General features: G+C 74.0%; 49 protein-coding genes (1 of these 49 running past the window's edge). 33 read left to right on the top strand and 16 right to left on the bottom strand.

What is annotated here, in order from left to right; translation table 11 throughout:
- The 3 genes from ACLQ2W_RS07930 to purE all read left to right on the top strand — a co-directional run.
- Positions 1 to 721 carry the end of a thioredoxin domain-containing protein gene (locus ACLQ2W_RS07930; protein WP_425785823.1) on the top strand. Its footprint begins 1,316 nt before the window's first position, so the window shows 721 of its 2,037 coding nt (coding positions 1,317-2,037); its start codon lies beyond the left edge, outside the window; the stop codon is at positions 719 to 721.
- A gap of 64 nt (positions 722 to 785) precedes the next feature.
- Complete coding sequence (locus ACLQ2W_RS07935; RefSeq protein WP_425785824.1) at positions 786 to 1,955, top strand: 5-(carboxyamino)imidazole ribonucleotide synthase; 1,170 nt, start codon at positions 786 to 788, stop codon at positions 1,953 to 1,955.
- Complete coding sequence (gene purE, locus ACLQ2W_RS07940; RefSeq protein ID WP_405092479.1) at positions 1,952 to 2,443, top strand: 5-(carboxyamino)imidazole ribonucleotide mutase; 492 nt, start codon at positions 1,952 to 1,954, stop codon at positions 2,441 to 2,443. The genes ACLQ2W_RS07935 and purE overlap by 4 nt, the downstream gene beginning before the upstream one ends.
- Positions 2,444 to 2,756: 313 nt before the next feature.
- On the opposite strand, the gene ACLQ2W_RS07945 is transcribed toward purE, so the two are convergent.
- A complete protein-coding gene (locus ACLQ2W_RS07945; protein ID WP_425785825.1) occupies positions 2,757 to 7,670 on the bottom strand; it encodes an SCO7613 C-terminal domain-containing membrane protein in 4,914 nt (1,637 codons plus the stop codon).
- 162 nt (positions 7,671 to 7,832) lie between these two features.
- On the bottom strand, positions 7,833 to 9,260 hold the full coding sequence (locus ACLQ2W_RS07950; protein WP_425785826.1) for a UDP-glucose dehydrogenase family protein: 1,428 nt from the start codon (positions 9,258 to 9,260) through the stop codon (positions 7,833 to 7,835).
- 245 nt (positions 9,261 to 9,505) lie between these two features.
- On the opposite strand from ACLQ2W_RS07950, the gene ACLQ2W_RS07955 reads away from it, so the two are divergent.
- Positions 9,506 to 10,669 (top strand): acyl-CoA dehydrogenase family protein, encoded by a 1,164-nt coding sequence (locus ACLQ2W_RS07955; protein ID WP_107157781.1) that lies wholly within the window; start codon positions 9,506 to 9,508, stop codon positions 10,667 to 10,669.
- Here the strand turns inward: ACLQ2W_RS07955 and ACLQ2W_RS07960 are convergent.
- Positions 10,659 to 12,047 (bottom strand): aKG-HExxH-type peptide beta-hydroxylase, encoded by a 1,389-nt coding sequence (locus ACLQ2W_RS07960; RefSeq protein ID WP_425785827.1) that lies wholly within the window; start codon positions 12,045 to 12,047, stop codon positions 10,659 to 10,661. The genes ACLQ2W_RS07955 and ACLQ2W_RS07960 overlap by 11 nt on opposite strands.
- A 136-nt stretch (positions 12,048 to 12,183) precedes the next feature.
- On the opposite strand from ACLQ2W_RS07960, the gene ACLQ2W_RS07965 reads away from it, so the two are divergent.
- From ACLQ2W_RS07965 to ACLQ2W_RS07980, 4 genes are read left to right on the top strand one after another with little or no spacing between them, the layout of a single operon-like run.
- A complete protein-coding gene (locus tag ACLQ2W_RS07965) occupies positions 12,184 to 12,429 on the top strand; it encodes a hypothetical protein (protein WP_396777176.1) in 246 nt (81 codons plus the stop codon).
- Entirely contained in the window at positions 12,426 to 16,262 is a 3,837-nt protein-coding gene (gene fxsT / locus ACLQ2W_RS07970) for an FxSxx-COOH system tetratricopeptide repeat protein (protein WP_425785828.1), read from the top strand. Before ACLQ2W_RS07965 ends, fxsT begins: the two co-directional genes overlap by 4 nt.
- Positions 16,259 to 17,278, top strand: a complete 1,020-nt coding sequence (locus ACLQ2W_RS07975) for a hypothetical protein (protein ID WP_425785829.1) — start codon at positions 16,259 to 16,261, stop codon at positions 17,276 to 17,278. Before fxsT ends, ACLQ2W_RS07975 begins: the two co-directional genes overlap by 4 nt.
- Complete coding sequence (locus ACLQ2W_RS07980; protein WP_425785830.1) at positions 17,275 to 18,501, top strand: hypothetical protein; 1,227 nt, start codon at positions 17,275 to 17,277, stop codon at positions 18,499 to 18,501. The genes ACLQ2W_RS07975 and ACLQ2W_RS07980 overlap by 4 nt, the downstream gene beginning before the upstream one ends.
- On the opposite strand, the gene ACLQ2W_RS07985 is transcribed toward ACLQ2W_RS07980, so the two are convergent.
- The 4 genes from ACLQ2W_RS07985 to ACLQ2W_RS08000 form a co-directional block, all read right to left on the bottom strand.
- On the bottom strand, positions 18,446 to 20,707 hold the full coding sequence (locus tag ACLQ2W_RS07985; RefSeq protein ID WP_425785831.1) for an AAA family ATPase: 2,262 nt from the start codon (positions 20,705 to 20,707) through the stop codon (positions 18,446 to 18,448). The genes ACLQ2W_RS07980 and ACLQ2W_RS07985 overlap by 56 nt on opposite strands.
- On the bottom strand, positions 20,707 to 21,564 hold the full coding sequence (locus tag ACLQ2W_RS07990; protein WP_425785832.1) for a hypothetical protein: 858 nt from the start codon (positions 21,562 to 21,564) through the stop codon (positions 20,707 to 20,709). Before ACLQ2W_RS07990 ends, ACLQ2W_RS07985 begins: the two co-directional genes overlap by 1 nt.
- 62 nt (positions 21,565 to 21,626) lie before the next feature.
- Positions 21,627 to 22,466 (bottom strand): hypothetical protein, encoded by an 840-nt coding sequence (locus tag ACLQ2W_RS07995; RefSeq protein WP_425785833.1) that lies wholly within the window; start codon positions 22,464 to 22,466, stop codon positions 21,627 to 21,629.
- Positions 22,467 to 22,603: 137 nt separating this feature from the next.
- Complete coding sequence (locus tag ACLQ2W_RS08000) at positions 22,604 to 23,263, bottom strand: hypothetical protein (RefSeq protein ID WP_425785834.1); 660 nt, start codon at positions 23,261 to 23,263, stop codon at positions 22,604 to 22,606.
- Positions 23,264 to 23,286: 23 nt separating this feature from the next.
- Between ACLQ2W_RS08000 and ACLQ2W_RS08005 the strand changes: the two genes are divergently transcribed.
- Complete coding sequence (locus tag ACLQ2W_RS08005; RefSeq protein WP_281944081.1) at positions 23,287 to 23,820, top strand: acyl-CoA thioesterase; 534 nt, start codon at positions 23,287 to 23,289, stop codon at positions 23,818 to 23,820.
- A 181-nt stretch (positions 23,821 to 24,001) separates the two neighbouring features.
- On the top strand, positions 24,002 to 25,969 hold the full coding sequence (locus ACLQ2W_RS08010) for an acetoacetate--CoA ligase (protein WP_425785835.1): 1,968 nt from the start codon (positions 24,002 to 24,004) through the stop codon (positions 25,967 to 25,969).
- A gap of 115 nt (positions 25,970 to 26,084) precedes the next feature.
- Here the strand turns inward: ACLQ2W_RS08010 and ACLQ2W_RS08015 are convergent, their stop codons facing one another.
- On the bottom strand, positions 26,085 to 26,774 hold the full coding sequence (locus ACLQ2W_RS08015; RefSeq protein ID WP_425785836.1) for a TIGR03089 family protein: 690 nt from the start codon (positions 26,772 to 26,774) through the stop codon (positions 26,085 to 26,087).
- A 150-nt stretch (positions 26,775 to 26,924) separates the two neighbouring features.
- Here ACLQ2W_RS08015 and ACLQ2W_RS08020 point away from each other — a divergent pair, with 150 nt between their 5' ends.
- Together ACLQ2W_RS08020 and ACLQ2W_RS08025 are read left to right on the top strand one after the other, a co-directional pair.
- Positions 26,925 to 28,070: a glycosyltransferase family 4 protein gene (locus tag ACLQ2W_RS08020; RefSeq protein WP_107157768.1), complete on the top strand. Its 1,146-nt coding sequence runs from the start codon at positions 26,925 to 26,927 to the stop codon at positions 28,068 to 28,070.
- A gap of 63 nt (positions 28,071 to 28,133) precedes the next feature.
- Positions 28,134 to 29,225, top strand: coding sequence for a mannose-1-phosphate guanylyltransferase (locus ACLQ2W_RS08025; protein ID WP_425785837.1), 1,092 nt, complete (start codon positions 28,134 to 28,136; stop codon positions 29,223 to 29,225).
- Between the two features lie 25 nt (positions 29,226 to 29,250).
- On the opposite strand, the gene ACLQ2W_RS08030 is transcribed toward ACLQ2W_RS08025, so the two are convergent.
- Positions 29,251 to 29,829 (bottom strand): NUDIX hydrolase, encoded by a 579-nt coding sequence (locus ACLQ2W_RS08030; RefSeq protein ID WP_425785838.1) that lies wholly within the window; start codon positions 29,827 to 29,829, stop codon positions 29,251 to 29,253.
- A gap of 39 nt (positions 29,830 to 29,868) precedes the next feature.
- Between ACLQ2W_RS08030 and ACLQ2W_RS08035 the strand changes: the two genes are divergently transcribed.
- Positions 29,869 to 30,909: a hypothetical protein gene (locus ACLQ2W_RS08035; protein ID WP_425785839.1), complete on the top strand. Its 1,041-nt coding sequence runs from the start codon at positions 29,869 to 29,871 to the stop codon at positions 30,907 to 30,909.
- Positions 30,910 to 31,154: 245 nt separating this feature from the next.
- Entirely contained in the window at positions 31,155 to 32,135 is a 981-nt protein-coding gene (locus ACLQ2W_RS08040; RefSeq protein WP_425785840.1) for an ArsR/SmtB family transcription factor, read from the top strand.
- 242 nt (positions 32,136 to 32,377) lie between these two features.
- On the opposite strand, the gene ACLQ2W_RS08045 is transcribed toward ACLQ2W_RS08040, so the two are convergent.
- Positions 32,378 to 33,463 carry a coenzyme F420-0:L-glutamate ligase gene (locus ACLQ2W_RS08045; protein WP_425785841.1) on the bottom strand — a complete coding sequence of 362 codons (1,086 nt, stop codon included), beginning with the start codon at positions 33,461 to 33,463 and terminating at the stop codon, positions 32,378 to 32,380.
- Positions 33,460 to 34,461 carry a 2-phospho-L-lactate transferase gene (gene cofD / locus ACLQ2W_RS08050; RefSeq protein WP_425785842.1) on the bottom strand — a complete coding sequence of 334 codons (1,002 nt, stop codon included), beginning with the start codon at positions 34,459 to 34,461 and terminating at the stop codon, positions 33,460 to 33,462. The genes ACLQ2W_RS08045 and cofD overlap by 4 nt, the downstream gene beginning before the upstream one ends.
- Positions 34,462 to 34,560: 99 nt before the next feature.
- On the opposite strand from cofD, the gene ACLQ2W_RS08055 reads away from it, so the two are divergent.
- From ACLQ2W_RS08055 to ACLQ2W_RS08080, 6 genes are all read left to right on the top strand, one after another.
- Positions 34,561 to 35,568 carry a hypothetical protein gene (locus tag ACLQ2W_RS08055; RefSeq protein WP_425785843.1) on the top strand — a complete coding sequence of 336 codons (1,008 nt, stop codon included), beginning with the start codon at positions 34,561 to 34,563 and terminating at the stop codon, positions 35,566 to 35,568.
- A gap of 127 nt (positions 35,569 to 35,695) precedes the next feature.
- Positions 35,696 to 38,209 (top strand): bifunctional FO biosynthesis protein CofGH, encoded by a 2,514-nt coding sequence (locus ACLQ2W_RS08060; RefSeq protein ID WP_425785844.1) that lies wholly within the window; start codon positions 35,696 to 35,698, stop codon positions 38,207 to 38,209.
- Between the two features lie 152 nt (positions 38,210 to 38,361).
- On the top strand, positions 38,362 to 38,652 hold the full coding sequence (locus ACLQ2W_RS08065) for a hypothetical protein (protein WP_107157760.1): 291 nt from the start codon (positions 38,362 to 38,364) through the stop codon (positions 38,650 to 38,652).
- A gap of 71 nt (positions 38,653 to 38,723) precedes the next feature.
- Positions 38,724 to 40,121 carry a DUF4331 domain-containing protein gene (locus ACLQ2W_RS08070; RefSeq protein ID WP_425785845.1) on the top strand — a complete coding sequence of 466 codons (1,398 nt, stop codon included), beginning with the start codon at positions 38,724 to 38,726 and terminating at the stop codon, positions 40,119 to 40,121.
- Positions 40,122 to 40,134: 13 nt separating this feature from the next.
- Positions 40,135 to 40,473, top strand: coding sequence for a phospholipase (locus ACLQ2W_RS08075; RefSeq protein ID WP_425785846.1), 339 nt, complete (start codon positions 40,135 to 40,137; stop codon positions 40,471 to 40,473).
- A gap of 455 nt (positions 40,474 to 40,928) precedes the next feature.
- Entirely contained in the window at positions 40,929 to 41,189 is a 261-nt protein-coding gene (locus ACLQ2W_RS08080) for a WhiB family transcriptional regulator (protein WP_013284161.1), read from the top strand.
- 73 nt (positions 41,190 to 41,262) lie between these two features.
- Here the strand turns inward: ACLQ2W_RS08080 and ACLQ2W_RS08085 are convergent, their stop codons facing one another.
- A complete protein-coding gene (locus tag ACLQ2W_RS08085) occupies positions 41,263 to 41,712 on the bottom strand; it encodes a metallopeptidase family protein (RefSeq protein WP_107157758.1) in 450 nt (149 codons plus the stop codon).
- 156 nt (positions 41,713 to 41,868) lie between these two features.
- On the opposite strand from ACLQ2W_RS08085, the gene ACLQ2W_RS08090 reads away from it, so the two are divergent.
- Positions 41,869 to 42,246, top strand: coding sequence for a DUF3499 domain-containing protein (locus ACLQ2W_RS08090; protein WP_107157757.1), 378 nt, complete (start codon positions 41,869 to 41,871; stop codon positions 42,244 to 42,246).
- Between the two features lie 23 nt (positions 42,247 to 42,269).
- On the opposite strand, the gene ACLQ2W_RS08095 is transcribed toward ACLQ2W_RS08090, so the two are convergent.
- Together ACLQ2W_RS08095 and ACLQ2W_RS08100 are read right to left on the bottom strand one after the other, a co-directional pair.
- Entirely contained in the window at positions 42,270 to 43,646 is a 1,377-nt protein-coding gene (locus tag ACLQ2W_RS08095) for an NAD(P)/FAD-dependent oxidoreductase (RefSeq protein WP_425785847.1), read from the bottom strand.
- Positions 43,647 to 43,649: 3 nt separating this feature from the next.
- Positions 43,650 to 44,996: an aspartate aminotransferase family protein gene (locus ACLQ2W_RS08100; RefSeq protein WP_425785848.1), complete on the bottom strand. Its 1,347-nt coding sequence runs from the start codon at positions 44,994 to 44,996 to the stop codon at positions 43,650 to 43,652.
- Between the two features lie 530 nt (positions 44,997 to 45,526).
- On the opposite strand from ACLQ2W_RS08100, the gene ACLQ2W_RS08105 reads away from it, so the two are divergent.
- Together ACLQ2W_RS08105 and ACLQ2W_RS08110 are read left to right on the top strand one after the other, a co-directional pair.
- Positions 45,527 to 46,270: a DUF5753 domain-containing protein gene (locus ACLQ2W_RS08105; RefSeq protein WP_425786033.1), complete on the top strand. Its 744-nt coding sequence runs from the start codon at positions 45,527 to 45,529 to the stop codon at positions 46,268 to 46,270.
- Positions 46,261 to 46,458 (top strand): DUF397 domain-containing protein, encoded by a 198-nt coding sequence (locus tag ACLQ2W_RS08110; protein ID WP_425785849.1) that lies wholly within the window; start codon positions 46,261 to 46,263, stop codon positions 46,456 to 46,458. Before ACLQ2W_RS08105 ends, ACLQ2W_RS08110 begins: the two co-directional genes overlap by 10 nt.
- Here ACLQ2W_RS08110 and ACLQ2W_RS08115 read toward each other — a convergent pair.
- A complete protein-coding gene (locus ACLQ2W_RS08115; protein WP_281944047.1) occupies positions 46,437 to 46,949 on the bottom strand; it encodes an Lrp/AsnC family transcriptional regulator in 513 nt (170 codons plus the stop codon). The genes ACLQ2W_RS08110 and ACLQ2W_RS08115 overlap by 22 nt on opposite strands.
- A gap of 206 nt (positions 46,950 to 47,155) precedes the next feature.
- On the opposite strand from ACLQ2W_RS08115, the gene ACLQ2W_RS08120 reads away from it, so the two are divergent.
- Genes ACLQ2W_RS08120 through ACLQ2W_RS08160 form a run of 9 tightly spaced genes read left to right on the top strand, consistent with a single transcriptional unit; the run spans position 47,156 to position 55,602 of the window.
- Positions 47,156 to 48,340: a polyamine ABC transporter substrate-binding protein gene (locus ACLQ2W_RS08120; protein WP_405092511.1), complete on the top strand. Its 1,185-nt coding sequence runs from the start codon at positions 47,156 to 47,158 to the stop codon at positions 48,338 to 48,340.
- A gap of 5 nt (positions 48,341 to 48,345) precedes the next feature.
- Positions 48,346 to 49,500, top strand: coding sequence for an ABC transporter ATP-binding protein (locus tag ACLQ2W_RS08125; RefSeq protein ID WP_425785850.1), 1,155 nt, complete (start codon positions 48,346 to 48,348; stop codon positions 49,498 to 49,500).
- A complete protein-coding gene (locus tag ACLQ2W_RS08130) occupies positions 49,497 to 50,405 on the top strand; it encodes an ABC transporter permease (protein WP_107157750.1) in 909 nt (302 codons plus the stop codon). Before ACLQ2W_RS08125 ends, ACLQ2W_RS08130 begins: the two co-directional genes overlap by 4 nt.
- Positions 50,402 to 51,232 carry an ABC transporter permease gene (locus ACLQ2W_RS08135; RefSeq protein ID WP_281944041.1) on the top strand — a complete coding sequence of 277 codons (831 nt, stop codon included), beginning with the start codon at positions 50,402 to 50,404 and terminating at the stop codon, positions 51,230 to 51,232. The genes ACLQ2W_RS08130 and ACLQ2W_RS08135 overlap by 4 nt, the downstream gene beginning before the upstream one ends.
- Positions 51,229 to 52,650 carry an NAD(P)/FAD-dependent oxidoreductase gene (locus ACLQ2W_RS08140; RefSeq protein ID WP_425785851.1) on the top strand — a complete coding sequence of 474 codons (1,422 nt, stop codon included), beginning with the start codon at positions 51,229 to 51,231 and terminating at the stop codon, positions 52,648 to 52,650. Before ACLQ2W_RS08135 ends, ACLQ2W_RS08140 begins: the two co-directional genes overlap by 4 nt.
- A complete protein-coding gene (locus tag ACLQ2W_RS08145; RefSeq protein ID WP_425785852.1) occupies positions 52,650 to 53,852 on the top strand; it encodes a saccharopine dehydrogenase family protein in 1,203 nt (400 codons plus the stop codon). Before ACLQ2W_RS08140 ends, ACLQ2W_RS08145 begins: the two co-directional genes overlap by 1 nt.
- Complete coding sequence (speB, locus tag ACLQ2W_RS08150; RefSeq protein ID WP_425785853.1) at positions 53,849 to 54,862, top strand: agmatinase; 1,014 nt, start codon at positions 53,849 to 53,851, stop codon at positions 54,860 to 54,862. The genes ACLQ2W_RS08145 and speB overlap by 4 nt, the downstream gene beginning before the upstream one ends.
- A gap of 39 nt (positions 54,863 to 54,901) precedes the next feature.
- Complete coding sequence (locus ACLQ2W_RS08155) at positions 54,902 to 55,294, top strand: type II toxin-antitoxin system RelE/ParE family toxin (protein ID WP_425785854.1); 393 nt, start codon at positions 54,902 to 54,904, stop codon at positions 55,292 to 55,294.
- Positions 55,291 to 55,602 carry a helix-turn-helix domain-containing protein gene (locus tag ACLQ2W_RS08160; RefSeq protein ID WP_107157744.1) on the top strand — a complete coding sequence of 104 codons (312 nt, stop codon included), beginning with the start codon at positions 55,291 to 55,293 and terminating at the stop codon, positions 55,600 to 55,602. The genes ACLQ2W_RS08155 and ACLQ2W_RS08160 overlap by 4 nt, the downstream gene beginning before the upstream one ends.
- A gap of 16 nt (positions 55,603 to 55,618) precedes the next feature.
- On the opposite strand, the gene ACLQ2W_RS08165 is transcribed toward ACLQ2W_RS08160, so the two are convergent.
- The gene (locus tag ACLQ2W_RS08165; protein WP_425785855.1) at positions 55,619 to 56,077 is read right to left on the bottom strand and encodes a hypothetical protein; all 459 of its coding nucleotides are present in this window, start codon (positions 56,075 to 56,077) and stop codon (positions 55,619 to 55,621) included.
- Between the two features lie 211 nt (positions 56,078 to 56,288).
- Here ACLQ2W_RS08165 and ACLQ2W_RS08170 point away from each other — a divergent pair.
- Positions 56,289 to 56,861, top strand: a 573-nt coding sequence (locus ACLQ2W_RS08170; protein WP_425785856.1) for a hypothetical protein, incomplete at its 3' end; no start/stop codon positions are given.

The following is a 56,861-nucleotide window of genomic DNA, read 5'->3' on the forward strand; positions in this document are numbered from 1 at the left end:
CGACGGGGCGATGCGCGACGCCGCCGAGCACCTGGCCGCCGTGCACCTGGTCGACGGCCGGCTGCGCCGGGTGTCCCGGGACGGGGTGGTGGGCGCGCCGGCCGGGGTGCTGGAGGACTACGGCTGCGTCGCGGAGGCGTTCTGCGCGCTGCACCAGCTCACCGGCGAGGGGCGGTGGCTGGCGCTGGCCGGTGAGCTGCTCGACGTGGCGTTGGCCCGGTTCGCGGCGCCGGACGGCGGCTTCTACGACACCGCCGACGACGCCGAACGCCTGGTCACCCGGCCGGCCGACCCGACCGACAACGCGACCCCGTCGGGCCGGTCGGCGATCGTCGCGGCGCTGGTGGCGTACGCGGCGTTGACCGGTGAGACCCGCTACCGGGAGGCCGCCGAGGCGACCCTGTCGACCGTCGCGCCGATCGTGGACCGGCACGCCCGGTTCACCGGCTACGCCGCCACGGTGGGCGAGGCGCTGCTCTCCGGGCCGTACGAGATCGCGGTGGCGACCGACGACCCGACGGGTGACCCGCTGGTGGCCGCCGCGCACCGGCACGCCCCGCCCGGCGCGGTGGTGGTCGCGGGCGCCCCGGATCAGCCGGGCGTGCCGCTGCTGGCCGGCCGGCCCCTGGTCGACGGGCGGCCGACCGCGTACGTCTGCCGGGGGTTCGTCTGCCAGCGGCCGGTGACCTCGGTCGAGGAGCTGGTCGCCCAGCTCGGCTGAGTCCCCGACGGCGGGCCGCCCTCACGGTCGGGCCCGCCGCCGGCCCGGTTAGGCTGGCGGCGCTATGGACTCCCGGACCGGACTCCCCGTCGTGGGCATGGTGGGTGGCGGCCAACTGGCCCGGATGACCCACCAGGCCGCCATCGCCCTCGGCCAGTCGCTGCGCGTGCTGGCACTCGCCCCGGACGACGGCGCGGCGCTTGTGGCCGCCGACGTCCAGTACGGCGACCACACCGACCTGACCGCGCTACGCACGTTCGCGAAGGGCTGCGACGTGGTCACGTTCGACCACGAGCACGTGCCGAACGATCACATCCGTGCGCTGGCCGCGGAGGGCGTCAAGCTGTTCCCGCCGGCCGAGGCGCTGGTGCACGCGCAGGACAAGCGGGTGATGCGGGAGCGGCTCGCCGGGCTGGGCGCGCCGAACCCGGCCTGGCGTCCGGTGGAGTCGCCGGCCGACCTGGTCGGGTTCGGCGAGGAGACCGGCTGGCCGGTGGTGCTCAAGGCCGCCCGGGGCGGCTACGACGGCCGGGGCGTCTGGCTGGTGGACGACGCCGACCAGGCCGCCGAGCTGGCCGCCACGCTGCTCGACGGCGGCACGCCGCTGCTGGTCGAGGAGCGGGTGGCGCTGCGTCGGGAGCTGGCCGTGCAGGTCGCCCGGTCGCCGTTCGGGCAGGTGGCCGCGTACCCGGTGGTGGAGACCGTGCAGCGCGACGGCATCTGCGTCGAGGTGCTGGCGCCCGCGCCCGACCTGCCCGAGGAGCGGGCGGTGGCCGCGCAGCAGCTCGCCATCGACCTGGCCACCGCGCTCGGCGTGGTCGGGTTGCTCGCGGTGGAGCTGTTCGACACGCCCTCCGGGCTGGTGGTCAACGAGCTGGCCATGCGTCCGCACAACTCCGGCCACTGGACGATCGAGGGCGCGCGCACCTCCCAGTTCGAGCAGCACCTGCGCGCGGTGCTCGACTACCCGATGGGGGACACGTCGCTCGCCGCGCCGGTGGTGGTGATGGCGAACGTGCTGGGCGGGGAGCCGGGCGGCATCTCGATCGACGAGCGCCTGCACCACCTGTTCGCGGCCGAGCCGGGCGCCAAGGTCCACCTCTACGGCAAGCAGGTCCGACCGGGCCGCAAGATCGGGCACGTCACGGTGCTCGGCACGGACCTGGCCGACGTGCGGGCCCGGGCCGCCCGCGCGGCGCGGTGGCTCCAGGAGGGACAGGGGGGAACAGCATGAGTACGGTCGGGCTGATCATGGGCAGCGACTCGGACTGGCCGACCATGCGGGCCGCCGCCGAGGTGCTGGACGAGTTCGGCGTGCCGCACGAGGTCGGTGTGGTCTCCGCGCACCGCACCCCGCTCAAGATGATCGAGTACGGTCGGTCCGCCGCCGGCCGGGGCATCCGGGTGATCATCGCGGGCGCGGGTGGGGCCGCCCACCTGCCCGGCATGGTCGCCTCGGTCACCCCGCTGCCGGTGATCGGCGTGCCGGTGCCGTTGAAGTACCTGGACGGGATGGACTCGCTGCTGTCCATCGTGCAGATGCCGGCCGGCGTGCCGGTCGCCACGGTGTCGATCGGCAACGCCCGCAACGCAGGGCTGCTCGCGGTCCGCATCCTGGGCGCCGCCGACCCGGCGTTGCGCGACCGGATGGCCGCCTACCAGGCGAGCCTGGAGGACCTGGTCGCCGAGAAGGAGGCGGCGCTCCGCGCCTCGCTGGCCTGACCACTCCCGCAGGTCACTCACTCTGCGTGTTGGCTGCCTGCGGTCACCGAGGGTGGCCGACGGTGCCGGAGTGATGGCTGCCCTTCGCCCCCCCCTTTGCTCTGCAGCCATCGACGCAGCACTCTATCGACCTGCGGTGCTCGTTTCGTCCCCGCCCTACGGTGCGAGGGTGCCTGGTTGCGCAGGGTGACTGCTGCGCCCGTGGCTGCAAAGCAAAGGGGTCTAGCGGTGGTCGGGCCGGCGGCCGGTCCGGTGCGGAGGGTGACCGCCGTCGGTGACCGGCCGGTGGGTCAGGCGGGACGAGCGGGCCCCGTCACCGCATGCCGCGCAGCGCGGTCTGCAGGCGCTCCTGGGCCCGGCGGCGACGCTCGTTGCTGGCCCCGAGCACCAGCAGCACGAGGCCGACCGGGATCAGCACCAGCCACGGGCCGAGACTGAACAACGCGTGCACCGCGGCGACGGCGGTCACCGTCGCGCCCACGATCACCGGCGCCTGCTGCCGGCTCATCGAGCCGAAGATCAGCACCGCCACGGCCCCGAGCAGCAGCAACACCTGGCGCAGCATGCTGGAGTCGGTGGCCACCACGATCGCCAGCGTGGGCAGGAACGCGGTCACCAGCGCCGGCCCGTACGCCACCCAGCTCGACATGTCCGGTCGGTGCCGCAGTTGCAGCACGCCGACCAGCAGGGCCAACGCGGCGAACGGCAGGGTGTACGCCTCGGGCAGCGCCACGTCGGCCACCCACATCAGGATCCACCAGGCGGTGATCTCGCAGGCCACCACCGCCCAGAACAGCAGGTTCCGCTCGAACGGGCGACGCCCCGGCCGGCTGGCCGCCACCCCGAGCACCGCACCCCAGGCGGCCAGCAACGCGGCGATGTGCCGGGGCGAGTCGAACGCCAGGGCCAGCGCGATGAGCGCCGCAGCGTACCCGCTCCACTCGACGGTGGCCGCCTCCCGGTACGCCTCGGGCCGGCGCAGCCGGGGCAGCGTGGCGGCGAACACCTGCAACGCCGCGCCCACCGCCAGCACGCCGAACGCCGACCACACCGCGGCGAGCCCGGCCACCAACCCCAGCGTGAGCACGAAGAGCTGCGCCATCAGCGAGGCGAACAGCCAGCCGAGGATGCGGGCCCGTTGGGTGGTGCCGAAGAACGCGGCGACCGCGCCCACCCCGACCGCGCTCCCCAACGTGATCAGGGTGAGGTCGCGGGTGGCGAGCGCGCCGGCCAGCCCGGCGCCACCGGCGGCCAGACCGATGGCGAAGACCAACACCCGGGCGACCCGGATCGAGCGACCCGGCTCGGCCAACGCCGGCGGCGGGGTCAGCGCCAACCCCAGCATCGAGATGGTGAACACCACCAGCCCCGCCTCCGCGGTCACCGGCCACCCCTGGCCGAGCGCCACCGGCGCGATCAGCAGCGTGAGGGCCGCCCCGGGCAGGATCACCGGCACCGCCCGGGAGCGGCGACCGCCGCTGAACCCGGTCGCGGCCAGCGCCGCGGTCGCGGTGAGCAGCAGCGCGGTGAGCACGTGGGTCGGGTCCACCGCGTCCGGCGGCGGGGTGAGCAGCTCCGGGGGCGGCCCCTGCCACACCCGGCCCAGCACCACGAACGTCGAGAACAGCGCCACCACCAGCGTGGGCGCCAGCGTGACGAGCGCCAGCGCGGTGGGCAGCGCCGCCGCGGCCAACGCACCGGCCGCCGGGCTGACCCGCCACCGAAGCTCGGTGGGGCGGTCCGGGTCCCGGCGCAGCGCCCCGTTCAGCAGCACCGACCACCGGCGTACCGGCCGGGCCGAGCCGACCGGCGGGACGGTGGCCGCCCGGATCAGCTCGGCGAGCACACCGAGCAGCGCGGCGGCGGCGGCGAACACCCCGGCGGGCAACTGGACGACGAGGGCGGTGGCCGCCGTGACGGTGCCCGCACCCACCACGGCCACGCTGGCGTACGGCAGGTACTGCGGCACCTGCCGGCGGACCGCCGCGACCACCGCCAGGCCGAGGCTGGCGGCGGCCAGGGCGGCGGTGAGCACCACCTGCGCGGGGCGGCCGAACTCGACCGACAGCGCGGCCACCGCGCCGGGCAGGGCGAGCAGGGCCGACCCGGCCGCCGCGCCGCCCACCTGGACCAGGTGCGGCGGCATGCCCTCGGTGCGGACGTCCTCCACCAGCGCCGGCGCGAACGACCGGGCCAGGGCCGCCACCGTCACCCCGATCAACGCGATGCTGCTCAGCGCCAACGCGGTGGTCCAGGGCCGGACCAGCCCGGCGCCGGTGGCGTGCAACGCCACCACACCGGCCACGGTGGCCCGGGACAGCGCGGCCCTCGGGTCCGTCGCGGCCACCGCCGCCATCCCGAAGACCGCGGCCACCATCGTGCCGACCAGCACCGGTGACCACCAGGGCAGGTCGAACGCGGCCGGCGCGCCCACGGTGGCGAGCACCGCGCACACGCCCGACACGTCGTACTTCCAGGGCGGCGGCAGCAGCACGGCGGCGGTCGCCGCCAGCAACGCCAGCGCGACCGGCGCCTGCCAGGTCGTCCCGCCGGTCGGCGCGGCCGGCCAGCCGCTCAGGTCACCGGCCCAGATCGGGCCGGGGGTGGCCAGCACGCCGACGCCGCCGCGCAGCGCGCTCCAGGCGGCGACGAGACCGATCAGGGTGCCGCCGGCGGCGATGCCGAGGATCGGGCCGCGCCGCCACTCCTCCGGCAGCGCCCGGGCCGCGACGGCCACCACCAGCACCAGCGCGGCGGCCACCATGAGCTGGCCGCCCGGCGCGAGCACCGCGGCGATCCGCACCAGCGTGGCGACAAGCGCCACCGTGGTGGCGGCGAGCGCCAGGTCGGAGCCGTCGAGCGACATGTCGGCGCGGCGTCGGGCGTCGATCCGGGGCGCCGCCGCCAGCAGCGCGGCGGCGATCAGCAGCAGCCCGCCCACCCAGCCGTCCGCCGAGGTGGCGCCGGGCGCGAAGAGCCCGGCGACGGCGACGGCCACCGCGCCGAGCACGGTGCCGAGCGCGTGCGGCATGCTCAGCTGCCGCTGCGCCACCTGCACCAGGGCGGCGTAGGCGAGCGTCACGCAGACGGCGAGGAAGCTCGCCGCGAGGATCGGCACGGTGATCTCGCGCAGGTTGGCCGGGGTGGGCGCCGGCGGGGTCGGCACGGTGGCGGCGACGAACGCGGCCACCGCACCGGGCAGGGCGAACGCCGCGCCGCCGGCCGCCCAGGCGCAGACCGGGTCCGTCACGGCGGCGGCGATCCGGACCCGGGGCGCGAGCGAGACCAACGCCCCGGCCAGGAAGAGCAGGGTCAGCGCGGCGGCGGTGAGCGCGGGCCGGGCGAGCGCGGCGCCGGCGCCGGTCAGCCCCAGCCCGGCCGCGGTCACCGCGTGCACCACCGCGGCCCGTTCCGTGCCGGCGGTGAGCCCGAACACCCCGATGGCGACGGCGGTCACCAACATCGGCCAGCAGGCCGCCGCCCAGCCCAGACCGAGCGAGGCCGGCACGGCGAGCGCGGTGAGCGCGGCACCGACCACCGCGAACTCGCGCCGGATCGAGGTGGGCAGCGCGACCACCGCGGCGACGGTGAGCAGCAGCGCGGCGGCGGCGAGCTGCCAGCCGGTCGGGCCGACCGCCCGGGCCAGCTCGGCGTGCCAGCCGCCCAGGTCGGCGGACCAGGCGGGCAGCGACGCCCGGACCGGGGCCAGCCCGGCGCGCAACGCGCCACCGGCGACCACCAGGCCGCTGACCGTCAACGCCGCCGCGGAGGCGAGCTGCGGGCCCCGGCGGGCCGTCTCCGGCATGGCCCGCACGGCGAGGCCGGTGAGCGCGATGACCGCGGCGATCAGCAGCAGGGACCGGCCGGGCAGCGCCACCGAGGCGACCCGCCCGAGCGCGCCGATGACCGCGAGCGTGAGGATGCCGGCGCCCACGTCGGGCAGCGGCGGCCGGCGCAGCGCCAACGTGCCGGCCAGCGCCGTCAGCGCGGCGAGCAGCAGCACCGCGCCCGCGCCGGCGGCGACCGGCACGGTGGCGGCGCGCAGCAGGGCGGTGACCGCGTACGCCAGGGCGAGCGCCACCGCCGCGCCGTGCAGCAGCCAGGTCAGCTCGCGCAGCCACGGCACCGGCCGGGCCGGCGCGGCGGTGGCCGGTCCGGCCGGCGGCTCGCCGCCGAGCACCTCGCCGGACTCCTCCGGCGCCGACTCGGGCCGGTCGTCGTCGGCGCGCTGCCGGGACGCGGCGGGTGCCGGCGGGGCGGTGCGGGGCAGGTCCGCCCGGACCGGCCGTTCGCGCACCACCGGGGAGCGGACCAGCGCCAGGTCCAGCACGGCCACCAGGGTGAGCACCAGCGCCCAGCCGGCCGGGCCGGTCACCCGCTCGTACGCCAGCAGCGGCAGCACCGGCTGGGCGGCCAGCACGGTGGCGAAGCGGGGCGCGCGCAGCCCGGTGCCGTACGCGTACCCGACCGCGACCACGGTGGTGACCAGGAAGATCGCGCCGGCGAACGCGGCGCCCGAGGTGCCGCCGCCGATCCGGTCCACGGCCCAGACCGCGTACCCGGCCAACGGCACCAGCAGCAGGCCGACCGCGGCGATCGTCTCGGCGGTCGAGGTGAGCCCGCGGCGGGCCAGCACCGGCGGGGCGAGCAGCATCAGCACGGTCGCGACCAGCAGCACGCCGAGCCGGGCGAGCGCGTCCATCGAGCTGGTGGCGACCGCCGCGAACACCACCGCCGCGACGCCGAGCAGCAGCGCGCCCAGCCCGAGCGGGATGTTCTGCACCTCGCGCGAGGACGCCTCCGGCGGGTGCTCCGGGTCGTCCACGTCGAGCCACTGCGGCCGGCCGCGGGGCGGCGACGGGGGAAGGTCGTCCGGTCCGGGCGGCGGGGTGCCCTGCCGGGGCACCCGGGGTGGCGCGCCGGTGGCGGCGGTGGGCGGCCGGCGTCCCGGCCGTCGCCGCAGCACCCGGCGGGGTCGGGTGGCCTGCTTGACCCGTTCCTCACCGGCGTGCGCCAGGATGTCCCGCTGGAAGAGCGCGGCCTGCATCTTGGCGGCGATCTGCCGTTGCTCACGGGCGATCTCGGCGTCCCGGGCCTTCATCTCGGCGATCGACCGCTCGATGTCGGCCAGGTGCTCGGCCCACTGCGGCTGCTCCGCGCCGCAGTGCGGACAGATGGCGGCGGGCTTGATCTCCCGCCCGCACGAGGCGCACCTGAAGCTCTCCACGACCGTCTCCCGTCCGCCTGTGCCCTCGCACTGTGGACCTCCCAGAGGCAGCATGCCCTGAGCGGGCCGGGATTTCGACAGTTGCCGGCGCGTTCCGGACAACAAAAAGGACCGGCCGGCCGGGGAGGCTGCTCCCCGGCCGGCCGGTCCGGCGTCGATCGGTCAGGGACGGCCCAGGCCGCGGTACTCCCAGCCGGCCTGCGTCCACAGTGTCGAATCGAGGCAGTTACGCCCGTCGACGACCCGCCGACCGTTGGCCAGCTCGCCCAGGGCCACCGGGTCGGCGTTGCGGAACTCGGCCCACTCGGTGAGCACGCAGACCAGGTCGGCGCCCTGGACGGCGTCGTTCATGGTCTCCTCGTAGGCCAGGCCGGGCACCGCGCGGCGCGCGTTCTCGATTCCCTGCGGGTCGAAGACGTGCACGTCGGCGCCGGCCTTGCCGAGCAGCGCGGCCACCGCGAGGGCGGGGGCGTCGCGTACGTCGTCGGTATTGGGCTTGAAGGTCGCGCCGAGCACCGCGATCCGGGTGCCGGAGAGGTCCGGGCCGGCCGGGCCGGAGCGGCGGTTGAGCAGCTCGGCGGCGAGCTGCACCACCCGGGTACGCCGACGCAGGTTGATCAGGTCCACCTCGTGCAGGAAGCGGAGCGCCTCGCCGGCGCCGAGCTCCTGGGCGCGGGCCTGGAAGGCGCGGATGTCCTTGGGCAGGCACGCGCCGCCGAAGCCGAGGCCGGCCTGGAGGAAGCGGTTGCCGATCCGTGGGTCGTACCCGATGGAGCGGGCGAGCTGGGTGACGTCACCGCCGGCGGCCTCGCAGACCTCGGCCATCGCGTTGATGAAGGAGATCTTGGTGGCCAGGAACGCGTTGGCGGCGACCTTGACCAGCTCGGCGGTGGCGAAGTCGGTGACCACCAGCGGCACCTCGCGGTCCTCGGTGGCGGCCAGGTCGAAGACGCCCTTGTGGGCCGCGAAGAGCATGCCGTTGGCCCACTCGCTCTTGACGCCGACCACGATCCGGTTGGGGCGCAGCACGTCGTCGACGGCGAAGCCCTCCTGGAGGAACTCCGGGCTCCACGCCACCTCGACGCCCAGGTCGGCCGGCGAGTGCTTGCCGACCAGCTGCTCCACCCACTCGGCGGTGCCCACCGGCACGGTGGACTTGCCGACGATCAGCGCCTTGCGGGTCAGGTGCTGGGCCAGGCTGGTCACCGACGCCTCGACGTACGACAGGTCGGCGCCCATGCCGTCGGCGCGCTGCGGGGTGCCGACGCAGATGAAGTGCACGTCGCCGAAGTCGGCGGTCTCCTGGATGTCGGTGCTGAAGCGCAGCCGGCCGGCGGCCAGGTTGCGCCGGAGCAGCTCGTCGAGGCCGGGCTCGTGGATCGGCACCTCACCGGCGTTCAGCTTGGCGATCTTGTCGGCGTCGACGTCGAAGCCGAGCACCTCGTAGCCCAGCTCGGCGTAGCAGATGGCGTACGTCGCACCGAGGTAACCGGTGCCGAGGAAGGTCACCCGGGGCCGGGCCGCGCCGGAGGGCGGGGTCACCGCGGCGATGGCGGGCATCGGCTGGGAGTTCGGGTACGGGATCGTCACGCCTGTCTTCTCCGCTCGCACTGGCGGCGCATCCTCGCGTCGCATTCGGCTGGGCGCCTAGGCCGGGCACCGAGGGAAACTTGATTCTGGTGTGAGGGTAGTGGGTCGGGTTGCCGCCGCCCGGGCGCGAGCCTACCCGCCGGTAAGGTCCGGTCGAGGCCCGGTGGCTATTCTTCAGTTTGCGGCAGTCGGCGGCCCCCGGGCGGCCCGGACTGCGCATGATAGCCGTGAAAGGGGAGGCCGACATGGCCGCAGAGCAGTCGTTCGACGTCTACCGGTTGCCGGAGGAGCACGAGGCGATCCGGGAGGCGGTACGTGAGGTCTGTGCGGCCAAGGTGGCGCCGCACGCCGCTGAGGCGGACGAGACAGGTGAGTTCCCGAAGGCGTCCTACGACGCGCTGCGGGCGGCCGACTTCCACGCCCCGCACGTCCCGGTGGAATACGGCGGCGCCGGCGCGGACGCGCTGGCCACGGCCATCGTGATCGAGGAGGTGGCGCGGGCGTGCGCGTCGTCCTCGCTGATCCCGGCCGTCAACAAGCTGGGCACCATGCCGCTGCTGCTGGCCGGCTCCGAGGAGCTGAAGCGCCGGTACCTGACGCCGGTGGCCTCGGGTGACGCGATGTTCTCCTACTGCCTCTCCGAGCCGGAGGCGGGCAGTGACGCGGCGTCGATGACCACCCGGGCGGTGCGTGATGGTGACCACTGGGTGCTCAACGGCGTGAAGCGGTGGATCACCAACGCGGGTGTCTCCGAGTACTACACCGTCTTCGCGGTGACCGACGCCACGGCCCGGTCGCGGGGCATCTCGGCGTTCGTGGTGGAGAAGTCCGACCCGGGGGTGAGCTTCGGCGCCCCGGAGAAGAAGCTCGGCATCAAGGGCTCGCCGACCCGCGAGGTCTACTTCGACAACGTCCGGATCCCGGCCGACCGGATGATCGGCGCCGAGGGCACCGGCTTCGCCACCGCGATGAAGACGCTTGACCACACCCGGGTCACCATCGCCGCCCAGGCGATCGGCATCGCCCAGGGCGCGCTGGACTACGCCAAGGGCTACATCCAGGAGCGCAAGCAGTTCGGCAAGGCGATCGCCGAGTTCCAGGGCATCCAGTTCATGCTCGCCGACATGGGCATGAAGCTGGAGGCGGCCCGGCAGCTCACGTACGCCGCCGCCGGCAAGTCCGAGCGGGGCGACGCGGACCTGACCTACTTCGGCGCGGCCGCCAAGTGCTTCGCCTCGGACGCCGCCATGGAGATCACCACCGACGCGGTCCAGTTGCTCGGCGGCTACGGCTACACCCGGGACTACCCGCTCGAGCGGATGATGCGGGACGCCAAGATCACCCAAATCTACGAGGGCACCAACCAGGTGCAGCGCATCGTCATGGCCCGCCAGCTCCTCAAGGGCTGACCGGCGGGGCCGGGCGGGGCCGTCGACGTCGCCCGGCCCGGCCCGTGCCGGTCGACCCGGCCCGCCGACCGGACCAGCCGTCGACCACGTCGTCGAGCTGGTCGACGAGCAGCCGTCCGTACCCGGTCAGCCCGTCGGCGGTCCGGAGCAGGTCGGCCACCTCCCGGCAGGCCCCCCGGAGCCGGGCGAACTCGGCGTGCGCCAGGTGGCGGCCGGTGGTCGTACCGAACCGCCGTTCCCGACGCCAGAACTCGCCGACCGCGACGTGGGCGTAGAGGCCCTGCACGAGCGCCGGCAGCGGACGGGCGCCGGCCCGCCACGGCGCCGGGTGACGGGCCGGCTCCGCCACCTCGACGAGCGGGAAGAGGTGGTCCAGGGCGGCCAGCTTGTTGTGCGCCAGCTCGTGCACGAGGGCCGCGGCGATCGGGCCGGCCGCTCCGGGGCCGTCGGACAGGGCGACGCACCCCACCGCGGCGGGGAACGTGCCGCTGATCAGCGGGGCGGTCAGCTCGTCGGGTGTGCCCCCGCTGGTCACCGCCGCCCACGGCCGGCCGGCCGCGTCCCGGGCCAGCGGCATCACCATGGAGATCGCCTCGGTCAGCTCGGTGGCGGCCCGGCGGTGCCGGGTGGCCAGCAGCCGCCAGCCCGGGGACAGCCGGGCCGCCCAGCGGGCGGCCCGGACCGCGTCGACAGGTGCGACGGCGGCCGGGCGGGCCAGCGACCGGAGATCGTCCAGGTGCAGCCGGGGGCCGTGCCCGTCGGCCCGGAGCCGGGGCACCGGGTGCCAGGCCGGCGTCGGGCCGCCGCCGGCCGTCCCGGTCGCCCGGGGGCACAGCCCCGGGCCGGTCACCGGCACGCCGTCGAGCGTCAGCGTGCGGCGCGCCCCGTCCACGGTCAGCTCCGCCAGCCCGGCCCCGCCACCGGGGCCGCGGTGGACCCGGCCCAGGCCGGGCAGCGCCACCGTCACCGCGCCGGAGGGGCTTGTCGGGAAGCTGACACGGGCCCGCCCGCCGGCCCGCATCGCCGCCGCGGCCACCACCGCGCCCAGCGTCGCCGGGTCGTCGGCGGACCCCCGGTCGCCGTGCCCCAGAGCCCGCAGCGTGCCCGCCGCCCAGACGCTCACGGTGGGGTAGCCGAGCACCACGCGGGTGGGCCCGGGAGCCGACCGCCGCAGCTCGCCGAGGAGCTGCCAGGCGTCGTTGACCAGCGGCGCGTGCGGGTGTCCGAGGTCCGTGGCGAGCACCACCGCCGAGCGCAGCGCGAGCAGGTTCCGGCTCACCGGCACCGCGAGCAACCGCCGGACCACCTCCCCGCCGCCACCGCCGCGGGCGAGCGCCCGGAACGTGCCGACGGGCATCTCGTACCGGCCCGTCCGCACGCGCGGCCTCCCCAGACCAGTCGGCGGCCCACCGCGACGACGGTGGACATCGATGAAGGCTACGATATGTTACTGCCGGAACGCTGGCTGTGCCGTGCGGAGTGGTGGTGTCGATGGATCGAAGGTTGGGCCGGAGATGTCGGAACGGGTGAGCGGTGGCGACCGGCCACTGATATCCCAACTGCTCGATGTGGCGGAACTCGACCCGGCCGACCTCGACGCCATCCCGCGCCGGCAGTTGCACCGGTCCCTGCGGCGGCTGATCGACGAGAGCGGCGACCCGACCGCCGAGTTCCTCTGGTTCGGCAACCAGGCCGACAATCCGGGCGCGCGGCGGCGGTGGACGACGTCCGACACCGGGTCCGACGGGGGGACGGCATGACGATCGACGGGTTTCCGGACGCCCCGGCGCGCGGCGCCTCCGCGTCCCGGCCCGAGCCGGGGGCGACCGAGACCAGGGTGACCGCCTTCGTCGCCGCGGAGAGCCTGACCGGGCGCACCAACGTGACAAGCAACGTGGCCTGGCTGCTGGCGCGCGCCGGCCGCCGGGTGCTCGTGGTGGACGCCGGCCGGGGGGCGGTCCGGGTGCACGAGCACCTCAGCCCCTTCTACAGCGGAGAGTCGCCCCTCACCGACCATCTGCCGCGCGGGCTGACCGACCTGATGTTCGCGTTGCCCGGGTTCACCACCGGGCAGCCCACCCTGCGGCGCTACGCCGCCCCCGCCGGTCACCTCGACGTGGTGTGGGTGCCCGAGTCGGCGACCTGGCCGCCGGTGACCGAGATCGGCGGTGGGCTGGGCGGCACGATCCGCAGTGAACTGCGCCGGCAGTTGCGGTTCATCGAGTACGACGACGTCCTGCTCGACCCCGCCGACTTCTCCGAGACGGTCGCCCAGTGGCTGGCCGTCCTCTGCGACGCGCTCGTCGTCTGCTTCCCCTACCGGGCGCCCCGGCTCGCCGACGCCGCCGCCGTGGCCCGCCAGGTGCACCGCGGCGCTCCCGCCGGGATCCGGATCATCGCCGCCACCACGCAGTCGGCCCCCGCTGACGCGGTGGCCGCCCGCCGGCACGCCGACGAGGTGGCGTCGAGCTTCCGCGGCGCCCTGGACGAGCCGGCGGTGGGCGTCGACTTCTGGCAGGTCGCCATTCCCGGCGGCCCGGAGGGCCAACCGCTCGCCCCGCTGCTGGAGGAGTCCCCGCACCGCGCGTCGGTGCTGGCGGCGTACGGCCAGTTGCTGAGTCTGCTGACGCAGGGTGAGCTGGACCGGGCCGAGCCGGAGGCGGAGCCGGTCCGGGCGCGCTACCGGTTCGGGCTCAGCCGGCCGCTCGCCGAGAACGTCGGCGAGCTGTTCGTGGCCACCCCGGAACGGCAGCGGCCGTGGGCCGACTGGCTGAGCGCCGAGCTGACCGAACTCGACATCCGGGTCCGGCCCTGGCGCCCACGCGGTCCGGCCCCCGACGGGCCGGCCACCGTGCTGGCGGTCGCCCCGGACCCCACCGCGCAGCGGGCGGGCGGGCCCGGCGTCGAGGACGACGACGAGGCGTGGCTCGACGCGCTGACCGGGGAGGTGGCGGCGCGGCCCGGCACGGAACTGCTGGTGCTGCGTACCGTCCCGGCCGGTCCACCCCCGGCCGGTCGACCGGTGGACCTCTTCGACTGCGACGAGCCGGAGGCGCGCCGACGCCTGCGCGCCGCGCTGGGCCTGGCCGCGCTCAAACCCTCGCCGCTGGACCGGCCCTGGCGGGTGGGCTTCCCGGGCCGGGAGGACCAGTCCCGGAAGACGTTCGGCCTGCCCGACCGGCCGCGGCTGTTCGTCGGCCGGGACCGGGAGCTGAGCGAGCTGCGCGACGCGCTGCTGGCGAACCCGGGCGGCCAACCGGTGTGGGTACGCGGCCCGCTGGCCGCCGGCAAGAGCACGCTGGCCCGCGAGTACGTGGCCCGGTTCCACCGCGACTACCGGCTGATCGTCTGGATCCCGGCGGGCAGCCGGCACGCGGTGCGTACCGCGCTGGCGGCGCTCGCCGACGCGCTCGGGGTCGAGCCGAGCGGCAACGCCGTCCACGAGATGCTCGCCGAGCTGCGGAAGCGCGGCGAACAGTGGCTGCTGGTCTACGACGGGGTCGGTGACCCGGCGGACCTGGTCGGGCTGCTGCCCTCCGGCCGCGGGCACGTCGTGGTCACCGGCGGCACCGGGGACCAGCCGGTCTACGGCCCCTCGGTGGCCGTCGACGGGCTGCGCCGCGACGACGCGACCGGGCTGCTCATCCGGCAGGTGCCCGGGTTGTCCGCCGCCCCGGCCGCCGCGGTCGTCGACGCGGTGGGCACGTTCCCGCTGGACCTGCGGCTGGCGTCGGGGCTGCTGGGCCAGGCCGGCATCCTGCTCGACAAGCGGGAGGCGGTCACCGGGTCGCGTGGCCCGGACGCGGCGGTGCCGGCCTTCCTGGAGGCGATCCGGCCCACCGGCGACGGGGCGTCCCCCACCCGACGGATCGTCCGGGTGGCGTTGCGGCTGATGGACGAGGAGTTCAGCGGCCGGGTCGCGGTGATGCTGACGGAGATGTACGCCTTCGCCGCGCCGATCGGCATGTCGCTCGCGCTGGTCCAGTCCCGGCGGATGCGCGGGCAGGTCGCCGCCGACCTGGCCGACGAGGACGCGACCCTGCTGCGCGCCGACGGGTGGGAGATGGACCGGGCCCTGGCGCTGGGGATGCGGTTCCGGCTGTTCGACGTCGCCTGGGGCCGCGACGGGGCGGTCCGGATGCACCCCGCCGTGCAGGCCACCGTGCTGGCCGACATGACCGCCGGGAAGCACGCCGCGCGCCGCAGGCGGTTCCTGCTCGCCCTGGCCGGGGCGGCGCCCCGGACCATCGCGGCGGCCTCCGCGCTGCGGCACGAGCTGCACCAGCACCTGCTCAGCTCCGGCGCTCTGGACGCGGACGGCCCGGACGACGTCCGCCGGCTGGTGGTCGAGCAGCTCGAACACCTCATCGCCCGGGGCGAGGACGAGGCCGCCGAGGCGCACCGGCTCTGGCGCCCGGTGCTGGACCGCTGGCTGGCCGCGTACGGCTGGCAGGACCGGATCACGCTGCGGTTGGCGACCCGCCTCGCCGACGTCACCCGGACCCTGGGCCACAGCGACGAGTCGTTGACGCTCAGCCGGCAGGTGCTGCGGGAGAGCACGGTCCTGCTCGGTCACGACCATCCGCGGGTCCTCGTCACCCGCCGGGGTCTCGCCGGTGACCTGCGCGGGCTCGGCCGGTTCCGGCCGGCGCTCATCGAGGACCAGGCCACCTGGCGGGGCTTCCGGGACCAGTTCGGCAACTCCCACCCGGAGACGCTGGTCGCGGCGCACAACCTGGCCCAGTCGTACTACCTGGCCGGGCGCACCGACGAGGCGGTCCGGGTCGCCCGGGAGACGCTGGCCCGCCGCCGGCGGCTCTTCGCCGACGACCATCCCGACACCCTGGAACTCGCCAGCGACCTCGGTCGCTACCTGGGCGACCTGGGCGACCTCACCAGCGCGCGGAAGCTGCTCCAGGAGGCGTACCAGGAGCGGTTGCCGGCCGGCCGCAACGGCGAGGAGGACACGCTGCTGCTGCGGATCATCCGCCACCTGGCGGTCATCGCCCGCCGGCAGGAGGAACTCACCCGGGCCAAGGAACTGAACAGCCGCGCCTACCTGGCGTTGCGACGGCTGCTCAGCGAGGACAATCCGCGTACCCAGTCCTGCCGGCTCAGTCTCGCCGTCGACTACCACCTGGGCGGGGAGAGCGAACACGCGGTGCGGCTGGCGGACGAGAGCCTGGCCGGCTACCGGCGCGACCTCCCGCCCGAGCATCCGTTCACCCAGGTCTGCCTGAGCCTGCGCGGGGTGCTGCTGCGCGGCGTCGGCGACCTCGAGGAGGCGGTGTCCGCCGGGCGTCAGGCCGCCACCGGACTGGCGGCCACCCTCGGCGAGTCGCACCCGTGGACGCTCGGCGGTCAGGTCAACCTGGCCGGCAGCCTGGCGGCGGCGCAGCGGACCATTGAGGCGGAACGGTTGCTGCGCGGTGTCCTCGACGAGGGCCGCCACTTCCTCGGGCTCCAACACCCGTACCTGCGCGCCACCCGGCGGCTCCTGGCCGCGTTGGTGACCGACGGCGAGATCAGCGGTGGCATCCCGTACGGGCCCGCGAAGCTCGACTTCGTCGACATGGAGGTCCCGGCGACATGAGCGCCCCCATTCCCGCCGACGAGGCGGCCCAGCCGCCCGGCGTCGACGGGCGGATCGACGTGATGCTCGCCGACCATGTCCGGGAGCGGCCGGCCATGGTGGACGCGTGCGAGCGGCTGATGCGGAGCCTGCCCGGGATGCTCCACCTCGCCCGGTACCGGACCGGGGTCTGCGACTTCGCCCTGGACGCCCCGGCGCCGGTGGCCGGCGCCCACGAGCTGGACGCCGACGAGCGGCAGCTCGTCGACCGGGACGTGGTGCACGCCATGACCACCCTGGGCGGGGTGTTGCGCCCGGCGCGCAGCGGCGACCTGATCCGGGTGGTGCTGCACACCGCGCGGGGCGCGCTCTTCGCCCTGCAACTGAGCCGGGAACAGCACCTCGTCGGCGTGGTCCGGGTGGAGGATCCGGCGGACGGGCCGCCGCCCCGGCAGCCGACGATCCGGGCCGCCGACATCGGCCTGTCCCGGCTGGCCAACGCGGAGCACACGGCCGCCGGCCAGCAACCCACCAACTACGGCGGCTGGCTCACCCCCACCAGCACCGCGTCGGGCCCGTCCGGCCCGTCCGGTCCGCCCGCCGCCGAGTCGCGGCCCCGGACCTGGGTACGCGACGAGTCGTACGCCGGGTTGGCGGCCCGCTGCGCCGGGCAGGTCCACGCCGAGGGCCTGCACTACGTGGCGGTGTGCCGGCCGGGCCGGCTGGAGGCCTCCGCGGACGTGCTCGACGACCCGCGGCTGGACGACTTCTTCGCGGACGCGTCCCCGGCCCGGCGGCGGGCCTTCTACGGTCACCTCGCCCAGCGGGTGGACGAGCTGCTGCGCGCCGTGGTGCGGTCCGCGCACCCGGCGATCGGTTCCCGGGTGCGCCGGCTGGTGCTCGACGTCGACCTGGGCGCGTTCTACTGCTATCCGGTGGGGCTGGACCGCTACCTGCTCGCGGTCACGCTCGACCAGGACCGGGTGGCGGAGGGGGACGAGACGGCGGCGGTGTTCGGCGCCGAGCTGGCCGGGTGAGCGCGCCGCCGGGCGGGGCGGGGCCGGCTCCCGCCGACCGCCGGGCCCGGGTGGTCGAGGCGGTGCTGCCCTCGCTGCGCCGCAGCGCCCTGTTCGTGCTGGTCGCCGCCGCCGGTTGGGCGTTGGCGGCCGGGCGGGGCTGGACCGACGTCCACCGGTCCGCCGGTTACCTGACGGTGGCCACCGCGCTGCTGGCGGTCGGCCTGTTCGCCAGCACCCACGGCATCGACCTCGCGGCGGCCCGGCGGAACCTGCGGCTGGTGCTGCTGGCGGTCACCGTCGGCGTACTGGTCAAGGCGGCGCTGATCTCGGCGGTGATGTACCTCGCGTTCGGCCGGCCGGCGTTCCTGGTCCTCGGGGTGGCGGTCGCCCAGATCGACCCGTTGTCGTTCGCGGCGACCCGGCTGCGCTCCCGGATGTCCGGGCAGGCGCAGTCGATCCTGTCCGCGTGGGCGTCGTTCGACGACCCGGTCACCGTGCTGCTGACCGTGTACGCCGCCGCCTGGGTGGTCCCCGCGCTGCCCGGCGATCCGGCCGGCCCGACGACGGCGGACCTGGGCGGGTTCGCGCTCTCCCTGGCGCGGAACGCGCTGCTCGCCGCCGTGGCCGCGGTGGCCTGGTGGGGTACCCGGGCCCTGCACCGGTGGGCGGTCACCCGCGCCGTGTGGGTCGGCCGGGCGGTGACCGTCGGTCAGCTCGTGGTCCTGCTCGGGCTCGCGGTGCTGGCGGTCGACCAGTTCCTGCTGCTCGGGCTCGCCGTGGCCGGGCTGTTCTACCGCCCGCCGATCGGGCGGGTGCTCGACCTGCTGACCCGCTGGGCGTTCCTGGCCGCCACGTTCGCGCTCGGGCTGGTGCTGGTCGGTGGCGTGGACCCGGTGCCGGGCGTGGTGCTGGGGCTGGCCGCCGTGGCGGCGCACGTGGTGGTGGCGTCCGTGATCTGTGCCCGGCTCCCCGCCGCCGACCGCCTCGACGTGCTGCTCGGCCAGCAGAACGGCATCACCGCCGTCATCCTGGCGCTGGTGCTGGAACGGCAGTTCGTCGGCACGGTCGCCGTGGTGGCGCCGGCGATCCTCGTCGTCAACCTGGTGCACGCGTTGACGAACGGCCTGCGTGAGGCGTCCGGCCGGGGTGGTCCGGGGACGGCCCCGGCCGGGCCGGCGCCGGCGGTCAGGCCGCGTCGTCGGTCAGGGCGGTCACCAGCTCCCGGCGCACCCGCGCACTGAAGTCGGTCAGCACGTCGCTCGCCGTCTCCGGCCGGCGGACGTCGTCGTCCACGAGGTCCCGCGCGCCGCGGAGCTGCCGCACGGGCAGGTATTCGTGCACGGCGTCGAAGATCTGGCACATCTCGTTCAGCCGGTCCCACTGGAAGGGGGCGGGACCGCCGGGGCGCTGGCGGGCCGCACGGTACCACTCCGCCACGGCCAGCCCGAACGCCTCGACGAGCGCGTTCAGCAGCGCGGCGACACCGACCGCCGACTGGACCTCCGGGGTCCGGACCCGGGCCCGGACCGCCTGCCGCGCGCCCCGGCCGCCCTCGTCCTCGACGAACGCCCGCCGGAACAGCACGCCGACCGGCGTCCGCAGGTCCACCACGGCGAAGGCGCGGTCGAACAGCTCGGTCACCGACGTCGGCAGGTCGGCGAGGTCGTCGCCGGTGCGTCGGTCGCCGGGCGGGACCGGCCAGCGTTGCAGCTCGCGCAGTTCCCGGCGGATCGCCGCCAGGTGCTCGTCGTTCTGGGCCCGCAGGTCGCTGAGCGAACCGTTGAGCAGGCCGAGCAGGTGCTGGGTGGCCGACTGGCGGCGGTCCAGCCGGGCCATGTGCGGTGCCAACGGCACCAGCGGCCCGTCGGCCGGGTAACGCTCCTCGATCCGCCCGGTCATCGACGTCACCTCGGCGGCGAGCTGGTCGGCGAACGACCGGGGGCGGTAGAGCAGCGGCTCCCGGCCGACGGCCTCGCGGATCCGGGGGAGGAAGCGCTCGGGCACCGGCTCCAGCACGACGAGCAGCAGTTCGCAGTCGCGGTACGCGTGGCTGATCCGGGCCCGGGTCTCCACCCGGGCGGCGTCGCTCTCCTCCAGCAGCGGACCGGAGACCAGGATGCCGCAGCCGGCGTCGTCCCGACCGGCCGGGATCCAGTAGTCGATGCGGCTGTCCGGGTCGTCGATGGGGAAGTAGTCCGGCTGGGAGTTCTCGTGGCCGGTGCTCACCAGCACCCGCCGGATCTCGGCCAGGATGTTCTGCGCGCCGACGCCCCCGTACAGCTCGCGGGCCGCCTCCCGGACCATGCCGGAGGTGACCTGGCCGCCCTGGTCGCGGGCCCGCCGCCAGAGCCGGTGACAGAGCGAGATGATGCCCCGGGGGACGCCGTTGGCCAGCTCGACGAGCTGCCCGACGGTCGCCTCGCTGAACGGCTCCAGCCGGCCCCGCTGCCGCCGCAGCACGTAGTCGAGCACGTCGGCCGCGCTGAGCGGGGTCATCGTGATCTGCTCGCCGCTGCGGTCCCGCACGTCGCGCCGGAGCGTGCCGAGCAGGTCGGGCAGCCCGGCGAGCAGGAGGAACGTGTTGGAGGCGGCGAAGACCCGCAGCATCTCCTTGAACGCGTCGAGGGCTTCGTCCTCCCGCCGGCCGGCGGCGGTGAGCAGTTGGTCCAACTCGTCGATGACCAGGACGAACGGGTTCGGGCCGTAGCCGATCAGCAGCGCGAAGACGCCCATCGCCTGGAGCGCGGTGGCCTCGCTGCCGGTGAGCGTGCCGGTGATCCCCCGCTCGCGGAGCACGTCGGCCGGCGGCCGACCGGCGATCCACTCCCAGACCGGGTCCTCGAACCCGCCGCGCAGCAGCAGCGTCAGCGCGCGGGCGAACTCGGCGTTCTCGGTGACCTTCCGCAGCCGGTCGCGCAACTGCCCGAGCAGTTGGCTCTCCATCATGTTGAAGGTGTCCACCACGGCGACCGGGTCCAGGGCGCCGGCGAGCAGTTGCTCGGCCAGGGGTTCGGTGACCCGGGACCGGCGCAGCTCGACGGCGAGGATGTCGGCGTACAGGCCGCGGACGCGCCGGTGCACCACCTCCCGGCGGTCGGCGAGCTTGTCGGCGAAGGTGCGGTACAGCGAGACGAACGTGTCCGGCGGGGCGGTCAGGTAGATCGACTGGAGGTCGCCGTCGAGACGCTCGGTGGCGTGTCGGACCAGGTAGGACGCCAGGTGGGTCTTGCCGGTGCCGTAGTCGCCCACCACGGCGACCACCCGACCGGCCGGCGTCTGCGGAGCGTCGCGCAGCGCGTCGAGGTAGCCGTTCATCGCGTCGGTGGCCCGGCGGACCGCCGCGGTGGGAATGGTGTAGACGGTCGACCCGGTGTCGGCGACCTGCGCCACGGCGCTCGACGGATAGGGGTTCGCCTCGCCGATCGGGGCCGGGTCGTACGCGTCCATCAAGGCTGCTCCCTGAGGCGGCGGGCTTCTCTCATGAAGTGTCGGGCCAGATCCTGCCAGGTCACCTGGTTGGGTCGCTCATCTTGCACACGTAGTGTCTCGTAAACGCCGAAGAGTAACCATTGCATCTCGCGGATCGTTGCCAATCTGCCGTCGTCTATGTACTCCTCCAGTGCGGTATCCGCCAGCGGAGGCAGCAGCCCGGGTTTCAGCCGGCCGAGCCGGTCGGCGGCGAAACGGGCCGCGTGCCGGTGGTCGAAGCCGTCGACCTCCAGGTGGACGGTGTTGCGACCCAGCACGTCCCGGTCCCGGCGATCCAGTGCGCTGGTGGTCTCGGCGAAGAAGACCATCCGCCGGGGCGCCCGCGCGGCGTAGTAGTGCAGCTCCTCGATCAGCTCCACCGGCGGCAGCAGCACGATCAGCGCCTGGTCGGGGTCCAGGCAGCCGGGCAGGTTGCGGTACGCGTCGTCGGGCCGGTCGCGCATCTCGTACGCCAGGTTGTGGCGCAGCAGTTGCAGCTCGTTCAGCTTGTCGAGCAGCGCCCGGCAGGTGTGCTCCCGCCGGGTGGGGATCGGGTCGTTCTCGTGGGCCTCCTGGCGCAGGTTGACCACCTCCGCCCGCAGCGCGTCCCGGCCGAGCCGATCGCGCAGCCAGTGCGCGCAGCGGTTGACCAGCGCGGTCTTCCCGCACCCCCGCTCGCCCCGGACCAGCACCAGCCGCCCCTCGTGGTGCAGGTGGGCGACGTCGGCGAACCGTCCCTGACACTGCTCGAAGGACCCCTCGGTGTTGTCCACCGGGACGTAGTAGTTGACGTGTTCGGCGTACCAGAGCGGGTTGAGCGGGTCGGTGCTGCCCAACCTGGGCACCGCGAACGGGTTCGGCGGATGACCCGGCGGCGGCGCGTCGGGCGGCTGGGGGTTCACCGTACGCCCGCCGGGGTGCGGCCCGGGAGCAGCCCGGGATTCTCCACCGCCTGGGCCACCTGCTCCACCTGCGCCTCCAGCCGGCTCAGTTCCGTGCGTTGCCCGCGCACCCACTCGGCACGCCGGGGATCGTCCGCCGTGCCACCGCGCGGCACGTCGTGCAGCGGGCCCGCGGACGCGTCGAGCGTGTCACCCAGCCGGCGGGCCAGCGGCCAACGCGGATGCGCGCCGGCCACCGTGTGCAGTCGGCTGGCCAGTTCCCGGCGCCGGGCCCGGAGGTCGTCCACCCCCGGGAACGGGCCCGGGGTGACCCGTTCCACGTGCGACAGCAGGGACTCGACGGCCAGCGCGTACTCCCGGGTCGCCGCGCGCAGCGCGTCCGCCTCCGTCCGCCGGGTGCCGGCGGTGGCCGACCGGCGGCTGAACCAGCCGGCCAGCGCGGCGCTGGCGGCGGCCAGCAGGATCGACGGGAGGAGGGTGGCCCAGGGCGACGGCGGCGGCGTGCCGGCGCCGGCCCGGTCCAACCGGGCGGCGGCCGCCAGCGCCCGGCAGGTGCGGTCGAAGTCGGCCCGCCGGTCGGCCTGCCACTGCTCCGGGCTGCCCCGGCGGCCGGACCAGCTCAGTTGCCCCTCGGTCGGGCCGGGGGTGGCGAGGCCGAGCGCGCGGGCGGCGTCCACCAGGCCCGGACGGTGGGCCGCCGACAGGCACCAGACCCGGGTGGCGTCGTCGACCGGGGGATCACCCCGGGTGGCCAGGCGGACGCCGAAGACCAGGAGCGCCGACGCCAGGACGACGGTGGCCACGCCGACGGCCCGTCGCGTCCTGACGGAAGGCATCGGCATAACGGCTGACTGTAGTGACAGTCACTCGTTCGTGGGTACCGCGGTCGGGGTCCGAGATCCGACTCGGCCGATGCGTCGCCGGCCCCCGGAGGGGGTGGGCCGACCGGGGACCGGCGGCCCACCCCGGGTGGTCAGCGGAAGTCGTCGGGGCTGTCCGGGCGGGTGCCGGCGCGCGGCGGCGCCGACCAGGGCGACTCGCCGCCGGTGCGGCGGGGCAGGGGTTCGGTGGGGGATTCGGGATAGGCCAGGGTGAGCGGGGCGGTGTCCGGGTCCTTCGCCGGGCCCGGCGCGGACCAGCCGGTGAGCGCGGGCTCGGGCTCGGCCGGAGGGCCGGCCGGGGTCAGCTCCGCCCCGGCTCCCTCCGGCGCGGGCCGGCGACGCCAGCGTCCACCGCTGAACACGGCCATCAGCAGCAGCAGGCCGATGAGGAACAGCGTGCCGTTGTCCAGCGGCTGGCGCAGCGGCAGCGGGTCGCCGAGCAGCTTCAGGTCGCCGGGGATCCGGTCCCGCACGGTGAAGGGCGCGACGAACAGCCCCACGTACGGGGCCGCGAGCAGCAGCCCCGCCACCAGCGGGCCGAGCGGCGAGAAACGCAGCGTGCCGAGCAGGCCGAGCAGGATGCCGGCGACGCCCAGGTAGACGGCCGGTTCGATCAGGTTGGGGGTGCTGTACGTACCGATCTCCACCCAGCGGTTGACGGTCCGCCCAGATCCGTCCTGACCGAGGGTGACGAGCACCCAGGTGACGGGTGCCACCACCAACCCGGCGAGGAAGCTCCAGAGATGTCGCATCCGCGCACCGTACCGTTTTCGGCATGACAGATCATCCTGCGGTCCCGTCGGGTAAGCCGACCTCGTACTCCCGCGTCACGCTGAGTCGCATCATGACCGCCGTCGATGTCAATCTGTACGGGACCGTGCACGGTGGGGTACTGATGAAGTTCGTCGACGACGTGGCCGGCGCGGCGGCGGCCCGGCACAGCGGCGGCACCGCGGTCACCGCCTCCATCGACGAGATCGTCTTCTCCGAGCCGGTCCGGGTGGGTGACCTCGTGCACGCCCACGCCCAGGTCAACTGGACCGGCAGCACCTCGATGGAGGTGGGGGTGCGGGTGGTCGCCGAACGCTGGGACTCGGCCGAGGACGAGCCGGTCCGGGTCGCCACCGCGTACCTGGTCTTCGTGGGCGTGGACGTCGGCGGCGCGCCCCGACCGGTCCGCCCGGTGCTGCCCGAGACGCCCGACGACGAACGCCGCTTCCGGGAGGCGGAGATCCGGCGCGCCCACCGCCTGGCCCGCCGGCGCGCCATCCAACTCCACCGCGAGGTGAAAGGAGGGGCCCCCGCTTAACGCCTCCGGTAGAGGAAACGCCCCCGCTTGCCGCGCGGCCCACATGGGGTGGGGGTGCGGGGTGTGGGGTGGGCACGCCCCGTAGCCGGCACCGGGTGCGGAGAATGGCGGTACGAGGTAGGGCAAGATGGCGCCACGGCCCATGCACAGTGTCGTGCCGGGCCCCAGGGGAGGGTGGAACGTGTCTGACGTGCTGTGGACGCCCCCGGCCGACGTGCGCGAGCGGTCCCGGATCGGTGACTACCTGCGCTGGCTGGCCGAGCACCGCGGGCTGGAGTTCGCCGACTACGACGCGCTGTGGCAGTGGTCGGTGACCGAGCTGACCGGGTTCTGGTCCTCGATCTGGGACTACTTCCAGGTGCTTGCACACACGCCCCCGACCGCAACACTGGCCGGGAGGTCCATGCCCGGCGCCCGTTGGTTCCCCGGCGCGACGCTCAACTACGCGGAGAACGTGCTGCGCATGCCGGGGCTCGGCGACGACGACCCGGCGGTCATCGCGCACGGGCAGACCCGCGCCCCGGAGACGCTCACCGCGGCGCAGTTGCGCGAGCGGGTCCGCCGGGTGGCCGCCGGCCTGCGCCGGCTCGGCGTCGGCCCCGGCGACCGGGTGGCCGCGTACGCGCCGAACATCCCGGAGACGTACGTCCTGCTGCTCGCCACCGCCAGCCTGGGCGCGATCTTCTCCTCCTGCGCGCCGGAGTTCGGCACCCGCAGCGTCACCGACCGCTGGCAGCAGATCGAGCCCACGGTGCTGGTCGCGGTGGACGGCTACCGGTACGGCGACAAGCCGATCGACAGGCGCGCCGAGGTGGCCGCGATCCGGGCCGCGCTGCCGTCGTTGCGGCACACCGTCGCCGTCGGGTACCTCGATCCGGCCGGCCCGGCCCCGGACGGCGCGGTCACCTGGGCGGAACTGGCGGCGGAGACCGACGAGCCGCTGTCCTTCACCCCGGTCGCCTTCGACCACCCGCTGTACGTGCTGTACTCCTCCGGCACCACCGGCCTGCCGAAGCCGATCGTGCACGGCCACGGCGGCATCCTGCTGGAACACCTGAAGATGCTGGCGCTGCACCACGACCTGGGGCCGGCCGACCGGTTCTTCTGGTTCACCACCACCGGCTGGATGATGTGGAACTTCCTGGTCTCCGGGCCGGCGGTGGGCGCGGCGATCGTGTTGTTCGACGGCAATCCGGGCCATCCGGACCTGGGCGCGCTGTGGCGGCTGGCGGCGGAGACCGGCACCACCTACTTCGGCACCTCGGCCCCGTTCCTGCTGGCCTCCCGCAAGGCCGGGCTGGTGCCGCGGGAGATCGCCGACCTGTCCGCGCTGCGCGGCCTCGGCTCGACCGGCGCGCCGCTGCCCGCCGAGGGCTTCACCTGGGTGTACGAGAACGTCAGCGACCGTCTCCAGCTCCAGTCGCTCTCCGGCGGCACGGACGTCTGCACCGGGTTCGTCGGCGGCGTGCCGCTGCTGCCGGTGCACGCCGGTGAGATCGCCTGCCGGGCGCTCGGCGCGAAGGTGGAGGCCCGCTCCGCAGATGGCTCGGCGGTGATCGGCCAGCTCGGCGAGCTGGTGATCACCGAGCCGATGCCGAGCATGCCGGTCGGGTTCTGGAACGACCCGGACGGGGCCCGCTACCGGGAGGCGTACTTCGAGGTCTATCCCGGGGTGTGGCGGCACGGCGACTGGATCACGGTGAACGAGCGCGGCGGCTGCGTCATCACCGGCCGCTCGGACGCCACCCTGAACCGGGGCGGCGTGCGCCTCGGCACGGCCGAGTTCTACTCCGTGGTGGAGGGGCTCGACGAGGTGGTCGACTCGGTGGTGGTGCACCTGGAGGACGACGAGGGCGGCGCCGGGGAGCTGCTGCTGTTCGTGGTGCTCGCGGACGGCCTGGAGCTGGACGACGCGATGCGGAAGAAGATCTGCCGTGAGCTACGGACCGCGCTGTCGCCCCGGCACGTGCCGGACGAGATCCACCAGGTCCGCGCGGTCCCGCGCACCCTGAGCGCGAAGAAGCTGGAGGTCCCGGTCAAGAAGATCCTCACCGGCACCCCGGTCGACGCGGCGGCGGCCAAGGGCGCCCTGGTCAACCCCGAGTCCCTCAACGCGTTCGCCGCCCTGGCCCAGCAGCGCGCCTCCTGACCCCCACCCACCCACCCACCCACCCCGTCGATCTTGCACTTGTTGCCCCGACGAAAGGGGCGAATGCCCCACCCCGAGGGCCGCAACTGCAAGATCGCGGGGAGCGGTGAGGAGGTCAAGTCAGGGTGTGGGTGGTTTTCTCGGTGTCGGCGCGGGCTGGCAGGCAGGTCGGGGTGGGGTGGGCGCAGGCGACCACCGTGGCGCGGGCGGTCAGCGGGGCCAGCAGCCAGTCCACCGGGTCGGGATGCCGGGTCACGTCGACCAGCAGGCGGTCGCCGGGGGCGAGGCCCAGCTCCGTGGCGCGGGCCTCCGCGCGGGCCAGCAGCGCCGCGTCCCCCGCCCCACCCGAGGGGTACGCGGTGAAGTGGTCGCCGTGCCCGCGTACCGCCGACACGAAGTCGGTGCAGCCGGCCGGCACCTGCCGCATCGGCAGCGCGAACGGGTCCAGCGCCAGCGCGTAACGCTCGCCGGCCGGCCAGCGGGCCGCCTCGTCGACCCGGTCGACGGCGGTGAACAGCACCTCCACCTGGCCCGGCGCGTCGACCACGGTCAACGAAGCCGACCAGCAGCCGAGCAGCACCGCGGCGGTCTGCCAGTGCGGCGGCAGCAACACGCCGGCCATCTCGTCCGGTGCGGTGCCGACCTCGTCCACGAGCAGGTTGGCGGTCTTGGCCACCCAGTTCGCCAGCGTCGCGCCGGAAAGCTCGGTGCGCTCGCCGGTGGCATCGTCGTACCAGGTCAGCAGCGGTCGGGTGGGATCGGATGCGATCGCGTCGGCGAAGACCCGGGCAATGTTGTCGGCCATCGGAGCGAACGATACGCGCCCGGACCGCGTACTCGATGACGACGACAAGTCGGCGTACCGTCGGGTCGCAGTCAGCGTCGGACGGCCCGCGCGGCGTAGGCTTGCCGACAGTGTTCTTTCCCACAACCGCGCCATCTGAGGAGTCGCCCCGTGACCGCCGGTCGCCCGCCCCGCGTTCTCATCGACGCCACGAGTGTCCCCGCCGATCGCGGCGGCGTCGGTCGATACGTCGACGGCCTGCTCGGCGCGCTCGGCCGGGTCTGCGGCGACGGCGTCGACCTGGCGGTGGTGAGTCTCCGCACCGACCTGGAGCGCTACACCCGGATGCTGCCCGGGGCCGAGATCGTCCCGGCGCCGGCGGCGGTGGCGCACCGGCCCGCGCGGCTGGCCTGGGAGCAGACCGGCCTGCCGCTGCTGGCCCAGCAGGTCGGCGCGGAGGTGCTGCACTCGCCGTTCTACACCTGTCCGCTTCGGGCCGGGTGTCCGGTGACGGTCACCGTGCACGACGCGACGTTCTTCACCGAGCCGGAGCACTACGACAAGTCGCGCCGGACGTTCTTCCGCAGCGCGATCAAGACCTCGCTGCGTCGCGCCGCCCGGGTGATCGTGCCGAGCAAGGCCACCCGGGACGAGCTGATCCGGCTGCTGGACGCCGACCCGACCCGCATCGACGTCGCCTACCACGGTGTCGACCAGGCCGCCTTCCACGCGCCGGGCGACGAGGAGAAGGCCCGGGTCCGGGCCCGGCTGGGGCTGGGTGACAACAGCTACATCGCGTTCCTCGGCGCCAAGGAGCCGCGCAAGAACGTGCCCAACCTGATCCGCGGTTGGGCCCGGGCGGTGGCCGACCGGCCGAACCCGCCGGTGCTGGTGGTGGCCGGCGGCCAGGGGCACGACGACGACATCGACCGCGCGGTCGCCGAGGTCCCGTCGCACCTGCGGCTGCTGCGCCCCGGCTACCTGCGCTACGCCGACCTGCCCGGCTTCCTCGGCGGCGCGCTGGTCGCCGCCTACCCGTCCTACGGCGAGGGCTTCGGGCTGCCGATCCTGGAGGCGATGGCGTGCGCCGCGCCGGTGCTCACCACGCCGCGGCTCTCGCTGCCCGAGGTGGGCGGCGACGCGGTGGCGTACACCAGCGAGGACCCGGATCAGATCGCCGCCGACCTGGGCGCCCTGCTCGACGACGAGCAGCGGCGGCTGTCGCTGGCCAAGGCCGGCTTCGACCGGGCCAAGGAGTTCACCTGGGAGTCCAGTGCCGAGGTGCACATCGCCGCCTGGCGGCGGGCCCGCGCCTGACCGGCGGGTGGCGCGCCGCGTCATCCGCCGTGGCGGCTCGCCCGCTTCGGGCATGATGTGCTGATGTTCTACGCCGTCATCCCGGCGGGCGGCAGCGGCACGAGGTTGTGGCCGCTGTCCCGCGCCGGCCATCCCAAGTTCCTCCACCCGCTGACCGGCACCTCCGCCTCGCTGTTGCAGGCCACGGTGGACCGGTTGGGGCCGCTGACCACACCGGAACGCACACTGGTGGTCACCGGGGCCGCGCACGCCGCGGCGGTGGCCCGGCAACTGGCTGGCCTGCCGGAGGAGAACATCCTGGTCGAGCCGTCGCCACGGGACTCCTGCGCGGCCATCGCGCTGGCCGCCGCGGTGATCGCCGGCCGCGCCCCGGACGCGGTGATGGGCGCGTTCGCCGCCGACCACCTGATCGCCGACCCGGTCGGCTGGGCCGAGGTCGTGCGACAGGCGATCCGCGGGGCCGAGCAGGGGCTGCTGATGACGGTGGGCATCACCCCGACCCGGCCGGAGACCGGCTACGGCTACCTGGAGACCGGTGACCCGGTCGGCGCCGGGCCGCTGCGCCCGGTGCACGAGTTCAAGGAGAAGCCCGCGGCCGAGGTGGCCGAGGGATACCTCCGTTCCGGCCGGCACCTCTGGAACGCCGGCATGTTCGTCTGGCGGGTGGACGTCTTCCTGGCCGAGCTGGCCCGCCAGCAGCCGGCGCTGCACGCCGGGATCACCGCGATCGCGGCGGCCTGGGGCAGCCCCGAGCAGGACGACGTGCTCGGCACGGTCTGGCCGACGCTGCCGAAGATCTCGGTCGACTACGCGGTGATGGAGGGCGCGGCGACCGCCGGCCGGGTGGCGACCGTGCCCGGCGACTTCGGCTGGAACGACGTCGGCGACTTCCACACGCTCAGCGAGGTGCTGCCGGCCGACGCCGCCGGCAACGTGGTGCTCGGCGGCGACGCGAAGCCGGGCGTGCTGCTGCACGACACCACCGGCACCGTGGTGGTGCCGCACTCCGGCCGCCTGGTCGCCACCGTCGGCGTGCGTGACCTGATCGTGGTGGACACCCCGGACGCGCTGTTGGTCTGCCCCCGGGACCGGGCACAGGACGTGAAGAAGATCGTCGACCAGCTCAAGGAGCGCGGCGAGGAGGGCCTGGTCTGAGCCGCCGCGCCGCCGGCCCGTCCCGTCACCCGGTGGCGCGACGGGCCAGCGCCGCGAGCGCCGGCGCCACCAGTTGGGCGGTCCCGCCGGCCAGCGGTTCCGGCAGCCGGTCGGGCGGGAACCAGCCCAACGCCTCGGACTCGTCGCTGACCCGTTCGACCGCGCCGGCCGGGGCGAACACCGCGTACCGGACGTCGTAGTGCAGGGAGCCGCCCTGGCAGGCGACCTGGTGGACGTCCACGTCGATCGGTACCGGGTCCAGGGTCAGGCCGGTGATCCCGGACTCCTCGGTCGCCTCGCGCAGCGCCGCCGCCGCCAGCGTCCGGTCGCCGGGCTCGCAGTGCCCGCCGAGCTGCACCCACTTGCGGAACCTGCCGTGCAGGCAGAGCAGCACCCGACCGCCGGTCGGTTCGAGGACCAACGCGCTGGCGGTGACGTGCCCGGGCCGGTGTGCGCGGCTCATCGCCACCGGCCCGGCGGCCAGCAGCGCCAGCGTCCGGTCCCGGTTGGCGGCGGCGGCCGGGCTGGTCGCCGTCCAGCGGCTCAGCGTCGTCGTGGCGTCGGCGTGCAGGTCGGCGTACGCGGTGTGATCGGTGTCGGGCACCCGGACACTGTACGAGCGCGGCCTCCGTACCCTGACCCGGTGACCCTTCGACTCGTCGAGTTCCTGGTGGCCGGCAACGAGGCCAGCGACCTGCTGCCGGTCCGTTCGCCGACGCTGCTGCGGGCGTACGGCGCGCGGCGCGGCTTCTGGACCGTGCTGGACGAGGGGCCGGTCGAGCAGTGCCTGGCGTTGCTGCTGGAACGCGACGACGGTGAGTGGGTGGCGCACCACGTACCCGCCGACGCGGGCCCGGAGAACGGCCGCACCGAGGACGGCGAGGCGCTCGCCCACCACGACGGCTGGGTGTACGTCTTCGGCTCGCACTTCGGGTCGAAGGCCGGGCCGTTGCGGCCCCGGCGCGCGTTCGTGGCCCGGTTCCGGGAGGACGACGCGGTGTCCGGTCCGCTCGCCGTGCACGTGGTGCGCAACCGGTTCCGGCTGCACCGGGCGATCAACGACGCGCTCGTCGCCGCGCCGCTGGCCACGCTGCCGCCGGGCGAGCGGGTCCGGCAGCGGTTCGTGACGGAGACCGTCGCGCGCGGCACCGCCCGGGCCAAGGGCTGGGTGAGCCGGCTGGCCGAGGACGACCTGCCGCTGAACGTGGAGGCGGCGGCGTTCACGCCGGCCGGGACGGCGCTGCTCGGGCTGCGTTTCCCGGTGACCGCCGCCGGTGAGCCGATCTACGTGGAACTGGCCGGGGTGGCGGGGATGTTCGACCGGGCCGCGCCGAGCTGGCCCCGGGCGCTCGGGGCGTACGCGCTGACCGGGGTGACGCCGGCCGGCGCGCTGGCCGGCTTCCGCGCGATCACGCCGACCGACGACGGCGGCTACGCGGCGGTGATCGGGTCGATCGACGCGCTGGGCAAGGGTTCGGTGCTGCTCGACGACCACCCGCACGGCGGGAAGGTGACGTCCCGCCACGTGCGGTTCCGCCACGCCGCCGCGGACGACGCCCGGGTGGGCGCGGAGCTGGTGGCCGAGCTGGCCCCGTTCCACCACGTGGAAGGGCTGGCGGAGGAGGCGGGACGCTGCTATTACGTGACCGACGAGGACCACCGGGTGGCGCTCTGGATCGGATGAGCGAGGGCCGGACGGCACCCCTGCGGAACGAATCCGCAGACCCTCGTGGTGCCGTCCGGCCACGCCCGTCAGCCGGCGCCCGGGTCGACACTGCGCCCCGGCGTCGGCGGGCAAGGGAGAGTCTGCCGAACCGGCCGCCCTACCGTCGAGGTCTTTCACGTCACGCTTAAAGATGGAGATTACTGCCGGCGGGTAAAGTGCCAGGGGTGGCGGGCACCTCCGCCGTCCACCCGGGAGCGCTCTCCATGCTGAAGATTATTTTCTCGAGTGAGGACATTCTGCGGACCCGGGTCGCCCCGGCCGCGGACCCGCTCTGGGAACTGGTCCTCAGCCTGCACCTGCTCCAGGGGCGCGGCCGTGACCCCATGATGACCACCTGGCGGCGCGCCGTCGCGCAGGGGCTGCGGGCCGAGAACAGCGCCGAGCGCTACCGGTTGCTCCTCGCGCTCAATCCACCGCGCGGCTACTTTCCCGACTTCCTCACGCCGTCCGCCAGCAAGGACGGCATCGAGGCAGGGCTGGAGGCGGTCCGCGGCACCCCGCGCGGCATGCTGCGCCGTGACCTGACCATGCTGGCCACGGAGACCCCGCTGCCGCCCTCGGCGACCACGCTCGCCCGGGGCGAACCCGAGGTGTTGGAGCACCTCACCGACGCCATGGCGCGCTACCAGTCCCTGGCCGTCACGCCCTACTGGGCCCGGGTCCAGGCCGCCGTCGAGGCGGACCGGGCCCGCCGTGCCCGAGCCATGCTCGACGGTGGTGCCGAGGGATTGCTCGCCAGCCTGCGACCCGCCATGCGGTGGGGCGGCGGGGTGCTCGAGGTGCTCGACTACCCGGACAGCCGGGAGCTGCACCTGGACGGCCGAGGACTGCTGCTCGTCCCGTCGTTCTTCTGTTCCCGCACTCCGGTGGCGCTTGTCGATCCGACGTTGCCCCCGGTGCTGGTCTACCCGGTCGACCGGCTCGGCGGCCTCACGCCCGGCCTCGGCGCCGGGCAGAGCGAGGCGCTCGCCGCGCTGCTCGGCCGCACCCGCGCGGCGGTGCTCCAGGTCGCCGACGAGGGCTGCACCACCGGCGAGATGGCCCGGCGGCTGCGCATCTCCGCCGCCGCGGCCAGTCAGCACACCACCGTGCTGCGCAACGCCGGGCTGCTGGTCAGCCACCGGGACCGCAACACCGTGCTGCACACGCTGACCCCGCTGGGCCGCGCCGTCCTCGACGCCTGACCGCGCCGTCCACGGTGGCTCGAGCGTGCCGTCCACGGTGCCTGAGCGCGCCCTCCTCGCTACCCGACCGCGCGGTCCTCGGGCCGGACCGCGCCGAGCCGGGCCGGACCGCGCCGGACCGGACCGCGCCGAGCCGGACCGGACCGGACCGCGCCGAGCCGGACCGGACCGGACCGCGCCGAGCCGGACCGGACCGGACCGCGCCGGACCGGACCGGACCGAGCCGGACCGCGCCGAGCCGGTCAGAGTGCCAGCGTGGCGCTGGCGGTGCTGCCGGCCGGCGGTGGCAGCAGCACCGACCCGATGCCCTCGGCGGCCAGCGCGGTGCGCAGGCGTTGCAGGTCCGCGCCGAACCGGACCAGGTCCGGCCGGTCGACAGGCGTCGGCGCCGCGCCGAGCAGCAGACCGGTGGCGGTGGCCGGCCAGTCGGGCACCGTGGCGGCGAACCCGGCGCGTACCTCGTCGTCGGTGACATGGGTGAACACGGTGCCCGGGGCCACCAGGTCGGTGACCGCGGCGATCGCCCGGTCCACCGCGGCCGGGTCGGGGGGCGTCGGGCCGGTCCCGTCGGGGATCGTGGCCGCCGCCCGGAGGCCGGCGGCGTGCGCCTCGGCGGTGCCCAGCGAGAAGAGGTCCAGCGAGGCGTCCCGCACCAGCGCGCGGGCACCCTCGTCGTCGTCCCGGGTCGCGGCGAGGTAACCGCGGACCACGGCGACGGGCACCTGGTCGCACTTGCCCTTGATCAGCTCACCGGCGGCGGCCAGTTCGTCGACCACCGCCATCTGGGTGAGCTGGAGTTCGTTGCCGTACGGGTCGACCTCGCCCCGGTGGTCGCGGATCGCCGGCATGCCGGCCACGCCGAGCGCCACGTCGGTCAGGCCGTTGCGCCACGGGCGGCCCATGGTGTCGCTGACGACGACCGCGACGTCCAGACCGTGCCGCTCGCGCAGCGCGGCCCGCAACGCCCGGGCGGACGCGTCCGGGTCCACCGGCAGCAGCACCAGGCGGGTCTTGTCCACGTTGGACGCGTCGATGCCGGCGGAGGCCATCACGAAGCCGTGGTGGGTCTGCACGATCCGGGTCGCGCCCCGGGTGGCGACCACCCGGGCGGTCTCGGCGGCCAGCACCCGGTCCCGCGCGGCGAGGCGCTCCGGACCGTCGGCGGGCACGTCGACCAGTCGGCCCTCCGCCTTCGACACGATCTTGCTGGTGACCACCAGCACGTCGCCGTCGCGCAGCCAGGGCGCCGCGCCGGCGATCAGCGCCGCCAGGTCGTCGCCCTCGGTCACGTGGCCGATGCCCGGCACCGGCAGGATCTCCAGCCTCACATCAACTCCAACGCGGCGCGCACCATCGCGGCGGTCGCCGCCTCGTCGGTCATCCGCAGCGGCGCCGCGCGGACGGTCACGCCCGGCACCACGGCGTCCTCGTCCTCCGGGGCGACCAGCCAGCCGTCGAGCAGCCCGCCGCCGGACCGGCTGCCGTAGAGGGCGCCCACCCCGGCCGCGCTGCACTCCACGCCGAGCACGGCCAGGCAGCGGTCGGCCATGCCGCGGACCGGCGCGCCGCCGATGATCGGCGACACCCCGATCACCGGGGCCGGACCGCCGACCACCGCGTCGCGCAGGCCGGGCACGGCAAGCACCGGGGCGACGCTGACCACCGGGTTGCTCGGCGCGATCAGCACCACGTCCGCGGCGGCGATCGCCTCGACCACACCGGGCGCGGGCTTCGCCGCCTCCGCGCCGACGAAGACGAACTGCTCGGTCGGCACCTCGGCCCGGTACCGCACCCACCACTCCTGGAAGTGGACCGCCCGTCGCCCCTGCTCGTCGGAGACAGTGCCGGCGCTGTTCGCGACTGCGGGGCTCGCAAGCTCACTCCTCCCGCTCACGATCGCGTGCGTCTCCAGCCGCTCGTCGGTGGCCGGCAGCAGGCGTACGCCGGGCTGCCAGCGGGTGGCCAGCGCCTCGGTGACCTGGGACAGCGGGTAACCGGCGTTGAGCATGGAGGTGCGCACCAGGTGGGTGGCGAGGTCCTTGTCGCCGAGGCCGAACCAGCTCGGCTCCGCCCCGTACGCGGCCAGCTCGGTCTTCACCGTCCAGGTCTCACCGACCCGCCCCCAGCCACGCTCCGGGTCGGCGCCACCGCCCAGCGTGTAGAGCACGCTGTCCAGGTCGGGGCAGACCTTCAGCCCGTGCAGCAGCAGGTCGTCGCCGACGTTGACCACGGCGGTCACGTCGGCGCCGGTCTCCCGGGCGTACGCCCGGACGCCGAGCAGGAACCGGGCGCCCCCGATGCCGCCGGTCAGTACCACGATGCGCATGCCGTCCATCCTTCCGCACGTGCCGCCGTGGATCGCCCGGTGGCCGGAGAGACTAGGCTCACGTCGCCAACTGTCCGCTTTCGTCCCCTGGGGGAGTCCGTGACCAGCCCCACCGAGCCCGCGTCCGGTGACGCCGCGCAGGCCAGCCAACTGACCAAGCCGCTGCGCGAACTGGCCGCGCTCGTCCTGCTCGGCGCGAACGCCGTGCTGCTCTTCGTCGGCCTGCTGCGCCTGCTGGTGCCGGTCGACGACTACAGCACGTTCGGCGGTCGGGCCGGCAGCACCTACTTCACCTTCGTCGGGCTGGAGTCGACGGTCCTGCCGCTGCTGGCCGTGCTGCTCGCCACGCACATCCGTCCGGTGCTGCCGAAGGCGAAACTGATCACCCAGGTGGCGTTGATCGAGTTCGCCGTCTCCGCCGTCTTCGGTGCGCTGACGTTCCTGATCTGGCTGGTGAACCGGCTCGCCGACGGCGAGGTGCTTGACGCGTTCCTCGGGCTGCTCACCCGGGTTGCCTGGCTGGCCGTCTTCGCGATCGCCGGGTTCGTGGTGTTCAAGATCTGGCGCACGCTCTACTACGTGCCGAAGCCCAAGCCGCAGCCCGGCGTCTACGGTCAGGCCCAGCCGGGCTGGCCGCAGCAGCCCGGTCAGCCCGGCGGCTACCCCGCCCAGGGCGGTTACCCGCCGGCCGGGGTGCCGCCGCAGCCGGGCCAGGCCCCGGCGGGCTACCCGTCGGCGGGCGCGCCCCCGCAGCCCGGTTGGCCGCAGGCCGGTCCGTACGGCCAGCCGCAGTCGGCGCCGCCGTTCAACACCGCCCCGCCGCACGCCCCGCAGTCGGCCCCGCCGTTCGCCGGCCAGCAGCCGGGCCCGCAGTTCGGCGCCCCGCAGGCCGGCCCGCAGGCGGGGGGTCCGCAGTTCGGCGCCCCGCAGTTCGGTGCCCCGCCGGCCGGTTCGGCGCCGTCGGCGCCGCCGTTCGGTCAGCCGCCGTCGGCCGACCCGACCCAGGCGATCCCGCGCCAGAGCGCCGAGCCGGGCCAGCCGGCGTCCCCGGCCGACGACGAGCGCACCCAGCGCTTCGACCGCGAGGACCCGAACCAGCCCCGGTGAACCCGGTGGCGGGCGGCGGAGACCACTTCCGCCGCCCGCGCCGGCACTCCGCCTGGCGGCAGGTGTTAAGCGGGGCCCCCGCCTCTACCGAAAGCGTTAAGCGGGGGCCCCTCCTTACACTGGGGCGATGGGTGAGCTCAGCGAGACGGTCCCGACCGAGGCGAGCGTTCGGCGGGCGCTGGGCCGCGCCGCCACCGGTCGGGCGTTGGACGCGGACGAGGCGGCGGCTCTGCTCACCGCGCGCGGCGCGGCGCTCGACGAGCTGCTCCGCGTCGCCGGGGAGATCCGCGACGCCGGGCTGCGCGAGGCCGGCCGGCCGGGCGTGGTCACGTACTCCAAGAAGGTCTTCATCCCGCTGACCCGGCTCTGCCGGGACCGCTGCCACTACTGCACGTTCGCCACCGTGCCGCACCGGCTGCCCGCCGCCTACCTGGAGCGCGACGAGGTCCTCGCGATCGCCCGGGAGGGCGCGGCGCAGGGCTGCAAGGAGGCGCTGTTCACGCTCGGTGACCGGCCGGAGGAGCGCTGGCCGGCGGCCCGCGAGTGGCTGGACGAGCGGGGCTACGACTCCACGCTCGACTACCTGCGCGCCTGCGCGGTGGCGGTGCTGGAGGAGACCGGCCTGCTGCCGCACCTGAACCCGGGCGTGCTGTCCTGGTCGGAGTTGCAGCGGCTCAAGCCGGTCGCGCCGAGCATGGGCATGATGCTGGAGACCACCGCCACCCGGCTCTGGTCGGAGCCGGGCGGCCCGCACTTCGGCTCGCCGGACAAGGAACCCGCGGTGCGGCTGCGGGTGCTCGACGACGCCGGCCGGGTCGGCGTGCCGTTCACCACCGGCATCCTGATCGGCATCGGCGAGCACCGGGCCGAGCGGGTCGACGCGTTGTTCGCGATCCGTCGCGCGATGCGGGAGTACGGCCACCTCCAGGAGGTGATCGTGCAGAACTTCCGCGCCAAGCCGGACACCGCGATGCGCGGCATGCCGGACGCGGAGCTGCACGATCTGGCCGCGACCGTGGCGGTGGCCCGGGTGCTGCTCGGCCCGAAGGCGCGCATCCAGGCCCCGCCGAACCTGATCGCCGGCGAGTACGACCTGCTGCTGCGCGCCGGCATCGACGACTGGGGCGGCGTCTCCCCGGTGACGCCGGACCACGTCAACCCGGAGCGGCCCTGGCCGCAGCTCGACGAGCTGGCCGCGCGGACCTCGGCCGCCGGCTTCACGCTGCGCGAGCGGTTGACCGTCTACCCGGAGTACGTGCGGGCCGGCGGGCCGTGGCTGGACCCGCGCCTGCTGCCGCACGTCACCGCGCTCGCCGACCCGGCGACCGGGCTGGCGGTCGAGGCGGCCCGCCCGGTGGGGCGGCCCTGGCAGGAGCCGGAGGAGGTCTTCGGCGGCCGGACCGACCTGCACGTCACCATCGACGTGACCGGCCGGACGGAGGACCGGCGCGGCGACTTCGACAGCGTCTACGGCGACTGGTCCGAGGTGGCGAACAAGGTCACCCGCCCGGTGCCCGGGACCGGCGGCGGGGACGCCGAGCTGCGTGCCGGCCTGCGGCTGGCGGCGGACGACCCGGCCGCGCTGCTGACGCCGGCGCACGAGGCGGCGGCGTTGGCGTTGTTCGGCGCGGACGGCCCGGCGCTGGACGAGCTGTGCCGGATCGCCGACGACGTGCGCCGGGACGCGGTCGGCGACGACGTGACCTACGTGGTCAACCGGAACATCAACTTCACGAACGTCTGCTACGTGGGTTGCCGGTTCTGCGCCTTCGCGCAGCGGGAGAGCGACGCGGACGCGTTCCGGCTCTCCCTCGACCAGGTGGCCGACCGGGCCGAGGAGGCGTGGACGGCCGGCGCCACCGAGGTCTGCCTCCAGGGTGGCATCGACCCGAAGATGCCGGTCACCGGCTACGCCGACATCGTCCGCGCGATCAAGGCGCGGGTGCCCGGGATGCACGTGCACGCGTTCTCGCCGATGGAGATCGTCACCGCCGCCGCGAAGGCCGGAGTGCCGGTGCGGGAGTGGCTGGGCCGGCTGCGCGAGGCCGGGCTGGACACCATCCCGGGCACCGCCGCGGAGATCCTCGACGACGACGTGCGCTGGGTGCTCACCAAGGGCAAACTGCCGGCCGCCGCCTGGGTCGAGGTGGTCAGCACGGCCCACGAGCTGGGCATCCGGTCCAGCTCCACGATGATGTACGGGCACGTCGACCACCCCGGCCAGTGGCTGGCCCACCTGCGGGTGCTGGCCGGCGTGCAGGACCGTACCGGCGGGTTCACCGAGTTCGTGGCGCTGCCGTTCGTGCACACCAACGCGCCGATCTACCTGGCCGGAATCGCCCGGCCGGGGCCGACCTGGCGGGAGAACCGGGTGGTGCACGCGATGGCCCGGCTGTTGCTGCACGGCCGGATCGACAACATCCAGTGCTCCTGGGTGAAGCTCGGCGACGCCGGCACGGTGGAGATGCTGCGCGGCGGCTGCAACGACCTCGGCGGCACGCTGATGGAGGAGACCATCTCCCGGATGGCCGGCTCGGGCAACGGTTCGGCCCGTACCGAGGAGCAGTTGCGGTCGATCGCCACGGCGGCCGGGCGGCCGTTCCGCAAGCGGACGACCGCGTACGGTCACGCCCGCGCCTGACGTCGAACCTTTCGCCGCGCCGCGCCGTACCTGTGGATGCCGGCGGCGGTTGCGGCGAGGACCGCCGCCGGTGACCCCCAGCCCGGGGACCCGGCGGCGTCCGGGTGCCCGGCCCCCGCGGCGCTGCGGCGCCGGTTGCGGAAAGGTTGCCGATGAGCACTGACGAGACCACCGACGCGCCGAAGCGGCGGCCCTGGCCGCGGCTGACCCGCCGGCAGACGCTGACCGCCGCCGCGAGCGCCACCCTGGGCGCGGCGGCGCTCACCGTGCCGGGCCTGTCCGCCGCGCAGAACGCCCCCACCGCGGGCCGGCGCGACGAGCCGATCGTGGTCCACCTGCGCGACGCCGCCACCGGCACGATGGACGTCTTCGTCGGCACGACCCGGGTCCAGGTGCGCGACCGTGGGCTGGCCGACCGTCTGGTGCGCGCCGCCCGCCGCTGACCCCGCTCCTCCCGGCGCGGGCTCCCGGCGCCGGTCCGACAGACGTTTCCCCGACGAAGGTGTGGTCCGCCATGTCCTCTCACCGCGAGGCCCCGGAGATCGCCAAGGATCCGGTCGCCGACAGTTCCGACCTGTACGCGTTCGTCAGCCCGACCCGGCCGGACACGGTCACGTTGATCGCCAACTACGTGCCGGTGCAGCTCCCCTCCGGCGGCCCCAACTTCTTCGAGTTCGGTGACGACGTCCGGTACGAGATCCACGTCGACAACGACGGCGACGGTTACCCGGATGTCACCTATCGTTTCGAATTCACCACCGAGATCACGAATCAGAACAGTTTTCTCTACAACACCGGGCCGATCGAGTCGCTGGACAGCAAGAACTGGAACCGGCGGCAGTTCTACAAGCTGACCCGGATCGCGGACGGCCGGGAGCACGTGCTGGCGAACAAGCTGCCCTGCCCGCCGTGCAACGTCGGCCCGCTGTCCACGCCGAACTACCAGAACCTGGTGAAGCAGGCGACGTTCAAGCTGTCCACCGGCGAGAAGGTGTTCGCCGGCCAGCGCGCCGACGGGTTCTTCGTCGACCTGGGCGCGGTGTTCGACCTGGGTACGCTGCGGCCGTTCCAGCAGCTCCACGTGGCCGGCAAGAAGCTGTTCAAGACCGAGGGCGAGCCGGTCAACGCGTTGGACCGGCTGAACGTGCACAGCATCGCCCTCCAGGTGCCGTTGGGCAAGGTGCGCCGGAAGGCCGCCCGGTACGGCTACGCCGACCGCGCGTCGACGATCGGCGTCTGGACCACCGCGTCCCGGCAGCAGGTGCGGGTGCTCGGCGACCGGGTGTCCGCGGACACCGCCACCGGCCCCTTCGTCCAGGTGTCCCGGCTCGGTAACCCGTTGTTCAACGAGGTGATCGTGCCGATGTCGAAGAAGGACCTGTGGAACACGCTGCCGCCGTCGGAGGACAAGCGGTTCGCCGGGTTCGTCGAGCGGCCCGAGCTGGCCGCGCTGCTGCCGGTGCTCTATCCGGGTGTCTTTCCCAACCTGGACGCGTTGAACAAGGCGAAGAAGCCGCGCGCCGACCTGGTGGCGCTGCTGCTCACCGGCGTACCGGCCGGGCTGGTGGACGGCTTCGCGAACACCACCGGCGACACCCAGGCCGACATGCTGCGGCTGAACACGGCGATCCGGCCCAGTGCCCGGCCGGACCGGTTCGGGGTGCTCGGCGGCGACCTGGCCGGCTTCCCCAACGGCCGCCGGGTCACCGACGACGTGGTGACCATCGCGCTGCGCGCGATCGCCGGGTTGACCGTCCCGCTGGTCGACAGGACGTTCAAGCCGGACGCCGCGGCGGCGGCGGTCACGCCGGGTCTGGACGCGACGGACGTGACCGCGCCGTTCCTCGGTGACTTCCCGTTCCTCGGCACCCCGTACGACGGGTTCGGCAACCCGCCGGCGAAGCGGTCCTGAGGGGAGGGGCGGCATGCACCGGCACCACGATCTCGGCCCGTCGTACCGCGGGACCGTGCTGCTCGACCTCGGCGGCGACACCGGCGCACTGATCATCCACACCGGCCGGGACCTGCACGGGCGGGAGATCGAGATCAGTCGCGCGGACCGGGACGGTCCGCGTACCCACTCGGCGGTCCGGGAGCGGCACGTCCTGGACGGGGTCTTCCACAGTGCCGTCTACCCGGACCTGGAGGCGGGCCCTTATACCGTCTGGTGGGACGAGGACACATCGGCCGGCGCGATCTCCGTCACCGGCGGAGCGATCACCGAATTCGTCTGGCCGACCAGTTCACCACCGCGAACCGACTGACCGAACGCTCAGCGACCCACGCGCCCCGTCCACATGTTGGACGGGGCGCGGTCGGCGTTGGCGGGCTGGACGGGCGGTACCGCGCCGAGCGCGTTAACCTTTGCCCCACCATTAGTGATCTTGGGCGGCGGCCGACGGGGGCGTCCGGCCGGCCCGCCGGTGTTGCGCCACGGCAGAAAACTTGGGGCAACTCGCCGGGGAGGGCGTTACTCGCCCGGGGTCTGAATCGATAGGGCAGGTTGCGAGGCTACGGACGGCCGCAGCGGTCGCGCCGGACGTGTCGGGAGGGCGACTCCATTATCAAGTTTGGCTTGACGGCGCACGCATTACACGCGTGTAATTTGAATGGGGTTGTTCGCGCGGAACGCACTAATTGGGTCCGTACGGACAAGCACGCCTTTCGCGTGGGGGGTTGCAGCGGCGAATGACGCCGGTGCGCGACAAGGAGGCAATCGATGGACGGCCAGCTCGAGGTGGCCGACCTGCTCGGGAACGCGCCGGAGTGGCAGGAGCGGGCGCTCTGCTCGCAGACCGACCCGGAGGCGTTCTTTCCCGAGAAGGGCGGCTCGACCCGCGAGGCGAAGCGCATCTGCTCGCGGTGTGAAGTCAAGACGGAATGTCTGGAGTACGCGCTCGGCCACGACGAGCGGTTCGGGATCTGGGGCGGCCTCTCCGAACGGGAGCGGCGCAAGCTCAAGCGGCGGGTGGCCGCCTGACCCGACATGGACCGGGCGGTGGGGGCCGCCCGGGTCCGTGGGGTCGGTGTGCGGGGTGCGACGCGGCCGGCGGTCAGGCCAGCTCGTCGGGGTCGACCCCGAGCAGGTTCGCCACCTGCTCGATGATCACGTCGTGCACGAGATCCGCGAGGTCCTCCCGGTCCATCGCGCGGAACTCCAACGGTCGCCGGTAGAGCACGATGCGCGGCGGCACCTCCTGCCGGCCGGGGCGACCCGGCAGCAGTCGGGCGAGCGGCACCTCGCCGTCCTCCAGCACGTCCGAGTCGTAGACGTTCAGATCCGGTGGGACGTCCTCGACGGCGAACTCCACCCCGGCCAGTTCCTTGGCGAACCGGCGTTCGAGCGTCTCCACGGTGTCGAGCACCAGGTCGTCGAAGACCTCGGCCTTGGTCCGGGCCAGCGGCACGGTGGCCGGCACCAGCCGCCCGCGCAGCCCGCGACCGTGCCGGTCGCGGTGGGTGCGCCGGCCCGAGCCGGGGCGGCTGTTCTGCGGGCTCGTCATGACGCACAGGGTAGCCCGGTGACAGGGCCGCTCCGCCGTCGCGCGGCACGCCCGGCGCGCCGGGCGTGCCGATCGGACGAATTGTGATCACCGTGACGGGCGTGTCGTAACGCGAAGCGGTGCGCCGGACCCGGTAATGGGGATACCCTGCCGCACGTGAGGTCACCACGGCGCTGCTCCCGTAACGGCTGCCCCCGGCAAGCGGTCGCCACATTGACCTATGTCTACAACGAGTCGACAGCGGTGGTGGGGCCGCTCGCGGCGTTCGCCGAACCGCACACGTACGACCTGTGTGAGCAGCACGCCCGTAGCCTGACCGCCCCGCGCGGCTGGGACGTGGTGCGGCACGAGGGCGAGTTCGAGCCGCCGCCGCCCACCACCGACGACCTGGTCGCGCTGGCCGAGGCGGTCCGCGAGGCCGCCCGCCCGGCACCGCCGCGTCCCCCCGAGGATCCCCACCCCAAGCCGAACTCCCAGCCTCCGCACCAGCAGGGCCGTCGCGGCCACCTCCGGGTGATCCCGCCCAACCACTGACCGTCGGGTCAGTGGCCCAGGAGTCAGTGGCCCAGGAAACGGTTGAAGAGGGTGGCGCGGCGGGCCGGGCGGTGGGTGCGGGTCTCGGTGGCGTCGGCCGACGACATGATCTTCAAGCCGGCGTTCATGGCCAGCCACCGCAGCGGCTCCGGCTCCCAGCGCGGCGAGCGGTGCCCGACCCAGGGCAACGCGGTCAGGTCGCTCGCCTCGCCCCGGATCAGGTCGGCAAGCGTGCGGCCGGCCAGGTTGCTGGTGCCCACCCCGTCGCCGACGTACCCGCCGGCCCAGGCCAGCCCGGTGCGGCGGTCCAGCCCCACCGAGGCGGCCCAGTCCCGGGCCACGCCGAGCGGACCGCCCCAGGCGTGCGTCACCGGCACGTCCGGGCCGAGCGCCGGGAACAGCTCGCCGAGCGTGCGGCGCAACGCCGCGAACACGTGCGGCTCCCGGTCGAAGTCGGGGCGCACCCGGGAACCGTAGTGGTAGGGGGCGCCCCGCCCGCCGAACGCCAGCCGACCGTCGGCGGTGCGCTGGCCGTACACGATGAGATGCCGGTAGTCGGCGAACGTCTCCCGGTCGGCCAGGCCGATCCGGGCCCAGGTCTCCGCCGGCAGCGGCGCGGTGGCCACCATCAGTGAGTAGACCGGCGCGACCGCCCGTCGGTGCCCCGGCAGCCCTGGCGTGAAGCCCTCGGTGGCGCGGACCACCACCGGCGCCCGGACCACGCCCGCCGGGGTCACCGCCGCGCCGGGCCGCAGCGCGGTGACCGGAGTGCGTTCGAAGACGCGTACGCCTCGGCGCTCCACCGCCCGGGCCAGGCCCCGGACCAGCTTCGCCGGCTGCACGGTGGCGCAGTGCGGCGTGTACGTGCCGCCGCGTACCCCGTCGGCGGCGCAGCGGGCGGTGGCCTCGGCGGCGTCGAGCAGCACCAGGTCGTCGTCGGTGAGCCCGTGCGCGCGGGCCTGGGCGACCTCGGCGCGGGCCCGGTCGAGCTGCGCCCCGGTGCGGGCCAGCACCACGGTGCCGCCGGCCCGCCAGTCGCAGTCGATGCCCTCGGCGGCGGCCACCCGACCCACCTCGTGGACGGTGTCGTGCATGGCCCGCCGCATGGCCAGCGCCCGGTCCGGCCCGTGGCGTCGGGCCAGCGCCGGCAGCGAGGTGGGGAACAGCGCCGAGCACCAGCCGCCGTTGCGGCCGGACGCGCCGTACCCGGCGATCTCCCGCTCCAGCACGACGACCCGCAGCGTCGGATCGGCCCGCGCCAGGTAGTACGCCGTCCACAGCCCGGTGTACCCGGCGCCCACGATCGCCACGTCGGCGTCCGTGTCGCCGGGCAGGCCGGGCCGGGGGGTCAGCGGCTCGTCCAGGTCGGACAGCCAGTGGGACAACTCCTGGTAGCGCACCGTCTACAGCCGGGACCACGCCTCGGTCAACACCGCGCGCAGGATCTGCTCGATCTCGTCGAACTGCTGCTGCTCGGCGATCAGCGGCGGGGCGAGCTGCACCACCGGGTCGCCCCGGTCGTCGGCCCGGCAGTAGAGCCCGGCCTGGAACAGCGCGGTGGAGAGGAAGCCGCGCAGCAGCCGCTCGGACTCCGCCTCGTCGAACGTCTCCCGGGTCGTCCTGTCCTTGACCAGCTCGATGCCGTAGAAGTAGCCGTCGCCCCGGACGTCGCCGACGATCGGCAGGTCGGTCAGCTTCTCCAGGGTGGCGCGGAACGCGTCCTCGTTGGCCCGGACATGCCCGACCAGGTCCTCCCGGGCGAACACCTCCAGGTTAGCCAGCGCCACCGCGCAGGAGACCGGGTGCCCGCCGAACGTCACGCCGTGGGCGAACATGCCGGTCTCGGTGAGGAACGGCTCCATCAGCCGGTCGCTGGCGATCATCGCGCCGAGTGGGGCGTAGCCGGAGGTGATGCCCTTGGCGGTGGTGATGATGTCCGGCTGGTAGCCGTACCGGGTGGCGCCGAAGTACTCGCCGAGCCGGCCCCAGGAGCAGATCACCTCGTCGCTGACCAGCAGCACGTCGTACGCGTCGCAGATCTCCCGCACCCGGGCGAAGTAGCCGGGCGGCGGCGGGAAGCAGCCGCCGGAGTTCTGCACCGGCTCCAGGAAGACCGCGGCGACCGTGTCCGGCCCCTCCCGTTCGATCGCCCGGCCGATCTCGTCGGCGGCCCACCGGCCGAACGCCTCGGCGTCGTCGCCGTGCTCCGGGGCGCGGTAGAAGTTGGTGTTCGGCACCTTGATGCCGCCGGGCACCAGCGGCTCGAAGTCGCTCTTGATGCCGGGCAGCCCGGTGATCGACAGCGCGCCCATCGAGGTGCCGTGATAGGCGATGTAGCGGCTGACCACCTTGTGCTTGTTGGGCTGGCCGGTGCGCTTGAAGTAGGCGCGGGCCAGCTTCCAGGCCGCCTCGACGGCCTCGGAGCCGCCGGTGGTGAAGAAGATCCGGTTCAGGTCGCCGGGGGTCAGTGCGGCGATCTTCTCGGCCAGCTCCACGGCGGTCGGGTGGGCGTACGACCAGAGCGGGAAGTAGGCCAGCTCGCCGGCCTGCTTGGCGGCGGCCTCGGCCAGCTCGGTCCGGCCGTGGCCGGCGTTGACGACGAAGAGCCCGGCGAGCCCGTCGAGGTAGCGGCGGCCCTGTGCGTCCCAGATGTACGCGCCCTCGCCCCGCACGATTGTCGGAACCTCGCCGGCGGAGTAGCTGGCCATCCGGGTGAAGTGCATCCAGAGGTGGTCGGTGGCGTTGGCCATGTCAGCCCCATCGGGTCTCGGGCCGGTCAGGGGTGACACCGGCCGCTCTGCCCACGGTTATCCCACAGTCGATACGGCCAAGGCAAGTGTTATCGGTGGCGCAGGAGGGTGGACGCGACGAATTCGGCGCGCTGTGGGCTTCCGCACAACGGAAACCGCATCCTCGTGATTCGTCGTCCCGGCGAACCCGGCGCGTCCGGACGGCGAGTGCGCTCACCGGCTACCAACTTGAGCGCGTGGACGGTTCACCGTCGTGAGCCGTCCACGCCATCAAGTTCGTAGGGCCTGGCAGCCCCACGCCGCGCGGAGCGCCGCCCGTCCGGTCTCGGGCAGCGGTCGAGGACGTTCGGGACGTCCGCCAACCCGTCCCACCGCAACACGCCGGTGGACCGCAGACGTGCACACGCAGCGTGGCTATCGTGCGGCGCAGCGCATCGAGCGACGCGACGGTGAGCGGGGTGTCCCGCCGCCGGCCGTCGAGTGACGAGGGCGGGAGGGGTCCGTTGGCGAACGAGGTGCTGCGGTTGGCGATGGCGGAGCGGGGCGAGACGGCCGAGTCGCTCGCCGCGAAGGTCCAGGTCGATCCGAAGACGGCGGCACGCTGGGTGACGGCCGACCGCATCCCGCATCCACACAGCCGGGTCGCGGTCGCCGAGGTGCTGGGCCGCGAGGTCGCCGAGCTGTGGCCGGAGCCGTTCCGCCGCCGCGACCTGCCGTGGTTCCGCCCCTGGGCCGACCTGGAGCAGGAGGCCACCTCGTTGCGCTCGTACCAGCCGCTGCTCGTGCCGGGCCTGCTCCAGACCGAGGGGTACGCCCGCGCGGTGCTGGGCACAGGCGCACTGCTCGCGCCCGCCGAGGTGGACGAGATCGTGGCGAGCCGGATCGCGCGTCAGCGCGTCCTCGACCGGGACGACCCGCCGCAACTCGTCGTGGTGATCGACGAGGTGGTGCTGCGCCGGCCGGTCGGCGACGGGTCGGTGATGGCCGGTCAGCTCCGGCATCTCGCGGCGGTCGCCGGGCGGGAGCACGTCCAGGTCCGGGTGATCCCGGCCGACAACCCGTGGCACACCGGGCTGGCTGGCCCGTTCGTGCTGGGCCGGCTGCCCGACGGGACGGAATTGGCGTATCTCGACAATCAGCTCCGCGGTCAGGTCGTGACCGATCCGGTCGACGTCGCTAGCCTGGGTCGGAGGTGGGAGAGCGTGACCGGCGAGGCGTTGCCCCGGCGGCGCTCGATCGAGCTGATCAGGGAAGTGGCGGAGACATGGACATGACCGGCGCCCGCTGGCGCACCGCGACCCGCAGCAGCAACAACGGCGGCGACTGCGTCGAGGTGGCCGACAACCTGCCCGGTCGGGTGCTGGTGCGCGACAGCAAGGACCGCACCGGCGGCACGCTCAGCTTCACGCCCGCCGCCTGGCGGGCCTTCGTCGGCCAGGCTCAGGCCGTGCCCCAGGTGTAGGTCTGCTTGCGCAGCTTGAGATAGACGAACGCCTCGGTCGACAGCACGCCGGGCACGCCGCGCAGCTTCTGGAGGATCTCCAGCAGGTGCGCGTCGTTGCGGCACACCACCTCGGCCAGCAGGTCGAACGAGCCGGCGGTGATCACCACGTAGTCGACCTCCTCGAACTCGGCGAGCCGGTCGGCCACCGGCTCCAGGTCGCCGTCGGTGCGCAGCCCGATCATGGCCTGCCGGGGGAAGCCGAGCTGGAGCGGATCGGTCACCGCCACGATCTGCATGACACCGGCGTCGAGCAGGCGCTGCACCCGCTGGCGTACCGCCGCCTCGGAGAGGCCGACCGCCTTGCCGATGCTCGCGTACGGGCGGCGGCCGTCCTCCTGGAGCTGCTCGATGATCTGCTTGGCCACGTCGTCCAACAGAGCGTGATTGGAGCCCTCACGCACGGTGACGCGGCGGGTGCCGTTGCCGTTCTCCAGTTGCCGGTTGGCCATCGCCGCTCCCCATGTCCGATTCGCTGTGCAGAAGCGTAGTGCCCCGGCGCAGTCTGGCGTAATTCGTGGCCCTTAGCTATTCCCACAACGGAATCCCTTGTGAGAGAGGGTTCCTCATGTCAGGATCAGGCCTCCATCGCCACTGACCTCCCGCCGGCGAGCCACCCCCGTCCCGCCGCCGACGATGCCCCCCAAGGAGTCGTCACATGCGTAGTCCCCTCCGGACGCTCACCCGGCGTGGTCTGCTCACCGGAACGCTCGGCTCGGCCGCGCTGCTCGCCACCGCGGGCACGCTTGCCGGCTGCGGCACGAAGGGCGCCCAGCAGACCGAGGCCGGCTGCAAGAGCGACGACGTGTCCGCCACCGAGAAGAAGCTGGCGTTCTCGAACTGGCCGCAGTACATGGACACCGACGAGAAGGACGAGTCGAAGCGCCCCACGCTCGACGCGTTCATCGCCAGCACCGGCATCCAGGTGACCTACACCGAGGACGTCAACGACAACAACGAGTTCTTCGGCAAGGTGCAGAACCAGCTCGCCGGCTGTCAGAGCACCGGCCGGGACATCATGGTGCTCACCGACTGGATGGCCGCCCGGATGATCCGGCTCGGCTGGGTCCAGAAGCTGGACAAGGCCAAGATCGGAAACGTCGAGGCGAACCTGCTGCCGTCGCTGCGTGGCCGGTCCTTCGACAAGGACACCCAGCTCGCGATCCCGTGGCAGTCCGGCCTCGCCGGTCTGGCCTACAACGCCAAGGTGACCAAGGAGATCCGCACCGTCGACGAGCTGCTCACCCGCCCCGACCTCAAGGGCAAGGTGACCGCGCTGTCGGAGATGCGCGACACCATGGGCCTGCTGCTCCAGTCGAACGGTCACGACCCGGCCAACTTCACCCCGGCCCAGTTCGACGACGCGCTGAACAAGCTCAAGAAGGCCGTGGACAGCAAGCAGATCCGGCGCTTCACCGGCAACGACTACGCGCCCGACCTGGCCAAGGGCGACATCGCCGCGTGCATCGGCTGGTCCGGCGACGTGATCCAGCTCGGCTTCGAGGACCCCAAGGTCAAGTTCGTGGTGCCGGAGTCCGGCGTGATGCTCTGGTCGGACAACATGCTGGTGCCGAACAAGGCCACCCACAAGGCCAACGCCGAGGCGCTGATGAACTACTACTACGACCCGGCGGTGGCGGCGAAGCTGGCCGCGTACGTCAACTACATCTGCCCGGTGCAGGGCGCGCAGGCCGAGATGGAGAAGATCGACCCGGACCTGGCGGGAAACCCGCTGATCTTCCCGGACGACGCGATGCTCGCGAAGTCGAAGGTCTTCATGGCCCTCGACGAGCAACGCGAGAAGGAGTACGAGACCAAGTTCCAGCAGGTCATCGGGGCGTGAGGCAGATGGCGCAGGAAGCACCGGCCGGCGATCTGCGACTGGCCGACCTGACCAAGCGGTTCGGCGTCTTCACCGCCGTCGACGACCTCAGCCTCACGATTCCGCAGGGCTCGTTCTTCGCCCTGCTCGGCGCGTCCGGCTGCGGCAAGACCACCACACTGCGGATGATCGCCGGGCTGGAGACGCCGACCGGCGGGCAGGTGCTGCTCGGCGACCGGGACATCACCGGGCTGCGGCCGTACAAGCGGCCGGTCAACACCGTGTTCCAGAGCTACGCGCTCTTCCCGCACCTCGACATCCACGAGAACGTGGCGTTCGGGCTGCGCCGCCGGGGCATCCGCAAGGTGGGCGACCAGGTCGAGCGGATGCTCGCGCTGGTGCAGCTCCAGGGGTACGGCCGACGCCGGCCGGCCCAGCTCTCCGGCGGCCAGCAGCAGCGCGTCGCGCTGGCCCGGGCGCTCATCAACCACCCGCAGGTGCTGCTGCTCGACGAGCCGCTCGGCGCGCTCGACCTGAAACTGCGCCGCCAGATGCAGCTTGAGCTGAAGCGCATCCAGACCGAGGTCGGCATCACGTTCGTGCACGTCACCCACGACCAGGAGGAGGCCATGACGATGGCCGACACGGTCGCGGTGATGAACGCCGGCCGGATCGAGCAGCTCGGCGCGCCCGCCGACATCTACGAGTACCCGGCCACCGCGTTCGTGGCGAACTTCCTCGGCCAGTCCAACCTGCTCGCCGCCGACGCCGGCGGCCACGCCGGGGACGACGTGCTGGTCACCGCGCACGGCGCGCGCTTCTCGGTGCCCGCCGGCCGGGCCCGGCTCGTCGACGGGCCGGCCTTCCTCGGCGTACGCCCGGAGAAGCTGCACCTGGTCGACGGCCCCGACGAGGTGCCCGCCGGCCACCAGCACGTCGGCGGCGTGGTCACCGACGCCTCCTACGTGGGGGTGAGCACCCAGTACCTGGTGCGCACCGCGTGGGGCAGCGAGCTGTCCGTGTTCGCGGCGAACAGCGGGCTGGGCGGTCGGCTCGCCACCGGCACGCCGGTGACCGCGCACTGGGACCCCCGGCACGCGTTCCTGCTGCCCCGGGCCGGCGGCGCGGACGACCAGACCACGCCGCTGCTCGACGAGCCGCCGGTCGGGGCGTTGCCGTGACCGCGCTGGCCCACGTACCCACCTCCGCCGGGTCACCCGCGCCGCCCCCGGCGCGGCGCGGACGGAACCGGCTGCTGCCGTACCTGCTGTTGCTGCCCGGCGCGGCCTGGCTGCTGGTCTTCTTCGCGCTGCCGCTGCTGCAACTCGCCGCCGCGAGCCTCTACGACCCGGCCGGCTCGCTCTCCACCGGGTACGCGATGACCTGGGCGGTGGGCAACTACCCGGATGCGTTGCAGGCGTACTGGCCGCAGTTCCTGCGGTCCTTCCTGTACTCGGCGATCGCGCTGGTGCTGGCGCTGCTGATGGGCTACCCGCTGGCGTACGCGATCGCGCAGAAGGCCGGCCGCTGGAAGAACCTGCTGCTGGTGGCCGTGGTCGCGCCGATGTTCACCAGCTTCCTGGTGCGCACGCTGGCCTGGAAGACCATCCTGTCGGACAACGGCGCGGTGGTCGGACTGCTGCGCGACGTGCACCTGCTCGGGCCGGACGGCCGGCTGCTGGCCACCCCGATCGCGGTGGTGCTCGGCCTGACGTACAACTTCCTGCCGTTCCTGGTGCTGCCGCTGTACGCGAGCCTGGAGCGGCTCGATCCCCGGCTGCTGGAGGCGGCGAGCGACCTGTACGCGAGCCCGCTGCGCGCGTTCGCCCGGGTCACGTTGCCGCTGTCGATGCCCGGCCTGATCGCCGGCACGCTGCTGTTCTTCATCCCGGCCACCGGCGACTACATCAACGCCGAGCTGCTCGGCACCCCGAACGAGTACATGATCGGCAACGTCATCGACTCGGCGTTCCTGGTCCGGCTCGACTATCCGCAGGGCGCGGCGCTGTCGTTCCTGCTGATGGCCGCGATCCTGGTGATCGTCTTCGCCTACCTGCGCCGGGCCGGCACGGAGGAGGTGCTGTGAACGCGCGACGCTGGCTCGCCGACCGGTGGGTGATGGGCGTGGCCCTGCTCGTGCTCGGCTACCTCACGCTGCCGATCCTGGTGGTCGCCGGGCTCTCCTTCAACCGCCCGTCCAGCCGGGTCTCCTACGACTTCAACGAGTTCACGCTGGACAACTGGGCCCGCCCCTGCGCCACCGCCGACATGTGCGACGCGGTGGTGCGCAGCATGGAGATCGGCCTGATCGCCACCGTGGTCTCCACCGTGCTCGGCACGCTGATGGCGTTCGCGCTGGTCCGGCACGGCTTCCGCGGCCGGTCCGGGATCAACGGTCTGATCTTCCTGCCGATGGCCACCCCGGAACTGGTGATGGGCACGTCGCTGCTCGCGCTCTTCGTCGCCGCCGGCGTGCCGCAGGGCTTCTGGACCATCGTCATCGCGCACGTGATGTTCTGCGTGTCGTTCGTGGTGGTCACCGTGAAGGCCCGGCTCGCCGGCATGGACCGGCGGCTGGAGGAGGCCGCCATGGACCTGTACGCCAGCGAGTGGCAGACGTTCCGCCGGATCACGCTGCCGCTGGTGCTACCAGGCATCGTCGCCGCCGCGCTGCTGGCGTTCTCACTCAGCTTCGACGACTTCATCATCACCAACTTCAACGCCGGCACCACAGTCACGTTCCCGATGTACGTCTGGGGCGCCGCCCAGCGGGGCATCCCGCCGCAGGTCAACGTCATCGGCACGGCCATGTTCGGGATAGCGCTGCTGCTCGTCGGGGCCAGCTCGCTGCGCGGCCGACGGGCCCGCAAGGCGGCGCTCGCGGTGATCGCCACCCCGGCGGGCCGGCCATGACGCTCCCGCATACCGGCCGGGCGCTGGCCGACGCCGCGCCCGTGCCGTACTGGCTGGACCGCCCGGCACGCCCCGACCCGCTGCCGGCGCTCACCGGCCCGGCCACCGCCGACCTGCTGGTGATCGGCGGCGGATACGCCGGGCTGTGGACCGCGCTGCTGGCCAAGGAGGCCGACCCGGACCGGGACGTGCTGCTGGTCGACGCCGGCACCTGCGGCTGGGCGGCGTCCGGGCGCAACGGCGGGTTCTGCGCCGCGTCACTCACGCACGGGCTGGCCAACGGCGTCGAGCGGTTCCCCGACGAGATCGGCGAGCTGGAACGGCTCGGCCGGGAGAACCTGGACGCGATCGGCGCGACGATCGACAGGTACGGCATCGACTGCGACTTCGAACGCACCGGCGAACTGGCGGTGGCCGTCGCGCCGTACCAGCTCGACGGGCTCGCCGCCGACGCCGAGCTGGGCCGCCGGCACGGCCGCGACGTGCGGCTGCTCGACCGCGACGAGGTACGCGCCGAGGTGGCCTCCCCGACGTACCTCGGTGGGCTCTGGGACACCGACCGGACGGCGCTGCTCGACCCGGCGAAGCTCGCCTGGGGGCTGCGCCGGGCCGCGCTCGACCTCGGCGTCCGGATCCACGAGCACACCCGCGTCACCGGGCTGGCCGCCGACGGCCCGGCGCTGCGCGCCACCACGGCCGGCGGCGCGGACGCCGCGCCCGGCGCGGTACGCGCGGCCCGGGTGGCGCTGGCCACCAACGCGTTCCCGCCGCTGCTGCGCCGACTGCGCGCCTGGACCGTGCCGGTCTACGACTACGCGCTGATGACCGAGCCGCTGACCGCCGCCCAGCGGGACGCGATCGGCTGGCGCAACCGGCAAGGGCTGGCGGACACCGGCAACCAGTTCCACTACTACCGGCTCACCGCCGACAACCGGATCCTGTTCGGCGGCTACGACGCGGTCTACCACTACGGCAACCGGGTGGCCCCCGCGCTGGAGCAACGCGAGGCCACGTTCCGCACGCTGGCCGCGCACTTCTTCACCACGTTCCCGCAACTGGACGGGCTGCGGTTCAGCCACCGTTGGGGCGGTGTGATCGACACCTGCACCCGGTTCTGCGCCTTCTTCGGCACCGCCCACCAGGGGCGGCTGGCGTACGCGGCCGGCTACACCGGGCTCGGCGTCGGCGCGACCCGGTTCGGCGCGCGGGTCACGCTCGACCTGCTCGCCGGCGCGGACACCCCGCTCACCCGACTCGACCTGGTCCGCCGCAAGCCGCTGCCGTTCCCGCCGGAGCCGATCCGGGCCGCCGGCATCAACCTCACCCGATGGTCGCTCGCCCACGCCGACGCGCGGGACGGGCGGCGCAACCTCTGGCTCCGTACTCTCGACCGCTTTGGACTGGGGTTCGACTCCTGATGCGTATCCTCCTCGTCGGCGCCGGTGGCGTCGGCTCCGCCGCCGTATCCATCGCCGCCCGCCGTTCCTTCTTCGAGACCATGGTCGTCGCCGACCACGACCCGGCGCGCGCCGCCCGGGCGGTCGCCGGCCACGGCGACCGGTTCGTGGCCGCCACCGTCGACGCCTCGGACGCCGACGCGGTCGCCGCGCTCTGCCGGGAACACCGGATCACCCACGTGTTCAACGCGGTCGACCCGCGCTTCGTCCTGCCGATCTTCGACGGGGCGTTCGCGGCCGGCGCCGACTACCTCGACATGGCCATGTCGCTGTCCCGGCCGCACCCCGACCGCCCCTACGCGGAGACCGGCGTCAAGCTCGGCGACGAGCAGTTCGCCGCCGCCGACCGCTGGACCGCCGCCGGCCGGCTGGCGCTCTGCGGCATCGGCGTCGAACCGGGCCTGTCCGACGTGTTCGCCCGCTACGCCGCCGACGAGCTGTTCACCGAGATCGACGAGATCGGGGTACGCGACGGCGCGAACCTCACCGTCGCCGGCTACGACTTCGCGCCGTCGTTCTCCATCTGGACCACCATCGAGGAGTGCCTCAACCCGCCGGTGATCTGGGAGGCCGACCGCGGCTGGTTCACCACCGAACCGTTCAGCGAGCCGGAGGTGTTCGACTTCCCGGCCGGCATCGGCCCGGTCGAGTGCGTCAACGTGGAACACGAGGAGGTGCTGCTCATCCCGCGCTGGGTGCCGGCGAAACGGGTCACCTTCAAGTACGGCCTCGGCGCGGAGTTCATCGAGGTGCTGCGCACGCTGCACAAGCTCGGCCTCGACTCGACCGCCCCGGTGCGGGTGCGCGGCGTCGACGTGTCGCCGCGCGACCTGGTGGCCGCCGCGCTGCCCGACCCGGCCACGCTCGGCGACCGGATGAGCGGCAAGACCTGCGCCGGCACGTACGTCGCCGGCACCGGGCCGGACGGCCGGCCCCGCCGGGTCTACCTCTACCACGTGGTCGACAACGAGTGGTCGATGGCCGAGTACGGCCACCAGGCGGTGGTCTGGCAGACCGCGGTCAACCCGGTCGTCGCGCTGGAGCTGCTGGCCACGGGCGCCTGGTCCGGCACGGGTGTGCTCGGGCCCGAGGCGTTGCCGCCGACGCCCTTCCTCGACCTGCTCACCGACTACGGTTCCCCCTGGGGGATGGAGGAACGATGACCCGCTACGGCCCGATGTACGGCCCCGACGTCACGTTCCTCGGCGTGCCGCCGTGCACGGTCGAGGAACCGGTCACCTACGCCGACGCCGACGTGGTGGTCATCGGCGCGCCGTTCGACGGCGGCACCTCGCACCGGCCGGGCACCCGGTTCGGGCCGTCCGCCATCCGGCAGGCCTGCTACCTGCCGCACGACGGCTCCCGCCCGTCGCTGGCGCTGCGCGTGGACGCGCTCAAGGACCTGTGCGTCTACGACGCCGGGGACGTGGAGATGTTCGGCGGCGACATCGAACGCTCGCTGGCCGCGCTGGAGACCGCCGTGCACGCGGTCGCCGCCGCCGGGGCGATCCCGGTGGTGCTCGGCGGCGACCACTCCATCGCGTTGCCGGACGCCACCGGCGTGGCCCGGCACCACGGGCTCGGCCGTGTCTCGCTGGTGCACTTCGACGCGCACGCCGACACCGGCGACGTCGAGTTCGGCTCGCTGCACGGGCACGGCCAGCCGATGCGCCGGCTCATCGAGTCCGGCGCGGTACGCGGCGACCGGTTCCTCCAGATCGGCCTGCGCGGCTACTGGCCCGGCCCGGACACGTTGGCGTGGATGGCGGAGCAGCGGATGCGCTCGTACGAGATGACCGAGATCGTGGCGCGCGGGCTGGACACCTGCCTCACCGAGGCGTTCGGCATCGCCACCGACGAGTGCGAGGGCGTGTTCCTCTCCGTCGACGTGGACGTGGTCGACCCCGGCATGGCCCCCGGCACCGGCACCCCCGAGCCCGGCGGGTTCACCTCCCGCGAGCTGCTCGACGCGGTCCGCCGGGTCTGCTACGAGCTGCCCGTGGTCGGCCTGGACGTGGTCGAGGTCGCGCCGCCGTACGACCACGCCGACATCACCGCCTACCTGGGCAACCGCGTGGTCCTTGAGGCCCTGTCCGCGATAGCCCGCCGCCGCCGAGACGCGGAAACCGGAACCCCCTGGAACCCCACCCAACCCCTCCTCGACTCCCGCTGAACGTGGCCCATCGGGTTTAGCCCGAGCTATAGTTATGCCATGGGCGCTGACGGAAAGCGGTGGTCGGTCCGGGTCACCGGTGAGGTCCGGCACTGGCTGCGCGACCTGCGGCACGACGACCCGGCGTCCTACGAGAGCGTGCGCGTGGCGGTGGACAAGCTGGCCGAGGTCGGCCCGGGGCTGGGGCGTCCCCTCGTGGACACACTGCGCGGCAGCAGCCTGCGCAACCTCAAGGAGCTGCGGCCCCGCTCCGGCCGCGACGTGGCGATCCGGGTGCTGTTCGTCTTCGACCCGTGGTCCCAGGCCGTACTCCTGGTCGCGGGCAACAAGGCGGGCGACTGGAGCCGCTGGTACCAACGGCACATCCCGGCGGCGGAGATCGCCTACAAGGCCTGGCTCGACAACGAACGTGAGCGAAGGGGGGAGTCGTGACGGAGTTCCACGACTGGGACGAGGTCCGCGCCGAGCTCGGCGGCGACGACGAGGCGTACGCGCAGGAGCGCGCCCGGACCGAGGCCTGGGTGAGCGCCTTCCACCTGGCCGAGGAGCGCAAGCGGTTGGGGCTCACCCAGCGGCAGGTCGCCGAGATCATGGGGGTCACGCCGGGCCGGGTGAGTCAGATCGAGAACGGTGACCTCGACGTCAACGAGGTGGCCACGCTGAGCCGGTACGCCAACGCCCTCGGCGCCCGACTGCGGATCATCTTCGACTACGGCGACGACCTTCGGCAGATCGCCTGACCGGGGCCACCGGGGGTCAGGGGCGCGGGCAGTGGGGGAGCAGGCGTAGGCGCTCGGTGGTCTCGGTGAGCGAGTTGGGCTCGACGACCAGGCGGGCCGTGGTGGTGGCGGGGCCGGCGCGGAAGGTGCCCGCGTCGGCGGGGACGGTCGCCGACCAGGTGCCGGCCGTACGCTCGTCGGTGCACGCGCCGATCACGCCGAACCCGAAGCCGGTGACGTCGGTGCCCCGCACCCGCTGAGCCAGGTGCACCTCGATGTACGCCAGGCCGCGTTCGTCGCCGCACTCGAACCGGCCCCGCACCGTGCCGGTGTGCGCGTGGACGTCGGCGACGCCGAACCAGTTGACGGAGATCGCCGGGGCCGAGGCGGCCGGGCTCGGGGCGGCGAGCGCGGCGCCCGGTGCGAGTCCGAGGGCGGCGGCGGTGGCCAGCGTGGTGAGGCCGGCGGCGAGCAGGGACGGTCGGACCTGGTGCATGCGCGGCTCCTGCCGGACGGAACTCCAATGTGGACGGCACCAGCATCCCACCCCCCGCGAAGCCCGCAAGTGCAAAATCTTGGACAGGAAGGACGGGTCCCTGTCAACGCCTCCGGCATGGCAGGGCGCCCCGTTTGACCGGTGGCCCGGCTGAACGGTCCGGGGCTGGCATCCGTATCAGCCGTCGAGGACACCGACGACGGGAGACAACGTGAGGGTGCAGCGCAAGCACGTGCTGGCGGCGACCGTGGCGGTGGTCGCCTCGGTGGGCCTCTCGGTCGGCACCGGAATGGGATTCGCGGAGACCACGCCGGCCGGGCGGTCCGCCTGCGTCGGGTCGGTGACGTTCTTGGCGGAAGGTGGGGCACCGGCCGCCACCAGCGACCGGTTCCCGGCGGGCACCCGGCTGCGGGTGACGAACCTGGACAACAACAAGAGCGCCACCGTGACCGTGGTCGGGCCGTCGGGCAGTTGCGTGCTGCTCAACGCGGCGGCCATGGACCTGGTCCGCGAGCCGGGCAAGAACGTCATCCGCCGCAACGTGGTGGAACGCCTCGACGGCGCCGCTCCCGCCCCCGGCGGTGGGCAGCCGGTCGAGACGCGGCCCGGCAACGCGCAGCCGATCGGCGGCAGCGTCTGCACCGGGGCGATCACGTTCTCCGCCGAGGCCGGCGCGCCGGCCGCCACCAGCGGACAGTTCCCGGTCGGCACCCGGCTGCGGGTGACGAACCTGGACAACAACAAGAGCGCCACCGTGACCGTGGTCGGGCCGTCGGGCAGTTGC

Source organism: Micromonospora sp. DT227 (genome assembly GCF_049841835.1).
GTDB lineage: Bacteria > Actinomycetota > Actinomycetes > Mycobacteriales > Micromonosporaceae > Micromonospora.

Coding starts and splice junctions, on each gene's coding strand:
- ACLQ2W_RS07935 (WP_425785824.1), top strand. CDS start 786: ATGGACTCCCGGACCGGACTCCCCGTCGTGGGCATGGTGGGTGGCGGC.
- purE (WP_405092479.1), top strand. CDS start 1,952: ATGAGTACGGTCGGGCTGATCATGGGCAGCGACTCGGACTGGCCGACC.
- ACLQ2W_RS07955 (WP_107157781.1), top strand. CDS start 9,506: ATGGCCGCAGAGCAGTCGTTCGACGTCTACCGGTTGCCGGAGGAGCAC.
- ACLQ2W_RS07965 (WP_396777176.1), top strand. CDS start 12,184: ATGTCGGAACGGGTGAGCGGTGGCGACCGGCCACTGATATCCCAACTG.
- fxsT (WP_425785828.1), top strand. CDS start 12,426: ATGACGATCGACGGGTTTCCGGACGCCCCGGCGCGCGGCGCCTCCGCG.
- ACLQ2W_RS07975 (WP_425785829.1), top strand. CDS start 16,259: ATGAGCGCCCCCATTCCCGCCGACGAGGCGGCCCAGCCGCCCGGCGTC.
- ACLQ2W_RS07985 (WP_425785831.1), bottom strand. CDS start 20,707: ATGGACGCGTACGACCCGGCCCCGATCGGCGAGGCGAACCCCTATCCG.
- ACLQ2W_RS07995 (WP_425785833.1), bottom strand. CDS start 22,466: ATGCCTTCCGTCAGGACGCGACGGGCCGTCGGCGTGGCCACCGTCGTC.
- ACLQ2W_RS08000 (WP_425785834.1), bottom strand. CDS start 23,263: ATGCGACATCTCTGGAGCTTCCTCGCCGGGTTGGTGGTGGCACCCGTC.
- ACLQ2W_RS08005 (WP_281944081.1), top strand. CDS start 23,287: ATGACAGATCATCCTGCGGTCCCGTCGGGTAAGCCGACCTCGTACTCC.
- ACLQ2W_RS08015 (WP_425785836.1), bottom strand. CDS start 26,774: ATGGCCGACAACATTGCCCGGGTCTTCGCCGACGCGATCGCATCCGAT.
- ACLQ2W_RS08025 (WP_425785837.1), top strand. CDS start 28,134: ATGTTCTACGCCGTCATCCCGGCGGGCGGCAGCGGCACGAGGTTGTGG.
- ACLQ2W_RS08040 (WP_425785840.1), top strand. CDS start 31,155: ATGCTGAAGATTATTTTCTCGAGTGAGGACATTCTGCGGACCCGGGTC.
- cofD (WP_425785842.1), bottom strand. CDS start 34,461: ATGCGCATCGTGGTACTGACCGGCGGCATCGGGGGCGCCCGGTTCCTG.
- ACLQ2W_RS08060 (WP_425785844.1), top strand. CDS start 35,696: ATGGGTGAGCTCAGCGAGACGGTCCCGACCGAGGCGAGCGTTCGGCGG.
- ACLQ2W_RS08065 (WP_107157760.1), top strand. CDS start 38,362: ATGAGCACTGACGAGACCACCGACGCGCCGAAGCGGCGGCCCTGGCCG.
- ACLQ2W_RS08070 (WP_425785845.1), top strand. CDS start 38,724: ATGTCCTCTCACCGCGAGGCCCCGGAGATCGCCAAGGATCCGGTCGCC.
- ACLQ2W_RS08075 (WP_425785846.1), top strand. CDS start 40,135: ATGCACCGGCACCACGATCTCGGCCCGTCGTACCGCGGGACCGTGCTG.
- ACLQ2W_RS08080 (WP_013284161.1), top strand. CDS start 40,929: ATGGACGGCCAGCTCGAGGTGGCCGACCTGCTCGGGAACGCGCCGGAG.
- ACLQ2W_RS08085 (WP_107157758.1), bottom strand. CDS start 41,712: ATGACGAGCCCGCAGAACAGCCGCCCCGGCTCGGGCCGGCGCACCCAC.
- ACLQ2W_RS08100 (WP_425785848.1), bottom strand. CDS start 44,996: ATGGCCAACGCCACCGACCACCTCTGGATGCACTTCACCCGGATGGCC.
- ACLQ2W_RS08105 (WP_425786033.1), top strand. CDS start 45,527: ATGGCGGAGCGGGGCGAGACGGCCGAGTCGCTCGCCGCGAAGGTCCAG.
- ACLQ2W_RS08110 (WP_425785849.1), top strand. CDS start 46,261: ATGGACATGACCGGCGCCCGCTGGCGCACCGCGACCCGCAGCAGCAAC.
- ACLQ2W_RS08115 (WP_281944047.1), bottom strand. CDS start 46,949: ATGGCCAACCGGCAACTGGAGAACGGCAACGGCACCCGCCGCGTCACC.
- ACLQ2W_RS08120 (WP_405092511.1), top strand. CDS start 47,156: ATGCGTAGTCCCCTCCGGACGCTCACCCGGCGTGGTCTGCTCACCGGA.
- ACLQ2W_RS08125 (WP_425785850.1), top strand. CDS start 48,346: ATGGCGCAGGAAGCACCGGCCGGCGATCTGCGACTGGCCGACCTGACC.
- ACLQ2W_RS08140 (WP_425785851.1), top strand. CDS start 51,229: ATGACGCTCCCGCATACCGGCCGGGCGCTGGCCGACGCCGCGCCCGTG.
- ACLQ2W_RS08145 (WP_425785852.1), top strand. CDS start 52,650: ATGCGTATCCTCCTCGTCGGCGCCGGTGGCGTCGGCTCCGCCGCCGTA.
- speB (WP_425785853.1), top strand. CDS start 53,849: ATGACCCGCTACGGCCCGATGTACGGCCCCGACGTCACGTTCCTCGGC.
- ACLQ2W_RS08155 (WP_425785854.1), top strand. CDS start 54,902: ATGGGCGCTGACGGAAAGCGGTGGTCGGTCCGGGTCACCGGTGAGGTC.
- ACLQ2W_RS08165 (WP_425785855.1), bottom strand. CDS start 56,077: ATGCACCAGGTCCGACCGTCCCTGCTCGCCGCCGGCCTCACCACGCTG.